Raw genomic sequence first — 57671 nt, 5'->3', positions numbered from 1 at the left:
GCTCTTCCCGGGCATCATCCTGGCTCTGATCGGCGCACACCTCGCGCTGGTCTGGTACCAGAAGCACACGCAGTTCCCCGGCCCCGGCCGCACCGAGAAGAACGTCGTCGGCGTCCGCATCATGCCGGTCTTCGCCGCCAAAGCCGGCGCGATGTTCGCCTTCGTCACCGGCGTCCTGGCGATCATGTCGGGCGTCTTCCAGATCAACCCGGTCTGGAACATCGGTCCGTACAACCCGGCACAGGTGTCGGCCGGGTCTCAGCCCGACATCTACATGATGTGGACCGACGGTCTGATACGTCTGTTCCCGGCGTGGGAGCTCTACCTGGGCAACTACACGGTGCCGATGTCGAACTGGGTCGTGCTGATCATGACCATCATCTTCGGCCTGATGTTCGCCTACCCGTGGATCGAGAAGAAGCTCACCGGCGACGATGCACACCACAACCTGCTGCAGCGTCCCCGCGACACCCCGGTGCGCACGGCGATCGGCTCGATGGCGGTCTCGTTCTACATCCTGCTCACGATCGCATGTATGAACGACATCATCGCGTTCAAGTTCCACATCTCGCTGAACGCGACGACCTGGATCGGGCGTATCGGTCTGATCGTCCTGCCGCCGCTGGTGTACTTCATCGCCTACCGCTGGGCGCTCTCGTTGCAGCGCAGTGACCGCGAGGTACTGGCACACGGCATCGAGACCGGCATCATCAAGCGGCTGCCGCAGGGTGAGTACATCGAGATCCACCAGCCGCTCGGCCCGGTCGACAGCCATGGTCACCCGATCCCGCTCCCCTACGAGGGTGCGGCACTGCCCAAGCGGATGAACAAGCTCGGCTCCGCCGGTGCCCCGGGTACGGGTTCGATCCTCACGGCGGATCCGCCGGAGGAGCAGCTGCGCAACGTCGAACTCGAGCACGAGATCGAGGCCGGCGAGCGGAAGGCCCTCCGCGAGCTGCAGGCCAAGGGCGGCAACCCCTTCGGCGAGTAGTCACACGAGGTCGCACGACCCACCGCGGGCCGTCGAGCACCATCTGGTGCGCGACGGCCCGCGGTTCGTTGTGCATAGTGGCTCACGTCGCCGACCGACACCACTCCCCTCCCCCGGGGTGGCTGCCGGCGCGGGTCCGATGTGGCACGGTGTACCCCATGCACCGGTCACCTCCCCGAAGTTCCGGTCTGTCCCAGATCACCCGCGGGATGGGCACTCTCGATGCCGAGATCTACGATTCGATCGCCCGGTCCCCGAGCCCGCTCCTCGACGTGACGATGCCGATACTCACCCGGGCCGCCGACCATTCGAAGCTGTGGATGGCGATCGCCGCCGGGCTCGCCGTGTCCGGCCGTCCCTCGCTGCAGCGCGGTGCCGCACGCGGACTGGTCTCGCTCGCCGTGACGAGTCTGGTCACCAACCAGGGGGCGAAGCGGATCCGCAACCGCTCGCGGCCCTCCCACGGACTGATCCCGTTGTCCCGGCGGGGTCGTCGACGCCCGACGTCGAACTCGCTGCCGTCCGGACACTCGGCCAGTGCTGCCGCCTTCGCCGTCGGTGTGGCCGTCGAGAATCCGCCCGCGGGTCTGTTGTTGTCGGCACTGGCCGGGCTCGTCGGGCTGTCCCGGGTGGCGACCGGGGCACACTACCCCGGCGACGTGGTCGCGGGGCTCGGCATCGGCGCCGTCATCGCCACCATCGGTGCCCGTGTCGTGCCGCCCATCACCGAACCGTCGCTGTCCCTGGCCGCCCCGTCGGTCGTCGACGTGGGACCCAACCCCGACGGGGCAGGTCTGGTCGTCGTCGTCAACCCGGGCTCCGCGGACGGCCGTGGGCGCCGGGTCCTCGAGGAGATCCGTGGTCGGCTACCCGCCGCCGAGATCATCGAACTCGACGAGACCGACGACATGGCAGCCGTTTTCGCCGACGTGGCGGCCCGAGCGGAGATCCTCGGGGTGGCCGGTGGCGACGGCACCGTGGCATGTGCCGCCGCTCCTGCGCTGGCCGCCGACATTCCCGTCGCGGTCTTCCCGGCCGGCACGTTCAACCACTTCGCGCGTGACATCGGTTGCGGCACGGTGGACATTACGATCGACGCGATCCGTTCGGGTTCGGCGTCCCGTGTCGACGCGATGTGGCTCAACGACTCCCGCCTGATCCTCAACACCGCGAGCATCGGCGCGCACCCCGACTTCGTCCGGGTCCGCCGACGCCTGCAGCGGCGGATCAGCCGGCCGCTCGCGACCGCGGCGGCCGTATTGCACGTCCTCCGCAAAGATCCGCACGTCCGAATCGAGGTCGAGGGCCGTGTACTCGACGCGTCCCTGTTCCTCGTCGGCAACTCGATCTACCAGCCCACCGGATTCCTGCCGTCGCGACGCGTCCGGCTCGACGACGGCCTTCTCGACGTACGGATCCTCGAGACGAGCCATCGCTGGGCGACCCTGCGCCTCCTGGGTTCACTGGCGCTCGGTCGTCTCGAACGCTCTCACCTGTACCACGAGATGCAGGTCCCCGAGTTCCGCTTCACCGCGGTCGACGGCCCCGTCGCGGTGTCACACGACGGCGAGGTCGAGGAGTCGTTCTCGCAGGCCGACTTCCGCGTGGACTACCGCGTCCTGAAGGTCTTCCGGCCGGTCGGCCGGGAGCGTCCCTGACCGCTCACCGAGGGTCGCTCGGCGACGACACGAGAGCGCCCCACCGGAGATCCGGTGGGGCGCTCTCGTGGTGCGTGCGCGGCGCCGTGCGGCGTCGGCGTCAGTGCCTGTCGCTCAGTGCTTCTCGGGGCCGACGTGGTACTCGAAGACCAGTCCCGCCGCGGTGCCCATGATGACGACGGCCGCGAAGATCGCCAGCCAGAAGTTGCCGGTCGCGAAACCGACCGCGAACGTCGAGGCGCCGAGCGCGATCAGGATGGGCCACCAGGAGTGCGGGCTGAAGAAGCCCAGCTCCCCGGCGCCGTCCTCGACCTCGGCGTCCTCGTAGTCCTCGGGACGGATCTCGACGCGCCGGGCGACGAACCGGAAGAACGTGCCCGCGATGAGCGTCAGGCCGGCCGCGAAGAACAGGCCGACGACGCCGACCCACTCGATGCCCTTGCTGGTGAACGCGGTGAAGAGGGTGTATGCGACGCCCGTCAGAAAGAAGAAGGCGGTCAGCATCTCGAAGAGGCGTGCCTCGATCTTCATCGTCAGCTCACTTCCTTGGTGCAGTTGGCGAGGGTCGGGTTGTCGGGATCACCGGTGGCACCGACGGAGCCGTCGGTCGCGCGGCGGGTGTCGAACGGCACCGTGGTCACCGCTTCGGGTGCCTGGCAGATCGACGCGAGCGCTTCCGCATTGGTGGCGCTGGGGTTCGCCTCGCGGAACCGGATGTAGCTGTCGAAGTCCTCCGGCGAGACGGCGCGGACCTCGAAGTTCATCATCGAGTGGTACGTACCGCACATCTCGGCACAGCGGCCGACGAAGGCGCCGGTCCGGTCGATCGACTTGATCTGGAAGATCGGGTCGGTCGCGTTCTGCTCGGGGAACGGGAAGACGTCGCGCTTGTAGAGGAACTCCGGCACCCAGAACGAGTGGATGACGTCGGCCGAGGCGATGTTGAACTCGATGCGCTTGCCGGTCGGCAGCACCAGGACCGGGATCTCCGACGACGAGCCGACCGTCTCGATCCGGTCGAACTTCAGGTAGTCGCGGATGTCGTCGTCACGACCGCCGGCCGGACCGGGCAGCTCACCGTGCTCGCCGCCCTCGTCGCTGCCGGCGTGCTCGGTCTCGGCGCCGCTGCCGGTCTGGGCCTGGACCTCGAACGGGTTTCCGTTCTGCTCGAAGCCGTTGTAGGTGGTGCCGTCGGAGAACTCGACCTGGTTGTAGCCGAACTTCCAGTTCCACTGGAACGCGGTGACGTCGACGACGACCTTGGAGTCGTTGTTCTTGCCCTCGACGTTGTTCTGCACGATGACCGTGAAGTAGAAGAGCACGGCGATGATGACGAACGGGATCGCCGTGTAGGTGAGCTCCAGCGGCACGTTGTATGCCGTCTGGCGCGGGAACACGCCCTTCTTGGCGTCGTTCGCGCGGTGGAACGTGATCGTCCAGAAGATCAGCGCCCAGACCAGGACACCCATGACCAGCGCCGCGATGACCGACCAGGTCCACAGATCGACCATCTCTTTGCCGTCGGGCGTGACGCCCTCGGGCCAACCGAAACGCATCGCCTCACTGGCGCTGCAACCCGACATCAGCAGTGCGCCGAGGCCGAGAGCGGCGACGAATCCGAGTCGCTTCATCGTCCGCGACGCTGATGAGACACGCCTCGCTCGGGGCCGTCCACCGTGTGCCAATTTCACGCCTTCCTGCTCGCTCACCGGCGCCCTCGCGCCGAGGTGAGTGCATGCCACATGACCTGCACGGGGCAAGGTCTTGCCGTGGACACACAGCAATTCTTGCACCTAGTACTACGCAGCGTAGACCAACCCGCGGAAGCTGTCGGAATCGGGGCGCGATCGGCGTCGTGTCCCCCTCCCTCGGCCCCGCACCGGCGCCCACGGGTCGCGCGCGACAGTCGCGTTCGCTCGCACGGCCCACCGCGCCACATAGGAACTCCGCCCGCCGCTTCAGGCATACTCGGACGCGATCCGGCCCGGCGTCGGAATCGTGCGTGGACTGGCAACTGAACGGAGAGAACGAGACGTGTGTGGTCTGCTCGGCCTGCTGACATCCGACGGAACGGCCGCCGACGTCGTCGAACCGGTGGCGGTGGCCTCGCACTGCATGCGGCATCGTGGACCCGACGAGCCCGGCACGTGGCACGACGACGACATCGTGTTCGGGTTCAACCGCCTCTCGATCATCGACATCGAGCATTCGCATCAGCCGCTGCGCTGGGGCCCGCCCGAGAATCCCGACCGTTACGCGCTGGTGTTCAACGGCGAGATCTACAACTACCTGGAGATCCGCGCCGAGCTGGCGAAGGACGAGGGGGTGCTGTTCCGGACCGAGGGTGACAGCGAGGCGATCGTCGCAGCGTTCCACCACTGGGGCCCCGACGCGGTCAAACGGCTTCGCGGCATGTTCGCCTTCGCGATCTGGGACACCGAGAACCGCTCGCTCTTCCTCGCCCGCGACCCGTTCGGCATCAAGCCGCTGTTCGTCGCGTCGGGCCCCGGCGGGCTGATCTTCGGCAGCGAGAAGAAGAGCCTGCTCGAGCTGATCGAACGCGTCGGGCTGTCGACCGAGCTCGATCCCCGCGCGATCGAGCACTACACCGTGCTGCAGTACGTCCCGGAGCCCGAGACGATCCACGCGTCGATCCGGCGGCTCGAGTCGGGCTGCCACGCGACCGCCACGCCGGGCAGTCCCCTGTCGATCCGGCGGTACTTCACCCCGCAGTTCGGTGTTCGCCCGGTCACCGAGGCCACCCGGCAGAAGCGGTACGACGAGATCGCCGACGTCCTCGCCGATTCGGTCGCCAAGCACATGCGCGCCGACGTCACGGTCGGGTCGTTCCTGTCCGGCGGCATCGATTCGACGGCCATCGCGGCGCTCGCGATCCGGCACAACCCCGACCTCATCACCTTCACCACCGGCTTCGAGCGCGAGGGCTACTCGGAGGTCGACGTCGCCGCCGAGTCCGCGGAGGCGATCGGCGCTCGGCATGTCGTGAAGGTCGTCGGGCCGTCGGAGTTCATCGAGTCGATCCCGTCGATCGTCTGGTACCTCGACGATCCGGTCGCCGACCCGGCACTCGTCCCGCTGTACTTCGTGGCCGCCGAGGCGCGCAAGCACGTCAAGGTGGTCCTGTCCGGCGAGGGCGCCGACGAGTTGTTCGGCGGCTACACGATCTACAAGGAACCGCTGTCCCTCGCCGCGTTCGACCGGCTGCCCCGTGCGCTGCGTCGTGCGGCGGGCAAGGTGTCCGAGCGGATTCCGGAGGGGACCCGCGGCAAGAGCCTGCTGCACCGCGGGTCGCTCACGCTCGAGGAGCGCTACTACGGCAACGCCCGCAGCTTCGACGACGCGCGGCTCCGCGCGGTGCTGCGCGACTACCGTCCCGAATGGACCCACACCGACGTCACCGCACCGATCTACGCGATGAGCCAGGGCTGGGACCCGGTGGCCCGCATGCAACATCTGGACCTCTTCACCTGGCTGCGCGGGGACATCCTGGTCAAGGCCGACAAGATCACCATGGCCAACTCCCTCGAGCTGCGGGTGCCGTTCCTCGACCCGGAGGTCTTCGCGATCGCCGAAGGTCTCCCCCACGACGAGAAGATCGCGCACGGCACAACGAAATACGCGTTGCGCAAGGCGCTGGAGCAGATCGTCCCGGCGCACGTCCTGCATCGCAAGAAGCTCGGCTTCCCGGTCCCCATCCGCCACTGGCTGGCCGGCACCGAGATGTTCGACTGGGCGCACGACACGATCATGCATTCGCAGACCGATCACATCTTCGCCAAAGACGCGGTTGTCGCGATGCTCAACGAGCACCGAGAAGGCGTGGTGGACAACAGCCGTCGTCTCTGGACGGTCCTGATGTTCATGGTCTGGCACGGCATCTTCGTCGAGGGCACAATCGTCCCGGAGATCATCGACCACACCTACCCCGTGCGGGTCTGATTCCCCGACAACCGAAGCCGCCCACGAATCCGGGGCGGCTTCGGTGGCGACGGCGTCAGTGCGCGAGCTTGAGACCGATGACCCCGCCGACGATCATCACCAGGAACAGCGCCTTGAGCAGCGAAACCGGTTCCTCACCGGTGGCCATCGCATAGACGACGGTCAGCACCGCGCCGATACCGACCCACACCGCATAGGCGGTCCCGACCGGCAGATCGCGCATCGCATACGCCAGTCCGACCATGCTGGCGACCAGCGCGACCCCGAACACGGCCGTCGGACCCAGCTTGCTGAAACCCTCCGACTTGCCCAGCGCGGTTGCCCACACGGCTTCCAGGACACCGGACACGATCAGAACGATCCACGACATGACGCTCCCTCCGGGCCGTCTTGTCGCACACCGGGTACAGCACCCCTCGTCCGGGAGTCCTCGATCGGGACTCCGTTCCAACGTCTCACGCCGGGGCGGGGGTGGCAACGTCAGACGCGTCACCACCCCGGAGAACCGGACTCAGCCGGCGAACGCCGCCTTGATCTCCGCGGCCGCCTCGGCGCCGTAGGCGCCCTCGATCCGAGCCAGGGCCGAGTCCGGGTCCCAGGCCCAGTCCTGTGTCGAGACGGTCTCCAGCACGAGCACCGCGACCATCGAGCCGACCTGTGCGGCCCGCTCGAAGTCGAGCCCGCGCGCCAGCGCGGACAGGAACCCGGCGCGGAACCCGTCGCCGACACCGGTGGGGTCGACCTTCTCCGTCTCCGGCACGACGGGGACGTGGATGCGCGTGCCGTCGCGGTCGACGATCTCGACGCCGTCCTTGCCGAGCGTCGTGACGCGCACGCCGACCATCTCCGCGACCTGCGCCTCGGACAATCCGGCCTTCTGGCGCAGCAGTCCCCACTCGTACTCGTTGGTGAACAGGTAGGCGGCGCCGTCGATGAGCGTGCGGGTCTGCTCCCCGTCGAGGCGGGCCAGCTGCTGCGACGGGTCCGCCGCGAACGGGATACCGGCGGCCCGGCACTCTTCGGTGTGGCGGATCATCCCGGCCGGATCGTCGGCCCCGATGAGGACGAGGTCGGGCGTCCCGACCTCGGCGATGACCTCGGACAGCACGATCTCGCGGCTCTCGCTCATCGCGCCGGCGTAGAACGTGGCGAGCTGGGCCATCGTCTCGTCGGTGGTGCACATGAACCGGGCGGTGTGGTGGGTCTCCGAGACCCGCACGCCCCGGCAGTCGACCCCGTTGGCTTCGAGCCACTGGCGGTAGTCGTGGAAGTCGGACCCGACCGCGCCGACCAGAACGGGCGCACCGCCGAGCTGACCCATCGCGTAGCAGATGTTGCCGCCGACACCGCCGCGCCGCACGACGAGATCCTCCACGAGGAAGCTGAGGGAGATGTGTTCGAGGTGGTCTCCGAGCAGCTGCTCGGAGAACTTGCCCGGGAACTTCATCAGATGGTCGGTTGCGATGGACCCACACACAACGATTGCCACTGGAGATCTCGACCCTTCGATTGGTTGCCCGACGGATGTACCCAGCAGGTGGTCACCTCACCCGGACAGGTGATGACACAGACAGGTGTCCACGCTACTCACTCATCGGCAAACGACACCGGCCGCACCCCAAGTGGGATGCGGCCGGTACCGGAAAATTGCTGACGTGTACGGCGTCAGTTGAACGAATCGCCGCAGGCGCAACTGCCGGTGGCGTTCGGGTTGTCGATGGTGAAGCCCTGCTTCTCGATGGTGTCGACGAAGTCGATGGTGGCTCCCTGCACGTAGGGGGCGCTCATGCGGTCGACGGCGAGGGTGACGCCACCGAAATCGGTGGTGATGTCGCCGTCGAGAGTGCGGTCGTCGAAGAAGAGCTGGTATCGCAGGCCCGCGCAACCACCCGGCTGTACGGCGATACGCAGCGCGAGGTCGTCGCGGCCCTCCTGGTCGAGCAGCGCCTTGGCCTTCGACGCGGCTGCGTCGCTGAGGATGACGCCGGTGCTCGTGGCTGTGCCCGTTTCGTTCTGCACGGTCATGGATGCTCCTGTAAGTGGTGTGGTCCCGGTGCATCGTGGCCCGATGCCGTGGTTGGGGTGTGCCCTCACGGTCGTTCGGGATTCACCCGCTCGCCGGGAGGTCGACCGGTGTGCCCGTGCGTACAACCGTACTCCTCCCCGTGGTATTCCCGTCCAGTCGGACGGGCGTTTCCGGGAGGTCGGCACCCGATTCGGCGGCACGGCGCGACGCCGAGGTCAGCCCGGACCGTCCGCCGCCCGGAAGTCGGATGCGACCGACGTCGCGAGCGCGACGAGCTGGTTCTCCGCATCGTTCATCGCGACCTCGACCGATCCGGCGATGTCGACGATCGCATACGCGGCCGCGACACCGGCCGCTCGGATCTCGTCGGGGCCCAGTGCGACCTGCCCCGCGAGGACGATCGTCGGCGCACCCGCGCCCCGGGCGCCGATCGTCGAGGCCGCCTCGTGAAGTGCGGCGACCACCTTGCCCCGGAGCGTCTGGGCGTCGAACTTCCCCTCTCCGGTGACCACGACATCGGCCGCGGCCACCTCGGCCGCCAGCCCGGTCGCCTCCGTGACGACGGTGGCACCGGACACCCGGGTACCGCCGAGCGCGAGCAGCGCCGCACCCAGCCCGCCCGCGGCGCCGGCGCCGGGCTCATCGGCGACATCCCGGCCGGCGAGCGCACTCAACACCTGCGCCCGGTCGGCGAGGCGGGTCTCGAGCAGTTCGACCGTCTCCGGGTCGGCGCCCTTCTGCGGACCGAAGACCGCGGCCGCTCCCGACGGCCCGAGCAGCGGGTTCTCCACATCGGACGCCACCACCAGATCCACACCCCGGAGTCGCTCCCGGGCGCGGTCGCCGCCACCGAGGGCTTCCACGAGGCCGGCGCCGCCATCGGTCGTCGCACTGCCGCCGAGGCCGATCACGATCCGCTCGGCCCCGCGCGCCAGCGCCGCCGCGACGAGTTCGCCGACCCCGCGGGTATCGGCTGCCGTCGCCGTCCGCGGCGTCGGCGTCCCGCCCAGCTGGTGCAGACCGCACGCCTGGGCGCACTCGATGTATGCGGTCGACGACGCGTCGTCGAGAAGCCATCGCGCGATGACCCCCGCCCCGAGCGGACCGGACACCGGTTCGGCGATCACGGTCCCGAACCGCGAGGCGAGCACGTCGACGAAGCCGGGTCCGCCATCCGACTGCGGAGCCACGACGAGCTCGTCCCCATGCCGTGCCGCACGCCACCCTCGGGCGATCGCCCGCGCCGCGACCACTGCGGACATGGTGTCACCGAACGAATCCGGCGCGATCAGGATCCGCACCGGGATCCCGCCGTCGGCCCCGTGGGTGCTCCACCGCGCTGCGCGCCGTTCCCGGTCATGAGCACGGAGTGTAAGTGGCCGAACCCGACCCGGCAGCGCGACATCGACGCGGGACGGATCCGCGATACACCGCGCGAAGCCGCAGATGCCGAGTCCGCCGGGGTGACCACCCGAAAGCGACGACCACGCGTTTGTCTCGCAACATCGATCACCTAGGCTCTACAGCGTGAAGCTGCCATGGAAGAAGGACGACACCCAGGCGGATTCCGGCGACAGCTCGGTCTCCACCTACACCGCCGACGACGAGTCCGGCACCGACGTCGCGCCCTCCACCAAGGGCAGCAAGTACACCCCGGGCAAGGGTCGTCCGACGCCGTCTCGCCGACAGGCCGAGAACAAGCGACGCGGTCCCGTCGCACCGCCCCCGACGAACCGCGCCGAGGCGCGCGCCCGCAAGAAGGAACTGAAGTCCACGCTCTCCAAAGAGGAGAAGCGCGCACTCTCCGCCGAGCGCCGCGAGAAGCGGCTCCAGCAGCGCGAACGGATGATGGCCGGCGACGAGGCCTACCTGATGCCGCGCGACAAGGGCGCCTCGCGGCGCTACACCCGCGACATCGTCGACGCCCGACGCAACTTCGCCGGGCTGTTCATGCCGTTCGCGATCCTGCTGATCGTGTTGATGTTCCTGGTCCCGCAGGCAGCGGCGCTGACCAACCTGATCCTGGTCGCCTTCGTCGTGCTGATGGCGGCCGACGGTGTGATCCTGGGCCGCATGGTCAATCGGCGGGTCGCCGAACGTTTCCCCGAGTCCAGCGACGGCGGTTTCAAGCTGGGCTGGTACGCGTTCACGCGCGCGATGCAGCTGCGCAAGATGCGCGCCCCCAAGCCGATGGTCTCGCCGGGCGACGAAGTCTGATCGATGACCGATCGCGCAGCGCGCACCCTCGTCCTCGGCGGCGTGCGCTCGGGTAAGTCCGCGCACGGAGAGTCGTTGCTCGACGGCCACCGTCAGATCCGCTACCTGGCCACGGGCCCGCTGACGTCCTCCGACGGGGAGTGGATGGACCGGGTCCGGCTCCATCGCGAACGCCGCGACGACCGGTACACGACGATCGAGACGACCGATCTCGGCCAGGCCCTGCGCGCCGCGCCCGACATCCCGGCCCTCGTCGACGACCTGGGCAACTGGCTCACCGCGCAGATCGACGCCGTCCACGGTTGGACCTCGGGTTCGGAGATCGACCTCGACGGCCGGATCGACGACCTGTGCGATGCCCTGCGCGCGATGTCGGCCGACTTCGTGATCATCAGCCCGGAAGCCGGCCTCTCGCTCGTACCGCCCACCCCCGCCGGCCGGGTGTTCCAAGACCTGCTCGGGACCCTCAACGTCCGGGTCGCCGAGGTGTGCGAGCGTGTCGATCTCGTCGTCGCCGGCCGGGTCCTGCACCTCCCCGCCGGAGCTCCCGCCGACGAGTCCGGAATCCCGCATGCAACAGCCGGCGCGGACCCGGCCGGCAACGCGGACCCGGCGTCGGACGCCCCGGTTTCGGCCACCCCGGCATCGGACACCCCGACGACGACTCCGTCCGCCTCCGACGACCCGACCGCGACGCCGCCGAGCACAGCAGCGGCGGCCGCGGTGGCAACCACTTTCGGCGCAGCACCCGAACCTGTTGCGGGCGTGGGTGTCTCGGAACGGCCCCGGCCCGACCCCACGGACGCCGAGGTGTTCGCACCGATCGCGCCGCCGGACGAGGCGGTCGCGCAGGATGCGCGGAAACGGCAGGCGGTACTCACCAAGCCGCCGGGGTCGCTGGGCCGCGTCGAGGAGATCGGCGTCTGGATCGCCGCATGCCAGGGGCAGTGTCCGCCCGCGCCACTCATCTCCCCCACCGTCGTCGTCTTCGCCGGCGATCACGGTGTCGCACGCGGCGGCGTGTCGGCGTTCCCACCCGAGGTGACCGCGCAGATGGTCGCCAACATCGCCGCGGGGGGTGCCGCAGTGAACGTGATGGCGGGCCGTGTCGGCGCCGCGGTGAAGGTCGTCGACATGTCCGTCGACGCCGACACCCCGCCGGAACTGTCGCGGTACAAGGTCCGTCGCAGCAGCGAAGACCTCCGCACCACCGACACCATCAGCCTCGCCGAGGCACGTGAGGCGCTGGCCGCCGGACGCGCCATCGCCGACGACCTCGTCGACTCGGGCACCGACCTGCTCATCGCCGGCGAGATGGGCATCGGCAACACCACCCCGGCGACCGTCCTCATCGGCGCGCTGACCCGGCGCGAGCCGGTCGAGATCGTCGGCCGCGGCACCGGCGTCGACGACGCCGGATGGATGCGGAAGACGGCCGCGATCCGAGACGGAATGCGTCGCGCGCGCAAGGTCATCCACGACCCCCTCGCGCTGCTCGCCGCCGTCGGCGGCGCCGATCTCGCCGCCACCGTCGGCTTCCTCGCCCAAGCGGCGCTGCGTCGGACGCCGGTCATTCTCGACGGCGTGGTGATCACCGCCGCGGCGATGGTCGCCAACGAACTCGCACCGGGGGCGATGCGCTGGTGGATCGCCGGACACCGGTCGGTCGAACCCGCCCATCAGATCGCGCTGGACCACCTCGATCTCGTTCCGGTACTCGACCTCTCGATGCGCCTGGGCGAAGGCAGCGGTGCCGTCCTGGCACTGCCGATCGTGCAATCCGCCGCCGACCTGCTCGGCTCGATGGCCACCTTCGACGAGGCGGGGGTGTCCGACCGGGAGGCCGAACACGCCACCGTCCAGACGACCTGACGCCGAACCGATCCGAGATGATCTCGCCGATCCGGGCGCTGCGCACCGCGTTCAGCTGGCTTACGGTGGTACCCGTCGGTGGTCACGCAGGCGCTTCCGCACCCGACCGGGAGCTGGGAGCGGCGGTCATGGCGTCGGTCCCGGCGATCGGCGCCGCCCTGGGCGCGGCGTCGGCAGGACTGGCTTTCGGGCTCGCGCAGACCGACCTCCCGGCGGTCACGGCGGGCGTGCTGATCGTCGTGCTGCTCGGCGTCGCCACCCGGGGCATGCACCTCGACGGGCTCGCCGACACCGCGGACGGACTCGGGTGCTACGGGCCGCCCGATCGTGTCACCGAGGTCATGCGCAGCGGCACCGTCGGACCGTTCGGCGTCGCGACGCTTGTCCTCACACTCGCCGTGCAGTCGACCGGGTTCGCCGCGCTCGCGAACGGGTCTCGTTGGTACGACCTCGTTTTCGCGATCGCCCTCGGGCGGTTCGGCGCAGTCGTCGGCACCCGGCGGTCCCTGGAACCGGCCCACCACAACGGTTTCGGCGCCCTGGTCGCGGGGACCCAGCGCTCCTCGGTCGCCGCGTGGTTCGTGGTGGCCCTGCTCGCAACCGTGCCGCTCGGACTGTCCGCCAACGGATTCGACGGCGGCCACGTCGAGGTGGCCGCCGTCGTCCAGGGGTGTGCGATCGTGCTGGCCGTGACCGCCTTCGCGTGGTGGTTCACGAGGCACTGCGCTCGCCGGATGGGTGGGATGACCGGCGACGTGCTGGGCGCGACCATCGAACTCGGGGTCGCGATCGGTGTCGTCGGCCTCCTGCTCTGAGGCGTCGTGGCGCCGCTCAGCGGCGGTAGAGCTCCGTCATCCACCCGTGGGTGTCGGCGAAGGTGCCGCGCTGGATGCCGGTCAGGGTGTCACGCAACGCCTGCGTCACCTCACCGGTCTCACCGTTGTTGATGGTGTAGTCCTCGCCCTCACCCTTGACCCGGCCGACCGGGGTGATGACCGCGGCGGTGCCACAGGCGAACACCTCGGTGATGTCGCCCGACGCCACGCCCTTGCGCAGCTCCTCGGTGGTGATCTTGCGTTCCTCGACCTCGAAGCCGGCATCGGTGGCCAGCGTCAGCAACGACGAACGGGTGATGCCGGGCAGCAGTGAGCCCGACAACTCGGGGGTCACCAGCCGGGCGTCGGCGCCTGAGCCGAACACGAAGAACAGATTCATGCCGCCCATCTCCTCGATGAAGCGGCGTTCGATCGCGTCGAGCCACACGACCTGGTCGCACCCCTGCTCGGTGGCCTGCCGCTGGGCGAGGAACGCGGCGGCATAGTTGCCACCGCACTTGGCGAATCCGGTGCCGCCCGGTGCCGCGCGGACATACTCGGTGGACAGCCAGACACTCACCGGCTTGATCCCACCGGCGAAGTAGGCGCCCGCCGGCGAGGCGATGACCGAGTAGATGTAGCTGGAGGACGGGGCGTTGACGCCGAGGCTGGCCTGCGACGCGAACATGAACGGCCGGAGGTAGAGCGCCTCTTCGCCACCAGCGGCGGGCACCCACTCGTTGTCGGCCTCGAGCAGGGCCTTGAGCGAGGCGATGAAATCCTCGACCGGCAGCGCGGGCATCGCGAGCCGCTCCGCGCTGCGCTGGAGACGCGCGGCGTTCGCCTCGGGGCGGAACGCGGCGATCGAACCGTCCGGCTGCCGATAGGCCTTGAGCCCCTCGAACACCTCTTGGCCGTAGTGCAGAACCGTGGCCGCGGGGTCGAGGGCGATCGGACCGTACGGCTTCACCGTGGCGTTGTGCCAACCCACCCCTGCGTCGTAATCGATCATCACCATGTTGTCGGTGAAGTGGCGCCCGAATCCGGGGGCGGACAGGATCTCCGCGCGCCGGCCCTCAGACACCGGGTGCGGATGCTCGGTACGGTTGAACTCCAAGGTCATCACGCCATCGTACCGCCGGGCACAAAAGCATTTCCCGGCCCGGTCGGCTGACCCCCGGGGCTGCGTGGGACGTCGCGCGAGGGCCCGCAGGTCACACGTGCGACGGCACGAACGGCGGGATCACGACCTCGCACGCCAGGTCCCGCCCGCGGACGTCGACGACGACCTCGTCGCCTTTGCGCACCCCGGACGCCGTATCGAGCAGCGCCAGTGCGATGCCCTGTTTGAGGGTGGGCGAGAACGTCCCCGACGTACAGGTGCCGATCTGCTGGTCCTTCCCCGCCAGGCGGACCACGCACCCCGCACGCGGCACCCCGCGGCCGGTCGCCCGCAACCCGTACAGACGACGCGTCGGTCCGGCCTCCTTCTCGGCGAGTAGGGCGTCGCGTCCGAAGAACGACGGCTTGTCCCAGCCGACCGCCCAACTCGACCGCGCCTGCACCGGCGAGATGTCGGGCCCCAGCTCGTGGCCGTGCAGCGCATATCCCATCTCGGTGCGCAGGGTGTCCCGCGCGCCCAGGCCCGCAGGCAACCCGCCGGCCGCCGCGATCGCTTCCAGTAGGACGTCGAACACCGCACCCGCATCGTCCCACCGCGGCACGATCTCGTACCCGCGTTCACCGGTGTATCCGGTGCGGCACACGCGGACCGGTGCCACGCCGTCGGCGGTCGTCAGGTCGGCGTCGGCGAACGCCATGTACTCCATGTCGGCGGGCAGTCCGAGCCCGGCAAGGATCTCGGGCGACTTCGGCCCCTGCACCGCGAGCACGGCGAGGTCGCGGTGCTGGTCGGTGATCGAGATCCCTTCCGGCGCAACCGCTTGCAGCTGGTCGACCACGGACGCGGTGTTCGCCGCATTGGGCACCAGGAAGACCTCGTCCTCGCCGACGAGGTAGGCGATCAGGTCGTCGACGACACCACCGGAGTCGTTGCAGCACAACGTGTATTGCGCCTTGCCCGGCACGATCTTGCCGAGGTCGTTGGTGAGCGTCGAGTTGACGAAGGCGGCCGCACCTTCGCCGGACACCAGTGCCTTGCCGAGGTGGCTGACGTCGAAGATGCCCACGCTCTCCCGCACCGCGGCGTGCTCGGCGACCGTGCCGGAGTACGACACCGGCATGTTCCAGCCGCCGAACTCGGCGAAGGTGGCCCCCAGTGCGGCATGACGGTCGGCGATCGGCCCGGCGAGGAGTTCACTCATGCCGTCCACGCTATCGGGCGACCCCGCCGGCCGGGCACGGACGCGGCGTTCGTCTGCACGTCTTCCCGCTGGGACTCGGCGCCGCCGGAGCTGTGGCAGAGTTGACCGGGTGAGCAAGAACGACACCGTCGACCGCACGCGCGGCCCCGAACTCGAACTGTCCACCTCGATCGGCAAGGACGACTCCGCCCTGGTCATCGGCCTGATCAGCGCCTCGTCCCCCGACGACGCCGAGAATGCCGACCCCACAGCCGAACCGACCCTCGCCATCGGCGACGGCATCCTCGACGACGCCCAGGCCGCCGCCATCACCGCCGCTCTCACCGCCCTCGGCGCGACCGGGTCCCACGGCGAGGTCACCCGGACCGCGGCCCCGGAGTCGCTGCCCGTCGACATCGTCGTCGCCGTCGGCCTGGGCGATGCCGACAACCTCGACGACGCCGACCAGGTCCGGCAGGCCGCCGGCGTCGTCGCCCGTGAACTCGACGGTCACGAGTCGGTCGCCACCACGCTCTCGGCCGTCGACCTGGCTGCCGCCGCCGAGGGACTGTTCCTCGGCGCCTACCGGTTCGACGAGTTCCGTTCGGACAAGTCGAAGCCCAAGAAGACTCCGCCGCAACGCATCACGCTGCTGGTCGAATCGAAGTCCAAGGAGGCCAAGGCCGCTGTGGAGCGCGCGGTCGCCGTGGCCGACTCGGTGGCGATCGCCCGCGACTTCGTCAACACCCCGCCGAGCCACCTGTATCCCGAGGAGTTCGCCGCCCGCGCCCGCACCCTCGGCAGCAAGGCCGGGCTCAAGGTCGAGATCCTCGACGACAAGCAGCTGGAGGCGCAGGGTTACGGCGGGATCATCGGCGTCGGCAAGGGTTCGTCCCGGCTGCCGCGCCTCGTCCGGCTGACCCACACCGCGAAGAAGTCGCCGAAGAAGGTCGCGCTCGTCGGCAAGGGCATCACCTTCGACACCGGCGGTATCTCGATCAAACCCGCCGCCAACATGGACGCGATGACCTCGGACATGGGCGGCGCGGCCGCGGTCATCGCGGCGACGATCCTGGCCGCCCGACTCGATGTCGACGTGACGGTGATCGCCACCGTCCCCATGGCCGAGAACATGCCGTCGTCGACTGCGCAGCGCCCGGGCGACGTACTCACCCAGTACGGCGGCCGCACGGTCGAGGTCCTCAACACCGACGCCGAGGGACGGCTGATCCTCGCCGATGCCATCGTGCGGGCCTGCGAGGACGATCCCGACTATCTCATCGACACCGCGACCCTGACCGGCGCCCAGATGGTGGCACTCGGCACCCGGACACCGGGCGTCATGGGCACCGACGGGTTCCGCGACCGGGTCGCGGCCCGGTCGGCCGATGTAGGTGAGAACGCCTGGGCGATGCCGCTCCCGGCCGAGCTGCGCGCAGACCTGAAGTCCCGCGTCGCGGACCTGGCGAACGTGACCCCCCACCGCTGGGGCGGGATGCTCGCCGCGGGCATCTTCCTGAAGGAGTTCGTGCCCGAGGACGTGCAGTGGGCCCACATCGACATCGCCGGGCCCGCCTTCAACACCGGCGGCCCCTGGGGTTACACGACGAAGGGCGGTACGGGCGTCCCCGTCCGGACCATCGCGGCCGTGCTCGAGGACATCGCCGCGAACGGCTGAGAACACCTCCGGCGAGCCGCGGCCGAGACCGGTGCCGCGGCCGCCGGAGAATCGTTACCGACGAGTACGAGCCGAACCGAGTCGGCGGCTCACCGTACGGGTAGGGTTGGCCGCGGGGATGAGCGGCTGATCCGCCACTCATCTGCGCGGTCTTCCACCGCCTCCCGACCCCCGTGCCCACGGCGCACACACCACTGGGCATCACCTACAGACCACCACGTCGAGTTCAGGAGTTCACAACGATGGCCTTCTCCGTCCAGATGCCCGCCCTTGGTGAAAGTGTCACCGAGGGGACAGTCACCCGGTGGCTGAAGGAGGAGGGCGACACCGTCGAGGCCGACGAGCCGTTGCTCGAGGTGTCGACCGACAAGGTGGACACCGAGATCCCCGCCCCCACTTCGGGTGTGCTGACCAAGATCATCGCGCAGGAGGACGACGTCGTCGAGGTCGGCGGCGATCTCGCCCTGATCGGTGACGCCGACGAGGCCGGTTCCGACGACTCCGGTTCGGACGATTCCGATTCCGACGCCGCCGGCGGCGACGAGCCGACCGAGGCCGCCCCCGAACCCGAGCCCGAGCAGGCCGCCGAGGAGCCCTCCGTCGACGAGGACGCGCCCGCCGAGAAGCCCACCGCCGACACCGGCTCGGGCTCGGCCGAGGGCACCGACGTGCTCATGCCCGAACTCGGCGAGTCGGTCACCGAGGGGACGGTCACCAACTGGCTGAAGGCCGTCGGCGACGAGGTCGCCGCCGACGAACCCCTGCTCGAGGTCTCCACCGACAAGGTCGACACCGAGATCCCCTCGCCGGTCGCCGGCACCCTGCTCGAGATCCTCGCGCAGGAGGACGACGTGATCGAGGTCGGCGGCAAGCTCGCCGTCATCGGTGATGCCTCGGCGGCTCCCTCGAAGAAGAAGCCCGAACCGGAACCCGAACCCGAGCCCGAGCCCGAACCCGAGCCCGAGCAGGAGTCCGCGCCGGAGCCGGAGCCCGAGCAGGCGCCTGCCCCCGAGGAAGAGCAGAAGCCGCAGCCGAAGGCCCAGGAGTCCAAGGCCCCCGAGCCCAAGGCACAGGCCGCGGAGAAGTCCGACCCGCCGACCGTCGAGTCGACCCCGTACGTGACGCCGCTGGTGCGCAAGCTCGCCGCGGAGAACAACATCGACCTGAACGCCATCAAGGGCACCGGTGTCGGTGGCCGCATCCGCAAGCAGGACGTGCTCGCCGCGGCCGAGGAGGCCAAGGCCCCGGCGCAGGAGTCCGCCCCGGCCGCCAAGCCCGCGGCATCGTCGGCGCCGGCCGCGTCGTCGGGCTCGCCGGAGATCCGGCCCGAGCTCGCCGAGCTGCGCGGGACGACGCAGAAGATCAACCGCATCCGTCAGATCACCGCGAAGAAGACCCGCGAGTCGCTGCAGCAGAGCGCACAGCTCACCCAGGTCTTCGAGGTCGACATGACCCGCATCGCCGGACTCCGCAAGGCGGCGAAGGAGAGCTTCAAGGCGTCCGAGGGCGTCAACCTGACGTACCTGCCGTTCATCGCGAAGGCCGTCGTGGAGGCGCTGAAGGCGCATCCCAACGTCAACGCCTCGATCGACGAGGACAAGAAGGAGATCACCTACTACGACAAGGTGCATCTCGGCATCGCCGTCGACACCCCGCAGGGGCTGCTGTCGCCGGTCATCCACAACGCCGACGACCTGTCGATCGCCGGTCTGGCCCGCGCCATCGCCGACATCGCGTCCCGGGCGCGCTCCAACGGCCTCAAGCCCGACGAGCTCGCCGGCGGCACGTTCACCATCACCAACATCGGAAGTCAGGGCGCGCTGTTCGACACCCCGATCCTGGTGCCGCCGCAGGCGGCGATGCTGGGCACCGGCGCGATCGTCAAGCGCCCGGTCGTCATCACCGGTGAGGACGGTTCGGAATCAATCGCGGTGCGGTCGATGTCCTACCTGCCGCTGACCTACGATCACCGTCTGATCGACGGCGCCGACGCGGGCCGCTTCCTCACCACGGTGAAGAAGCGTCTCGAAGAGGCCGCCTTCGCCGCGGACCTGGGCCTCTAGCCCAGATCTCCTTCGGACGGCACACCGAGGACACAGAATGCGCATCGCCGTCGCCGGATCATCGGGACTCATCGGCAACGCCCTGGTCAACTCGCTGCGCGCGGCGGGCCACACGGTCACACGTCTGGTCCGCCGCGAGGCACGCGCCGATGACGAGTTCAGCTGGGATCCCGAGACGATCGGCGTCCCGCCGGAGAGTCTCGACGGCGTCGAGGCGGTGGTCTCGCTGGGCGGCGTGGGAGTCGGCGACGGTCGCTGGACCGGCCGGTTCAAACAGGAACTCCGGGACTCGCGGATCACCCCCACCGAACTGCTCGCCGAGGCCGTCCGCGATCTCGGCATCCCGACGTTCGTGAGTGCCAGCGCCACGGGCTATTACGGGAACACCGGTGGCCACGCCGCGGTCGAGACCGACGGCCCCGGCGAGGGATTCCTCGCCGACCTGGTCGTCGACTGGGAGCGCGCCGCCACCGCCGGCGTCGGCGCGGACACGCGTCTGGTCCTGCTCCGTACGGCGCCGGTCCTCAGCACCCAGGGCGGCCTGCTGGGCAAACTCCGGCCGTTGTTCAAGCTCGGGCTCGGCGGACCGATCGGCGACGGCAAGCAGTACTTCTCGTGGATCAGCCTGATCGACGAGATCCGCGCCATCGAGTTCCTCCTCGACTCCGACCTGTCCGGACCGGTGAACCTGAGTTCGCCGGGCGCCGTCCCGTTCGGTGAGTTCACCTCGGCTCTGGGCCGGGCCGTGCACCGCCCGACGATCCTGCAGGTACCCGCCTTCGCGGCGCGCCGGGTCGGCGGCGAGATGGCCGAGGAAATGATTCTGTTCAGTCAGCGCGTTACACCCAAGGTGCTGACCGATCACGGATTCACCTTCACCCATCCCGGTGTCGACGAGGCCCTCGCCTACGCCACCGGTTCCACCAGTCATGACTGAGCGGCCGATCCGCGGGAGTGCCGAACCGGTCGAGGTCCGCCATCTCGGCGTCGTCGACTACCAGACGGCCTACGACCTGCAGCACGGCCTGGCGACCGACCGCGCCGACGGCGTCCTGGATCACGACGTGCTGCTCCTGCTTGAGCATCCGTCCATTTACACGGCGGGCAAGCGCACGGAGGACGCCGACCGGCCCACCAACGGCGCGCCGGTCGTCGACGTCGACCGCGGCGGCCGGATCACCTGGCACGGACCGGGACAACTCGTCGGCTATCCGATCGTGAAGCTCGCCGAGCCGCTCGACGTCGTCGAGTACGTGCGTCGTCTCGAGGCGGCCCTCATCTCGGTCTGCGCCGGTCTCGGCGTGACCACCTGCCGCGTCGACGGACGTTCCGGCGTGTGGATCACCGACGACGCCGGGGAACGCAAACTCGGACAGATCGGTATCCGCGTGGCACGCGGCGTGGCCCTGCACGGATTCGCACTCAACATCGACCCCGACATGTCGGCGTTCGAGGCGATCGTCCCCTGCGGGATCGCCGACGCCGGGGTCACGTCCCTGGCCCGCGAACTGGGGCGGCCGTTGTCGGTGGCCTCTCTGCTCGACGTCACCGCCGATGCCGTGCTCACCGCGCTCGACGCCACTGCGAGCCCGGTCGCGTCGGCACAGTCCTCTCCATCCACTTCTGCGAGCGTAGGATCGATCCAGTGACCGCGTCCCCCATCACCCCCGGACCCGGTGCCCCCGAAGCCACACCCTCGGCCTCGGCATCCGCACCACAGACCCCGACCCCGGCCCCTGAGGGCCGCAAGCTGCTCCGGCTCGAGGTGCGCAACGCGCAGACCCCCATCGAGCGCAAGCCGGAGTGGATCCGCACCCGCGCGACGATGGGCCCGGAGTTCACCGAACTCAAGGGCCTGGTCAAGCGCGAGGGTCTGCACACCGTCTGCGAAGAGGCCGGCTGCCCCAACATCTACGAATGCTGGGAAGACCGCGAGGCGACGTTCCTCATCGGCGGCGAGCAGTGCACCCGACGCTGCGACTTCTGCCAGATCGACACCGGCAAGCCCGCCGAACTCGACCGCGACGAACCGCGTCGTGTCGCCGAGAGCGTCCAGGCGATGGGCCTGCGCTACTCGACGATCACCGGCGTCGCCCGCGACGACCTGCCCGACGAGGGTGCCTGGCTCTACGCCGAGACCGTCCGCGCGATCCACCGCCTCAACCCCGGTACCGGTGTGGAAAACCTCATCCCGGACTTCCACGCCAAGCCCGACCTGCTGGCCGAGGTCTTCGACGCCCGGCCCGAGGTACTTGCGCACAACCTCGAGACCGTGCCGCGCATCTTCAAGCGCATCCGCCCGGCCTTCCGCTACGAGCGGTCCCTCGAAGTCCTCACCGCCGCACGTGATTTCGGCCTGGTGACGAAGTCGAACCTCATCCTCGGGATGGGCGAGACCCCGCAGGAGGTGCAGTCGGCGATCGTGGATCTGCACGAGGCGGGCTGCGACATCCTGACCATCACGCAGTACCTGCGTCCCTCGCCGCGGCATCATCCGGTCGAGCGGTGGGTCAAGCCCGAGGAGTTCGTCGACCACTCCGAGTTCGCCGAAGAGGTCGGATTCGCCGGCGTCATGGCGGGTCCGCTGGTGCGGTCGTCGTACCGGGCGGGCCGCCTGTACGCGCAGGCGATGGCCCATCACGGCCGCGAGATCTCACCGGCTCTCGCGCACCTGGCAGCCGAGGGATCGGCCAGCCAGGAGGCCTCCAGCCTGATGGCACGCCTCGCCCGCTGACGCCGCGCGCGTCCGCTGACTTTTCGGACGGTCACCCGATGCCCCGATCGCTCGATCCACGGACGTAAACTGGCCTCATGGCAAAGGCGCAGGTGAGCAAAGAGGTCAAGGCCGAGAAGAAGAAGGCCCGTAAGGCCGCATCGAAGGAACGGCGCCAGCAGCTCTGGCAGGCCTTCCAGATGCAGCGCAAGGAAGACAAACGACTCATCCCCTACATGGTGGGTGTCATCGTCCTGTCGATCGCGGTCTTCACCGCTCTCGGATTCGTCCTCGGTTCGCCGTGGCTGCTGATCCCGCTCGGCGTGGTGCTGGGCATCCTCGGCGCCTTCATCCTGTTCGGCCGCCGCGTCCAGAAGAACGTGTACACCAAGGCCGAGGGACAGCCCGGCGCCGCCGGATGGGCACTGGGCAACATGCGCGGGCAGTGGCGGGTCAAGCAGGCCGTGGCCGGCACCTCCCAGCTCGACGCCGTGCACCGTGTCATCGGCAAGCCGGGCATCATCCTGGTCGCCGAGGGCTCCCCGACCCGCATCAAGTCGCTCCTCGGCCAGGAGAAGAAGAAGGTCGCGCGGGTCGTCGGCGACACCCCGATCTACGAGATCATGGTCGGCAACGACGACGGCCAGGTCCCGCTGTCGAAGCTCGAGCGGCACCTCAACAAGCTGCCCAGCAACATCGACCGCAAGCGGATGGAGACCCTGGAAGGCCGACTGTCCGCCCTCGGCAGCAAGGCCCCCGGCCCCGGCATGCCAAAGGGTCCCCTGCCCGCGAACGCCAAGATGCGCAGCATGCAGCGCACGGCGCGCCGCCGCGGCTGACGCTCCCGCCCCATCCCGTCGACCGTGCACCCGATCCCGTTGACGGTGCATCGATTTACGTTGACTGTGAACCGGGTTCGCCGGGCCACGACCTACGACAAAACCCACCACCAATGACGATTCGGTGGTGGGTTTCGTCGATGAGTGGCTTGTGCGCCGGATCGGCCGCTGCTCAGCGGGTCCGGACGAGCGCGGTGCCGGTTGCGCGGTCGTGCAGGGCGCGTCCGTTGTAGTCGTTGATCAGGGCCGGGACGAGGAAGATCATCAGCAGCTGGCGGAAGAAGGCCCGGACGATCCCGACCGCCGCCGGGCTCTGCTCGCCGGTCGCTTCGGCGGTGTTGCGCTCGACGCCGTAATCCACACGCGCCACGCGCATCCCGATGACGAGCTGGCCCGGGGTGAACCCGAACAGCGTCACCGCGAAGATGCCCATGACGAACCACACGCCCATCTGCGCGGTGCCCAGATGCGGCGAGTTGAAGCCACCGAAGAACGCCATCGCGAGCCCACCGGCGATCAGCCAGTCGACGAGCAGGCCGGCCACCCGCGGCCAGCCGGTGGCCAGCGACCCGGGACCGCTCTCCGGCAGGCCGAGATCCTGTCCCCGGTACTCGTTGTCCACGCCGTTCTCGGGACCGATCTGCGGTCCCGACAGCCAGGAACCCGTGACTCGTCCCATCGGTGATGACTCCTCTCACGCGACCGCGCAACCCCCTCGGTCCGCGTCGTCGCCGCACTGGGAACCATCGTAGTCGCTGGTTGTCGTGACCCGTCCCGCCCGTTGGCCCCTGCCGCTAGGGTTGGGATGCGCCGAGTGCGACGGCCCCCGATCACGCTGTGTAGCCAACACCACTGCGCGTGTAACACGGGGGAAACACGGACTTGACGCATGGGCAACTTCGCCTCCATACGGTTGCCGCTGAGATCCGCTGCTGTTTCTCAGTGGCGGATGTGGCGTGTCCCCATACACGGACCACCGATCACGAAGGAGTCACCGCACGGTGTACAGCAGTAAAGAAGAACTACTCGAGGGCATCAAGAAGGAAGGTGTCGAGTACGTCGACATCCGTTTCTGCGACCTGCCCGGTGTCATGCAGCACTTCTCGATCCCCGCGTCGGCCTTCGACGAGGACGTCTTCGAGGACGGGCTGGCGTTCGACGGATCGTCGGTGCGTGGCTTCCAGTCGATCAACGAGTCGGACATGATGCTGCTGCCCGACCCGGCCACCGCGCGGATCGATCCGTTCCGCAAGGCCAAGACGATGAACCTCAGCTTCTTCGTCCACGACCCGTTCACCCGCGAGGCCTACAGCCGCGACCCGCGCAACGTCGCCCGCAAGGCCGAGGACTACCTCGCCTCCACCGGCGTCGCCGACACCTGCTTCTTCGGTGCCGAGGCCGAGTTCTACATCTTCGACTCGGTGTCCTTCGGTTCCGAGATGAACGGCACCTTCTACGAGGTCGAGTCCGAGTCCGGCTGGTGGAACACCGCGTCGCCGACCGATCCCGACGGCAGCCCCAACCTCGGCTACAAGGTCCGCCCGAAGGGTGGGTACTTCCCCGTCGCACCGTACGACCACTACGTCGACCTGCGTGACGAGATGTCCACCAACCTGCAGAACTCGGGCTTCGAGCTCGAGCGCGGCCACCACGAGGTCGGCACCGCGGGCCAGGCGGAGATCAACTACAAGTTCAACACTCTGCTCCACGCAGCCGATGACGTGCAGCTGTTCAAGTACATCATCAAGAACACCGCATGGCAGAACGGCAAGTCGGTCACCTTCATGCCGAAGCCGCTCTTCGGCGACAACGGTTCGGGCATGCACGCCCACCAGTCGCTGTGGAAGGACGGCAAGCCGCTGTTCCACGACGAGGCCGGCTACGCGGGCCTGTCGGACCTGGCGCGCTACTACATCGGTGGCATCCTGCACCACGCACCGTCGCTGCTGGCGTTCACCAACCCGACCGTGAACTCCTACAAGCGTCTGGTGCCGGGCTACGAGGCCCCGATCAACCTGGTCTACAGCCAGCGCAACCGGTCGGCCTGTGTGCGTATCCCGATCACCGGCAACAACCCGAAGGCCAAGCGCCTCGAGTTCCGTTGCCCGGACAGCTCGGGCAACCCGTACCTGGCGTTCGCCGCGATGATGATGGCCGGCCTGGACGGCATCAAGAACAAGATCGAGCCGCACGAGCCCGTCGACAAGGACCTCTACGAGCTCCCGCCGGAAGAGGCCAAGAGCATCCCGCAGGCCCCGACCTCGCTGGCCGCGGTCATCGACCGTCTCGAAGAGGATCACGAATACCTCACCGCCGGTGGCGTGTTCACCGAGGACCTCATCGAGACCTGGATCGCGCTCAAGCGTGAGAACGAGATCGAGCCGGTGCAGATCCGTCCGCACCCGTACGAGTTCTCGCTGTACTACGACTGCTGAGCCCAGGCTCCGACGTCGACTCGGCCCGCTCCGCGATCGCTCTCCGATCGCCGAGCGGGCCGTTTCGTTGTCGGCCGGTTCGATCCATCAATCCGCGCGAGCAGCCGTGTCCGACCGTCCCGCCGTGCGACGATGAGCCGCATGGGCACACTGCTGACGTCCGACGAGTTCGAGATCCGCCTGCTGTTCGCGGAGTCGGTCCCGGAGGTGATGCAGTTCGTCCGCGACGTGGTCCGGCAGCGCGAACCGATCGCCCTCGAGCTCGAGGGGTCGGCGCACATCGTGAATCTCGCCAACGTCCGGCACTTCTCGTTGGTCGACGAGACCGACGACGTCGTAGCGGATTCCGACGAGCGGACCACGGTCGTTCTCTCCATCGCCGAGGCCAAGGAGTGACGACCCGAGCCAGCGCCGCCGGACCAGGCCGGACCGTCAGTCGCCGGCGGCGATGATCACCTTGAGCGCGTGCTCGTCGGCAGCGTTCGCGAACGTGTCGTACGCCTCGTCGAACTGATCGAACGTGAACCGGTGGGTGATGAACTTCTCCGGGGAGATGTCCCCGCGTTCGATGCTCTCCAGGAGTTCGGGTGCGGTCGTGGCGTTGACCAATCCGGTGGTGATCGTGAGGTTGTTGATCCAGTCCCGCTCGATCGGGAAGGTGACGCTCTCCCCGTGCACGCCGACGTTGGCGACATGACCGCCGGGACGGACGGAATCGAGCGCGACGCCGAACGTCGCGGGCACCCCGACCGCCTCGATCGCCACGTCCACCCCGAGCCCGCCTCGGCTGAGTTCCTTGAGTTGCGCGACCACGTCCCCGCCTGCGTTGACGTCGATCGTGTCGGTCGCACCGAAGTCGCGCGACTGCTCGAGCCGGAACTTGTTGCCGTCCACGGCGATCACCTTCGACGCGCCGGCCGCCGACGCCGTCATCACCGACGCCAGCCCGACCGGCCCGACCCCGACGACGGCGACGACGTCGCCCTCTGCGACGGCGCCGTAGAGCACCCCGATCTCGTAGCCGGTCGGCAGGATGTCGCTGAGCATCGTGCCCTGCTCGGGAGTCACCTTCTCGGGAAGCGCGATCAGACCGTTGTCCGCGAACGGAACCCGGACGTACTCGGCCTGGGTGCCGTCGATGAGGTGACCGAAGATCCAGCCGATGCCGCCCACCGTCTGGCAGTGCGACGTCAGGCCGGCCTTGCAGAACTCGCATGTTCCACACTTGCTCACGCACGACACGATCACGCGGTCCCCGACCTTGACCCGTTCGCAGCCGGGACCGACCTCGGTGACCACTCCGACGCCCTCGTGCCCGAGGATCCGACCCGGCGTGACCGCCGGTACGTCGCCCTTGAGGATGTGCAGATCTGTTCCGCAGATGGTGGTCACCTCCATCTTGACGATGGCGTCCGTCGGTTCCAGCAGGACCGGATTCGGAACGTCCTCCCAGGCCTTCTGACCTGGACCGTGATACACGAGAGCTTTCATGGCCGACTCCTTGTGGTTGCGGGTCCTCGCGCGAAGAGTAGGCATGGGTGCGCTCGCAGAACGTCTCACCTTGAGACGACTGCCCGGCCGGGAAGAAGTCTCACTTGATGGCGACAGGGTTGACAGGAGAACCGGTGGCCTCGTTGATCTTCAGCGGCGCGGCCACGTAGAAGAACGTGTAGACCCCGTCGTCGGCGCAATCGGCGGCGAGCTTCTCGAGGTCGCAGATCTCGGTGAACGCCACGCCGAGGTTGCGCATGAGCGCGTTGTGCAGCACCAGAGCGGCGCCGTTGTTCGGGTCCACGGTCACCTCGTTCGCGATGGTGTCGGTCACGAGATTCGGTATCTCCATCTCCTGGAACCAGGACACGAGTTCGCGGGAGTAGACGAGGCCGGATTCGCAGAAGTCGCTGTAAAACTCGACGGCGTTCTCGAAGAACAGTTGCAGGTGATTGGTTCGGATCACCACGATGTCGCGCGGCTGGATCTCCGTGCCCTGGTACTCGGCACACGCGATCAGATCCTCGTGGTCGAACGTCTCGTACGGCTCCAGGTAGGCCTTACCCCGGTGACGTGCGATGTCGAGGAGCACGGCGCGACCGACCACTCCACGCTCGGCGATCGGCGCGACGCTGGCCCTCGACAAGCCCCCGATCGTGGTCCTCGAGTCGTACCCGTTCCAGATCTGGCCGTCGTACCAGACGTGGCCGAGCGCGTCGTACTGCGTGGAACCCTGGAGCGATGCGGTGAGCTTGTCGTCGGCGCAGTGCATGCCTCCGGGGAAAGCAGGCCCTTTGCCGTCATCCCAGTGCGATTCGTCAAGGGTCATCTCGCGAGTGGCAGGGCTACGACCCGGCCACACGGGGTCACCGTGGGGATCACCGATCAGGCGCTGAAGCGTGAACACCGCGCCCCGCCTGATCTGCGCCGCGCCCGCCAAGACCTGTGCGGCCGTCAGATGGTTCAGGCTGCCCACCTCGTCATCGGGTCCCCATCTGCCCCAATTGGTGGGCGAGTCGGCGAGGATCTCGCTGAGATCGGGCACGGCGGCATCTGCCATCGATTCACCTTCCGCAGGGTGTCAGCGCGCGACGCGCGCTGGATGTGCAATCGGGTGCCGAACGGCAACGCTGACGTGCGTCGAAACAGCACCCGCAATACGGCATGTGATCCGTACCACTTTTGGGACTTGTTACCCTGCCGACTCACCGAATACGACCGTAGTTTGGACGAATGACCCGTGATGTATACGTCGAAGACCTCGTACCCGGTGACCGCATCCGCCTGGAGGGCACCCCGCGAGTGGTTCGGACCACCAGTCGTCTCGACGACAACCAGTTGCGCATCGAACTCGTGAAGGGCCACGACGACCTGAGCGAGGTCGTCCTGGACCGCACCGTCAAGCTGCAGGTCAACTGACGCCTGATTCGACGATCCCGTCGTTCGGGCGGACCTATGGGTCAGGCCGCCCGGGCGCCGTCGAGATCGCCGAACACCGCCTGATTGTGGTCGAAAGCGGCGATGGCCTCGTCGACGAGCCGGTCGATCCCTGTGGCGTCGAGCGGTAGCGCGTCGAGCCGCGCCCGGTAGGCGTCCTTGTAGCGCTTGAGCTTGTCGATCTCGTCGAACGAGTAGAAACTCAGCGCCGCGTCCTCGACCCCGTAATGCTCTCGCATGCGGTGGGCCACCACCTGGCCACCGCTGAGGTCGCCGAGATAGCGCGTGTAGTGATGAGCCACGTAGCGCGCCGGGTCGGTGCGGGTTGATTCGATCGCCGCTACATACCGCGCCACTGCCGGCAGCGGCGACGCCGTCGACGGGTCGATGCCGAAGGAGGCGAGGTCGGCGCCGAGGCGTTGCAGGCGAAGCAGTTTCGGGTCCAGCACGGCGTCGGCCACCGGGTCCCCCGCCAGGTCGGCACCGACACGCTCGAGCGCCTCGTAGACGAAGTACAACTGGACCGCCAGGCGCTGATACTCGCCGGAGTCCAACCGGCCCGACATCAGATCGTCGATGAACGGCGCATGCTCGGCGCGTTCGTGCGCCACCGCGGTGGCCGAACGCAGACGTTCGGAGATACTCGGGCGGTCGTGTGGTCCGACGTTCTGGGGATCGGGCGTCATGATGCCACCAGTGTTACCACCAGAGTCCGGTGATCGGAACCCGGCAGGTAGTGGGTGTCCATCGACGTGGCCACGAAACCGCGCAGGATGACCCGGTCGATGGCGACCAGCGGCCGGTTGCCGAGCTGCTTGTCGGTGGGATAGCTCGGCAGGAACCCGGCACCGGCCATGTCGGTGCCGTCGACGAGCCCGTTGGTCAGCAGGCTGCGATACTTCGCGTGATTCCAGGTGGAGTTGTAGTCCCCGATCGCGATCACCCGGCCGGGTGGGAGCTCGGCGAAATGTGTGGCGAGCGTGTCCATGTCGTCGTGCCAGTCCCAGTTGCGACCCCACAGCGGCGCCGCCGGGTGGATGGCCAGGACCTGGGTCCCGGCGGCGCCCGGCAGGTCGGTGCGGGCCTGCAGGTTGTGCAGCACCGTCCCCGGGATGTTGTATCGCTCGTCCAGCGGGCGCTTGCTGAACATCGCGGTGCCGGCCGCGTAGGTGTACGGGATCGCGAACTCGTGCGGCAGGGTCCGGCCGATCTCACTGCGCCGCAGACGTTCCAGCGCCTCGGGGGTGACCTCTTGGAGGGACACGAGGTCCGGATCGGCGTCGGCGACGATCTTCTCGAGCGCACCCAGGTCGCCCCCGCCAAAGAGCAGGTTGGCCGACACGACGGTGAACCGCTCGCCGGACGGCGCCGCGTTGGCGATGACCAGCGGCACCTGGGTGTAGGCCAGACCGCCGACGGCCACGATCGCAATCGCCAGCATGAACCAGCGCCGCAGGACCGCGAAGACGACGATGGCGATCACTCCGGGGATCAACGCGAACTGCACGGCGCTCGTGAGGTACAGCGCGACGTCACCGCGGGACGGGTAAAAGTGCAGGAACACGCCCAGCACCACGCCGGCGAGCATCGCCCACCCCAGGACGTACGCGGCCGCCCACAGAAATCTCGTCATCGCTCCCCCATGTGATCCGGTGTTCCCCCGCCGGAGTCAGCTGCGCCCTTCCGCGCCCGTCCGCATCTCTCCGCGCTCAGGCCCCGAAGACCTTGAGCACCACGGCCTTGGCCCGGCGCGTCACCCGGAGATAATTCTCCAGGAACTCGTTGGCCTGGTCCTCCGGCCACCCCGCGGCAAACGCGATCTGGCGCAGTTGTGCACCCGGCCCAGGTAGTTGATCGATCGGCTTGCCACGCACCAGGACCAGCGCGTTGCGCGCCTTCGTCGCGGTCGTCCAGGCGTCCTTCAACAGCGCGACGTCGTTCTCCGACAACAACTCCGCCGCGCCGATGGCATCCAGTGAGTCCAGCGTCGACGTGTTGTGCAGGCTCCGATAGCGGTGCGCATACTTCAGCTGCAGGAGCTGCACCGTCCACTCGATGTCGGCGAGGCCACCGCGGCCGAGCTTGGTGTGGGTGGCCGGGTCGGCGCCGCGCGGCAGACGTTCGGCGTCCACGCGGGCCTTGATCCGGCGGATCTCCCGAACGGCGTCGTTGCTGACACCGCCGGCCGGATACCGCACGTGGTCGATCATGTGCAGGAAGTCGATGCCGAGGGCCTCGTCGCCCGCTACCTGATGCGCCCGGAGCAGCGCCTGGACCTCCCACGGTTGCGCCCACTGCGCGTAGTAGGCGGCGTAGGACGCGAGGGTCCGCACGATCGGACCGTTCCGGCCTTCGGGTCGCAGCCCTGTGTCGACCTCGAGGGGTGGATCCGCGCTCGGGCTCCCCAGCATCGACCGCACGTTCTCGGCGATCGTCTGCGCCCACTTGAGCGCCTCGGACTCCTCGGCGTCCCGATCGGGCTGACACACGAACATCACGTCGGCGTCGGATCCGTAACCCAGCTCGCCACCGCCGAGCCGGCCCATCCCGATCACCGCGATGCGCGCCGGCGCCCGGCTCCCCCGTTCTCGCTCGGAGATGTTGATCGCGACGGTGAGCGCTGCGTTCAGGACCGCCGCCCACACACTGGACAGCGCCTTGCAGACGGCCGGTACGTCCAGCAGTCCCAGCACGTCGGCAGAGGCGATGCGGACCAGCTCGGCCCGACGGTGCGAACGGGCCACGGCCACTGCGCGTTTCATGTCCTGCTGGCGGACCGTCGAGGCGACGAGGCCCTTGGCGACGTCCTCGGGGCGCACGTTGCACAGCTTGGGCCCGTCCGGCCCGTCGGAGTACTGGTGGATCACCTCGGGCGAACGCATCAGCATGTTCGCGATGTACTCCGACGTCCCGAGCACCTTCATCAGCCGCGCCGCCACCACGCCGTCGTCGCGCAGCAGTCGCAGGAACCAGTCGGTGTCCTCCATCACGTCGCACAGCCGGCGGTAGTTCAGCAGGCCGGCATCGGGATCCGGTGTATCCCCGATGTGTTCGAGCAACTGCGGCAGGATGAGCAGCTGGATCTGACCGCGGCGTCCCGGCGCGTTCGACAGCGCGCGGATATGACTCAGTGCCCGATCGGGTTTCGCGTAACCCAGTGCGGCCAGCCGCCTCTCGGCGGAGGTGTCGGTCAGGGTCAGCTCGTCGGTCTTGAAGCGCGTGACCGCCTCGAGCAGCGGGCGGTAGAACAGCTTCTGGTGCAGCCGCCGGACCCGCAGGCTCTGGTGGCGGATCTGTTCGCGCAGCACCCCCGTCGCGTCGAGTTCGCCCTCTCGCCGGATGTGTGCGGCGCGGGCGAGCCAGCGCAGCGCCTCGTGGTCGTCGGGCTGCGGCAGCAGATGCGTCCGGGACATGCGCTGAAGCTGCAGCCGGTGTTCGAGGAGACGCAAGAACTGGTACGACGCACTGAGATTCGCGGCGTCGTCGCGTCCGACGTAACCGCCCGCGGTGAGCGCGGCCAGCGCGTCGACGGTCGGCATCACGCGCAGGTTCTCGTCCACCCGGCCGTGCACCATCTGCAGGAGCTGGACCGCGAACTCGACGTCGCGCAGACTGCCGCGCCCGAGTTTGAGGTTGCGCTCGCGCTCGTCCTCGGGGAGCAGGGATTCGACGCGGCGTCGCATCTTCTGCACCTCGGGCACGAAGTCGGGCCGCTCGGCCGCCTTCCACACCATCGGTTTGACCGCGGCGATGTAATCGTCGGCGAGATGCATGTCGCCGGTCATCGCCCGGGCCTTGAGCAGCGCTTGGAACTCCCAGGTCTTGGCCCACCGTTCGTAGTAGGCCACATGCGATTCCAGGGTTCGGGTCAGCGCTCCGGACTTCCCCTCGGGCCGTAGCGCGGCATCGACCTCGAAGAACGCGAGCGAACCGATGCGCATCATCTCGCCCGCGATCCGCGCCGCGGTACCGTCGGCCGGGTCACTGACGAAGATGACGTCGACGTCGCTGACGTAGTTCAGTTCGCGCGCACCGCATTTGCCCATCGCGACCACGGCGAGCCGGACCGGGATGGGATCGTCCCCGCAGACCTCGGCGAAGGCGACGGCGAGGGCGGCGGTCATGGCGGCGTCGGCGCAGTCGGACAGGTAGGCACCCACCTCGGGCAACCACATCACCGGTTCGTCCTCGACGGTCGAGGCGACGTCGTGGGCCGCGAGTTGCAGGATCAGGTTGCGGTAGGCCAGGCGGAGTGCGATGACGGCCTTCGGGCCGGTGAGCGCCGACCGGTACACCCGGTTGCCCTTCTCGACCTCGCCCGGAACGGGCTCGGCACCGACGGAGGCGAGCATCAGACGGTCGACCTCGGCACGGTCGGGCAACTCGTCGGCGAGCAGGAGCCGCCAGCTCGACGGTTCGGCGACCAGGTGATCGGCGAGCGCGTCCGACGAACCGATGACCGCGAACAGGCGCCCACGGAATGCGCGCTCCGCGCGCACCAGGCCGTCGATCTCGGACCACTCGTCGCCGACGGCGCTGCGCAACCGCACGAGCGTACGGAGGGCCAGGTCGGCGTCGGGAGACCGCGACAGGGCCCACAACACGTCGACCGATTCTGGCGTGTTCCACCCGAGATCGGCGAGGTTCCGGGGTGCGGAGTCGTCGAGCAGACCCAGCCGGCCCGCGCTGGGGACGGTGCTGCGTCCGGCTCGCCCCGGGGGGCCCGATCGTGTTGTCACATCACAAAAGTAGCGACCGGATCCGATCGGCACGACATCGCGGTCCCGGACCGGGCAAGGCCGCCCTTACAGCGGCAGGTAGTTCTGCAGCTCGAACGGGGTCACGAGGCTGCGGTAATTCGTCCATTCCGTCCACTTGTTTCGCAGGAAGTAGTCGAACACGTGCTCGCCGAGGGCCTCGGCGACCAGCTCCGAGTTCTCCATCTCCTTCAGCGCGTCGGCCAGGCTGCCGGGGAGTTCCTTGTAGCCCATCGCCCGACGCTCGGCCGAGGTGAGCGCCCAGACGTCGTCCTCGGCCTCGTCGGGCAGCTCGTAGTCCTCGTTGATGCCCTTGAGCCCGGCGGCCAGCAGCACCGCGAAGGTCAGGTACGGATTGCAGGCGGAGTCGGGGCTGCGGACCTCGATGCGGCGCGACGACGCCTTGTTCGGCGTGTAGAGCGGGAGTCGGATCAGCGCCGAGCGGTTGGCGCCGCCCCAGGTGGCCGCGGTCGGCGCCTCACCACCGTGGATGAGCCGCTTGTAGCTGTTCACCCACTGGTTGGTGACCGCACTGATCTCCGAGGCGTGATGCAGGATGCCGGCGATGAACTTCTTTCCGGTGGCCGAGAGCTGCATCGGGTCGTCGGGGTTGTGGAAGGCGTTGAGGTCGCCCTCGAACAGGCTGAGGTGGGTGTGCATCGCCGACCCGGGATGCTCACTGAACGGCTTGGGCATGAACGTCGCCCAGACGCCCTCGTTGATCGCGACCTCCTTGATGAGGTAGCGGAACGTCATGACGTTGTCGGCCATCGACAGCGCGTCGGCGTAGCGCAGGTCAATCTCCTGCTGACCGGGCGCACCCTCGTGGTGGGAGAACTCGACCGAGATGCCCATCGACTCCAGGGCCTCGATGGCATGCCGCCGGAAGTTGGGCGCGGCGTCGTGGACGGCCTGGTCGAAGTACCCCCCGGAGTCCGCGGGAGTCGGCACCGACCCGTCCAGGGGCGCCTCTTTGAGCAGGAAGAACTCGATCTCGGGGTGGACGTAGCAGCTGAAGCCGAGGTCGGCGGCCTTGTTGAGCTGCCGGCGCAGCACATGCCGTGAGTCGGCCCAACTGGGAGTGCCGTCGGGCATCGCGATGTCGCAGAACATGCGTGCGGAATGGTGCCGACCGGCCGAGGTTGTCCACGGCAGCACCTGGAAGGTCGACGGATCAGGCTTGGCCACGGTGTCGGCTTCCGAGACCCGGGAGAATCCCTCGATGGACGAGCCGTCGAAGCCGATACCCTCGGCGAACGCGCCCTCGAGTTCGGCCGGGGCGATCGCCACGGACTTCAGATAACCGAGGACGTCGGTGAACCACAGTCGGACGAAGCGGATGTCGCGCTCCTCGAGGGTCCGCAGCACGAATTCCTTTTGGCGATCCATGGTCGCCGACATTAGAAGTACGCTGTTAAATCCGTGTTACACGCGCAATTCCAACTCGATGTGCTGCAGTTTTACGGACTCAATCCCACATCGTGAGACGTCCGACCAGTAGCTGGGACGCGGGGCCGGGCACGAAATCCCAAGTGAACTGCCGACAGAGTCGCACACGGCGCTCTCGACCCCGTCCGCGCGTGTGACCAATCGCATAAACATGGCAGGTCACAACAGGTCGTCCTAGTGAAACAATGGCCTACGTCCGTGTTCAACCCGGGTACCCGCCGCGCCTCTCCGGCCAGTCGGGACTCGAGGCAGAAAAGAGACAACGATGTCCGATTCCTCGGTTTACGGCGCGTCCGCCCCCGCCCAGTCCGCCAAGCGACGCGTGACCCGCATCCACCATCTCGCGCAGATGAAGGCCGAGGGCGAGAAGTGGTCGATGCTCACCGCATACGACTACTCCTCCGCCCGCATCTTCGACGCCGCCGAGATCCCCGTCCTGCTCGTCGGCGACTCCGCCGCCAACGTCGTCCTGGGCTACGACACCACCATCCCGGTCACCGTCGACGAGATGGTCCCGCTCATCCGCGCCGTCGTACGCGGCGCACCGCATGCACTCGTCGTAGCCGACATGCCGTTCGGCAGCTACGAGATCGGCCCGCAGCACGCCCTCGAGAACGCATTCCGGATCTTCAAGGAGACCGGTGCGCACGCGGTGAAACTCGAAGGCGGTGAACGCGTCGCCCCGCAGATCGCGGCGCTGACCGCGGCCGGCATCCCGGTCATGGCCCACATCGGGTTCACCCCGCAGAGCGTCAACGGGCTCGGCGGCTTCCGTGTCCAGGGCCGCGGGGACGGCGCCGATCAGCTCGTCGCCGACGCCATCGCCGTCCAGGAGGCGGGCGCCTTCGCCGTGGTGATGGAGATGGTGCCGGCCGATCTCGCCGGTCAGATCGCCCGCAAGCTGACCATCCCGACCGTCGGCATCGGCGCGGGCAACGAGACCGACGCGCAGGTCCTCGTGTGGCAGGACATGGCCGGACTCTCCCACGGCAAGACCGCGAAGTTCGTCAAGCGCTTCGCCGATGTCGGAGGCGAATTACGCTCGGCCGCCGAGCAATACGCCGACGAGGTGCGCCGCGGAGTGTTCCCCGGCCCCGAACACAGCTACTGAGAGCCCGGACGTCAGCACTACGCTGACGTCCATGCGGAACTTCTACCCGGAGATCGAGCCCTACGCCTCCGGCCATCTCGACGGCGGCGACGGCCAGCAGATCTACTGGGAGACCTCCGGCAACCCGGACGGCAAACCCGCCGTGTTCGTGCACGGCGGGCCCGGGGGCGGGACGTCCCCGGCGCAGCGCCGGTTCTTCGACCCGGCGAAGTACCGGATCGTCCTGTTCGACCAGCGCGGCTGCGGACAGTCCCGGCCCCACATCGCCGACGGCGCGAACCTCACCGTCAACACGACACCGCACCTCATCGCCGACATGGAGCGCCTCCGTACTCATCTCGGGATCGACCGCTGGCAGGTCTTCGGCGGTTCCTGGGGTTCGACACTCGGTCTCGCCTACGCGCAAGCCCATCCCGACCGCGTCACCGAACTCGTGCTGCGCGGCATCTTCCTGCTGCGGCGCAGCGAGATCGACTGGTACTACAACGGCGGGGCCGCCCACATCTACCCCGACCTGTGGGAGAGCTACCTCGAGCCCATCCCCGTCGACGAACGCGACGGCGACCTCGTCGCCGCCTATCACCGCCTGCTCACCTCCGGGGACGCCGCGACGGCCCGCGCCGCCGCCCGCGCCTGGACGGGTTGGGAGCAGGCGACCAGCTATCTCCTCCCCCGCCCCGACGAGGAGTCGGACGGTTCCTCGGCGGACGACCCCCAGAAGAAGGACACCGACCGCTTCGACCTCGCCTTCGCATCGATCGAGAACCACTACTTCGTCAATCACGGATTCCTGCGCGACGGTCAGCTCCTCGACGAGATCGACACGATCGCCTCCATCCCCGGCGTGATCGTGCAGGGCCGCTACGACGTCGTGTGCCCGATGCGCAGCGCCTGGGACCTGCACCGCGCCTGGCCGGCTGCCGATCTCCGCATCGTCGCCGACGCCGGGCACGCATCGTACGAGCCGGGTATCAGACACCACCTGATCGAGGCCACGGACCGGTTCGCGCGGTAGCCGACGCCAGTACTCCGCACGCACCACTAAGCTCGACGGACAGCCGTCGAGAAACCAGGAGGAACAGGTGGCCGCATCCGAGCAGGTCGAGGTGGAGCTGAAGTTCGACGTGGACGCCGGACACGTGGCCCCCGACCTGCGGGTGCTGCCCGGTGTCGTGTCGGCGACGACCCCGGAGACGTTCTCACTCGACGCCACCTATTTCGACACCGAGAACCTCGACCTCGCCGGCAACAAGATCACCATGCGTCGGCGTACCGGCGGAAGCGACCAGGGCTGGCACCTCAAGCGCCCCACGGGCATTCCGGGAACCCGGCGAGAGCTGCACGTGGGCTTCGACGAGGCGCCCGCGGACGGCGACGTCCCCGACGCGCTGTCGACACCGGTCCTGGCCCACATCCGCGAACGCACCCTGATGCCGGTCGCCGTCATCTCCACGACGCGCACCGTGACCCGGTTGCTCGGCGCCGACGACGAGCCGCTCGCCGAACTCGCCGAGGACCTCGTCACCGCCCAGTCGCTCCTGCCCGGCGGTCACAGCCAGCAGTGGGCGGAGTGGGAGTTCGAGCTCCTCGCCGGTGGCACGCCGAAGCTCCTGAAGGCCGCCGACAAAGCGCTGCGTGCCGGGGGCGGCCGCGAGGCGTCGAGCGCGTCGAAACTCGCCCGTGCGATCGGCGCCACCCCGACCGTGCACGAACCGCGCCTGTCCAAGCGACCCACCGCACTCGAACTCGTCGTCACCGACATTGCGCTGCACCGCAATTCGCTGGTCGCCTACGATCCCCTGGTGCGCGTCGACGCCCCCGACGCGGTGCACCAGATGCGCGTGGCGTGCCGCCGCCTGCGCAGCGTGTTGTCGGGCTTCCCCACCGTCCTCGACGCCGAGCGCACCGCCCACATCGGCGCCGAGCTGAAGCTGCTCGCCCAGATCCTCGGCGACGCACGCGATTCAGAGGTGCAGCTCGAGTTGAGCGAATCACTGCTGCGTGGCGAGAACGCCTCGCCGGAGCTGCTCGCCGAGCTCGCCGGCACCGAGGTCACCGCCCACGATCGCGCCCTGCGCGCGGCACACGCCGCGATGTCGTCGAAGCGGTACTTCGCCCTGCTCGACAGCATCGACGGCCTGATCGCGTCGCCCCCACCGGGCCCCGACGCCGACATCCCGGCGACCACGGTCGTCGACAAGGCGATCGCCCGCAGCCGCAAGCACATCCACCGCGCACAGGCTCGTCTCGCCGGCTTCGCCGAGGGTTCCGACGAGTGGGAGGAGCAGCTGCACACCATCCGCAAGCGCGCCAAGCGGCTGCGCTACAGCATCGACGCGACCGAACCGCTCGGGAAGAAGAAGTATCGCGAGGTCGGCGTGGCGGCCAAGAAGATCCAGTCCGCGCTGGGCGATTTCAACGACACCCGGATCAACCGGACGCGACTCGCACAGATCGCCTCGGCCGGCACCCTCGGCGGCCCCGACATGTTCGTACTCGGCCGGATCGACGCCCGGCTCGAGGCCGACGGGCACCGCGCGATCGCCGCGTACCGCCGAGTCGCCAAGGAACTCTGACCGAACACCTCACACCTTGCGGAACTCCACCGTCCGGGTCACTTCGTCGGCTTTGGTGAGTTCGACGACCACGCGGTCGCCGGGGCGTAGATCACCCGCGCAGCGCGCGACCACCGGCGGATCGGACAGGAAGATCTGCGCCTGCCTGCGCTCGGTCGCGCCCGACATCACCAGCGCGTCGAACCGCTCACCCACCCGTTCCCGCAGAATCACCGCTTCGGCGAGGTCGATGCTCGCGCGATCCGCGGTGGCGCCGAGCGTGTCGGCCGACCGCAGGATCTTGGGCAGCGTCGGCAACGCGCGGTGCACCCAGTCCGGTACCGGCGTACCGGATGCGATCGCCAGACACACCTCGGTGGCGAACCGGTCCCCGAGCCGCCGCAGCGGTGCGGTGACATGGGCATAGAGCCCACCGATCGCCGAATGCCGCATCAGCGCGTCATCGACGGGCTCGTCGGGTCCGGTGAGGGCGAGGTAGTTGGCACCCCGCATGAGCCCGGCCGCGGCCGATTGCAGGGCGAGCGTGCTCGGTTCGCCACCCGGTAGCCCCGCCAGGAACCGGCCCACCGGCAAGCCGGCCGGCCACTGCACCCCGAGGGCCCGGGCAGCGGCGCGCAGATCCTCGATCGCGTCCTCCTCGGCCGGCGGCAGGGTGCGCAGCAGCCCGACACCGGCCTCGACCATGATCGTGCCCGCGCACATCCCGGCCAGCAGCGACACCTGCGAGTTCCACATGTCGGCGGGTGTGTGTGCCTCGAGATCAAGACGCCACCCGTCGGCCGTGCGGACGACCGTCTGGTCGGGCAGGTCGAGTTCGACCGCGCCCCGCGCCAGCGCGACCTCGCGTCGCAGTTCGCCGAATGCGGGCAGGGCGGCGATGGCGGGATGCAGCCGGCCGGCGGCGGCATCGGCCGAGACCCCGGCGTAGTCGAGGCGCGCAACCGAGGCGATGCGGGACCGCCGCACCCGGACATCGGTCACCGATCCGTCGCCGGCCACCCGGATGGTCCACAGCACACACAGTCTGACCTGCTCCGGCAGAAGGGAACCCGCGCCCTCGGACAGTGCGCGAGGGTGCAACGGGACCGACCCGTCCGGGAAGTACACGGTCGCGCCGCGTCGCCGGCTCTCCTGGTCGAGAGCACCTTCGGGGGTGATGAGTGCCGCGACATCGGCGATCGCGTAGTCGACGACGAACCCGTCGCCGTCGGCGGTGAGGTGCACCGCCTGGTCGAGATCTCGGGAGGTCGGCGGGTCGATCGTGACGAAGGGGACGCCGGTGTGGTCCTCGCGGACGTCGGCGTACCGGTCGGCACCCGGAGCGCCGGAGTCGATCATCTGCGCGGTGGCCCGGGCTTCGGCGAGGGCATCGTCGCCGTACTCCTCGTCGACGCCCAGTTCGGTGCGTATACCGGCGAAGTCGATGTCGGGGGCGGAGAGGATGCGCTTCACTCCCCCAACCCTAGAGAAGAGTGAGGCGAACGAGTCGGCACGTAAGCCGGATCCTGTTCCCGCACGGTCGTGAGACCGCGTGGGCGGCGACCATCCATCTGGGCACACCGTCGCCGGGTACCTCGAGCGGCCCACCCGCGGGCTGGGGCGAGCAGCCCTCGTGACGCCCGCGCACACGCACCGCGAGGTGCGTGCTTCGGCCTTGCTCCGGGTGGGGTTTACCGAGCCGGCACGGTCACCCGTGCCGCTGGTGCGCTCTTACCGCACCGTTTCACCCTTACCGACCTCGCGGCCGGCGGTCTGTTCTCTGTGGCACTGTCCCGCGGGTCACCCCGGGTTGCCGTTGACAACCACCCTGCTCTGCGGAGTCCGGACTTTCCTCGATGCGCGGCGTGACGGGAGACCGCCCGTTCCGCGCACCGCGGCCGCCCGGCCGACTCGTTCGCGCACCCAGGATACGGCAGGCGTCGGGCGGACCCTCGACGGCGGCGTCAGACGCGCCAGTGCGCGGCGTCGTTGACGAGCCGCACGACGGAGCCGCCGTCGTCGAAGTACTCGGCGATCGACACCGACGCGAGGTCGAGGTGCAGCCGGAACAGCAGTTCGGGTCCGACGCCGAGCGCGTCCTGCAGCAGCGTCTTGATGGGCGTGACATGCGAGACCAGCACCACGGTCTGACCCGGATACCTCTCCAGCAGTTCGGCTTTCGTCCGCGAAATGCGTTCGGCGACCTGCGCGAAGCTCTCCCCGCCGGGCGCGGGCACGGTGATGTCGGACAGCCACGCGCGGTGCAGATCCGGGTCACGCTGCGACGCCTCGGTGAACGTCAGACCCTCCCAGTCACCGAAGTCGTTCTCGATCAGCCCGGGATGTTCGACGACGTCGATCCCGGTCAGGGCGGCGACCTCCTCGGCCGTCGACCGTGCACGCCGCAGCGGCGAGGTCACGATCGCGGCGATCCCCTCCTCGCGCACCACGCGCGCGGCGGCGGCGCGGGCCTGGCGTCGGCCCTCGTCGGTGAGGTCCGGGTTGCCCCGCCCGGAGTAGCGCCGCTCCACCGACAGCGGCGTCTGGCCGTGCCGGAGCAGGATCAACCGGGTCGGATCGCTGCGCCGACCCTGCCACGACGGCGCCTTGGTCGCCGAATCATGCTCGGGGACTGACTCTTCGGCGGTCGCGGTCACGAATCTAGATCCCGGACTCGGCGGTGCGCACGAGGATCGCGCCGCACTCTTCGCACCGGATCACCTCGTCGGACTGTGCCGCGGCGATGGTGGCGATGGTCCCGCGGTCGAGTTCCATCCGGCATGCACCGCATCGGCGTGCACGCAGCAGGCCGGCGCCGATGCGGCCGCCGGCGCGTTGCTTGTCGTACATCGCGAGCAGCGGCGCATCGATCTCGGCTTCGAGGGTCTCGCGGCGCTCCCGCGCGCGCGACAGGTCCTCGTCGATGGTCTCGAGGGACTTGTCGCGCCGGACCTGTGCTTCGGCGACCTTCTCCTCGAGGTGGCTGATGGTCGCCGCGGCGCGGGTGCGTTCGGATTCGACGGCCTCCTGCTGCTCCATCAGCGACAGCATCTCGTCTTCGAGCACCGCTCGCCGGCGACCCAGGCCCGCGAGTTCGTGTTGCAACTCCGACAACGCTTTCGGCGCCAGGCCACCGGCGGTCAACAGGGCCGAGTCCTTGGCCTCACGGTTGGCCATACCGGTCACCTCGGAGTCGATCCGGCGGTACTCGCGTCCGAGGTCCTCGGCGGCGATCTCCGCGCGCACCAGATCGTCACGGGCGGCATCGATCGCGGAGTTGTGTTCGGCGATCTCGGCGTCCTCCGGCAGGGTCTTGCGGCGATGGACGAGACGATTGATCTCGGCATCGGAGTCCGCGAGATCGAGCAGCAGTCGCTGCACGGCGGCGTCGACTTTCATTGCGGTCTCCTCTTCGGCGAAAGTCCCCCCACCGTACGCGGGGGGCGCGCGAGTGCCGGCGGCGGCTCGGTTTCTCCCGAGTCAGCCCGCACTGTGCAGCGCGAACGGATCGGTCGGCGCCTCGAAGACACTCACCGGCGTGCCCAATTCGGCCTCGAGCAGCGCATCGACCTGCGCACACCACGGGAACTCGGTCGCCCAGTGTCCGGCGTCGACCAGGGCCGGCCCGCCGTCGCGCAGACTCTCGTCGACCGGATGATGACGGAGATCACCGGTCAGGTAGACGTCGACGCCGAGACCGCGGACACGTCCGAGCAAGGAGTCCCCGGCTCCGCCGCACACCGCGACGGTCCGTACCAGCGCGTCCGGGTCTCCCGCGGCGCGGACACCCGCCGGGGTGCGCAACACCCGGGCGGCCTCGGCGACGAAATCGCGCAACGTCATCGGCTCGGTGAGCGACCCGACGCGGCCCAGCCCGACATCGCTGCCCAGGTCGGCCAGTTCGAACACGTCGAAGGCCGGCTCCTCGTACGGGTGCGCGTCGCGCAGAGCGCGCAGGACGCCGGCCCGCAGTCCGCGCGAGGCGACCATCTCGACCCGGGCCTCGTCGACGTGGGTGCGCATCCCGATCTCGCCGATGGTCGGTGAGGCGTCCTCGCCGGCCTCGAATTGCCCGGTTCCGACGACCGTCCACGAGCAGTCCCGGTAGTCGCCGATCGCCCCCGCACCCGCGGCGAACATCGCCTCGCTGACCTGCTCGACGTTGCCCTCCGGCACCATCACGACCCACTTGTCCATTGCCGCAACCGGTTTCGGGTCGATGGGGACGGTGCCGCGCAGCCCGAGCCGGTCGGCCAGCGCGTCGGAGACGCCGGGCCGCGCACTGTCGGCGTTGGTGTGTGCGCACAACAGCGCGATCCCGTTGCGGATCAGCCGATGGACGATCCGGCCCTTGGGGGTGTCGGCGGCCACGGTGGTGACACCGCGCAGGAGGAGCGGGTGATGGGCGACGATGATCCCTGCGCCGGCCGCGACCGCGGCGTCGACCACCGCATCGGTGACGTCCACGCACACCAGCACGCCGCGCGCCGGGTCGGCCCGGTCGCCACACACCAGACCGACCGCATCCCACGATTCGGCGAGGGCGGGCGGATAAGCCCGCTCCACGACGTCGACCACGTCGCCCACCGTCACAGTCGCGTCAGACGCGTTCGCCGGTTCCACTGTCGATCTCCTCTCGTACCAACTCGATCGCCCGCGTGAGCGCGCGGACCTGCGGAAGTGCCCGGACGGCAAGACGAAGATGCGAGTCGCCGAGGCCGACGAAATTGGCGCAGCTGCGCACCGCGAATCCGTGGCGGATCAGCCGCTGCTTCACCTCGGTGGCGTGGGCCATCTCGACGAGCAGGAAGGGCGCCGCGGGCTCGGCCGCCACTCGGAGCCCGATCCGCGTCAGCTCGGCGACCATCTCGCTGCGCTCGTCGGCGACCCGCCGCGCGACCGCGGCGCAGTATCGCTGCCCCTGTTGCTCGACACAGGCGGTCAGCGCGGCCAGCGCGGGGGTCGACACGGCCCACGGTCGTCGGCCGGCACGGAGTCGATCGAGCAGGTCGACCGGCCCGAGCAGATAACCCGCGCGGAGTCCAGCGAGACCGAAAGTCTTTGTCACACTGCGGATCACGAGAAGGTCGGGCCAGTCGACCGAGGCGAGGGACTGGGGTTCGAGTGACCCGTCGGCGCCCAGGGTGAGGTCGGCGAAGGCCTCGTCGACGACGAGGATCCGTCCCGGCCTGCGCAATGCGGCGATGGCCTCGACCGGGTGCAGCACCGACGTCGGGTTCGTGGGATTGCCCAGGATGACGAGATCGGCGTCGTCCGGCACGGCGGTCCCGCTGTCTCCCGGACCGGGCAGCTCCCAGGGTGCGGCCAGCGCGACCTGCGTGATCGGGATGCCCGCGGCGCGGAGCACGACCTCCGGCTCGGTGAACGACGGTTGGATCAGGGCCGCGTGACGAACCCCCAGCCGCGGGAGCATCTCGAACCCGTCGGCGGCTCCGGAGAGCAGCAGCACTTCCTCGGGGCGACGGCCGTGTGCCGCGGCGATCGCGTCGACGGCTCGTCGCTCCTGCGCTCCGGTCGGATATCGCGCAAGATCGTCGAGTCCCGACCGGATGGCGTCGAGGACGAACGCCGGAGGTGTACCGCGGACGTTCACGGCGAAGTCGACGAGCCCCGGCGTGGCGTCCTGGTCGCCGTGACGTTCCGGGTCGGTCAGATCGGCGCGCGGCGGCGGTGTCCCGGCCGGGCCGGTCTCGACGTCGAGCGCGTCGTACCCAACTGTCATGTGTTCAGACCTTACGTGCACGATGGAGAGGTGACGACGACGCCGGATCCCCGCCATCCCGAGACCGTCCTACTCGTCGACCTCGACGGCACGGTCACCGACAGTTTCGCAGGTATCGAGAACAGCTTTCGGCATGCTCTCGCCGTGGTCGGGGCGCCCGAGCCCGACCCGCGCATCGTGGCCGGCATCGCCGGGCCGCCGATGATCGACACGCTGAATGCCCTGGGCCTCTCCCCCGAGACGGCCGACAAGGCGATGCGCGCGTACCGAGAGCGATACACCGAGGTGGGCTGGCTGGAGAACTCGGTGTTCGACGGGATGGCCGAGCTGCTCGCCGATCTGGCCGCCGGCGGCCGGACCCTGGCGATCGCGACGTCGAAGAACCAGACCACCGCGCGTCGGATCCTCGAGCACTTCGATCTGGCCGGACACTTCCGCTACATCGCCGGGGCCAGCGACGACGGTACCCGCCGCGAGAAAGCCGACGTGATCACCTCCGCCCTCGCCGAACTCGGACTGCCCACCGACCCGCAGACCGGGCACGTGACCACTCCGGTCGTGATGATCGGCGACCGCAGCCATGACGTGCTGGGCGCGGCCGAATTCGGCATCTCAGCGATTCTCGTGCGGTGGGGTTACGCTCTGGGCGGGGAGGACCAGGGTGCGACCTGGGTGGTCGAGTCCGTGGCCGAACTCCGCGACGTCCTGGGTGCGTGACCTCGTACCCGACGACCGGCTGAGGCGCACATCGACTTGTTGAGGTAGCAGTGTCTGACGAACTTCACATCTGCTTCGTGTGTACGGGCAACATCTGCCGGTCACCGATGGCGCAGAACATCTTCCGAACGGCACTCGACGACGCCGGACTCGGCGGCAAGGTGCGTGTGTCCAGTTGCGGGACGAGCGGCTATCACATCGGTGAGCCGGCCGACAATCGCGCGCGAACCGAATTGGTCGCGCACGGCTACTCCGACGCACATGTCGCCGCGTTGATCGGACCTGAACATTTCGAGGCCGACCTTCTGCTCGCGATGGACGAGGGCCACGTGCGCGAACTCGAACGCAAACGTCTCGGCGACCGCACACGACTGCTGCGCTCGTTCGATCCGTCCGCGCCCGCCGACGACCTCGATCTCGCCGACCCGTACTACGGCACCCCCGACGACTTCGTGGTGACACGCGAACAGATCGAGGGTTCGATGCCGGGCCTGATCGACTGGGTGCGGGCCGAAATAGGGGTGTCCTGATCCGAAAGAACCACAAAACCGCCGGTCTGTCCTCTGCTCCCTGAGGAGCGCTCGGAGCTTGCGGAGGGCGCGTCACGAAGGGTCTGCCGACCGAGGTTGCGAAGACCCTCGTGACGCTCGCAAGTGTCTCGCGTACCTGCGCCGATTTGTGACCGACAGACTTCAACTCGACCCCTGGACCTCGATCGAAGTCTAGGAGTCGAGTTGAAGTCTGCCGGTCGCCGGCAACGCCCTCTCCTCAGCGGCCAAGCAGTGCGGGTGCCGGGAGCCCAGATCTCAAGCCGCCGGCGCGATGAGATTGTGCACGAAGCGGATCTTGGTCAGAACCGTCTCGGGCAGCACGAATGGGTAGAGGTCGGGATGGCCCATCGACCGGTTGATCTGGTTGAGCGCCCACGTCAGCGGTAGCCACTCGTCGATGACCCGGTCGAATCCCACGTCCCCGGGCGGCACCCCGTCGAAGGTCGTGCCCGCGGGCGCCATGGCGAACGCCGCTGCGGTGTCGAGCGTGTCGCGGATGTGCAGGTAGTGCGCGAACGTCTCCGCGAAATCCTCCGCCGGGTGCATCGTCGCGTATGAGGACACGAAGTCCTGCCGCCAGCCCTCGGGAGCGCCCTCGCTGTAGTGGCGGTCGAGAGCCGCCTGATAGTCGTCGTCGGGGTTTCCGAACAGCTCCTCGAAGCCCGCTCGTCGCTCGTCGGTGATGAGGACGAGTTGGTAGTAGTGGCCGATCTCATGCCGGAAGTGCCCGAGGACGGTCCGGTACGGTTCGGCGAGTTCGACGCGCATCTGTTCGCGGTGGACGTCGTCCCCCTCGGCGAGGTCGAGGGTGATGACGCCGTTCGCATGACCGGTGATGACCGACTGCTTCGCACTGGAGAGCAGGTCGAAGGCCAGCCCGGACTCCGGGTTCTCCTCCCGGGTCTCGATGGGGAGCCCGAGTTCGTCGAGTTCCAGGATGAGGCGACGCTTGGCGGTCTCGGTCTGGCCGAAGATGACCAGCGCCTCGGGATCGTCGTCGCCGGGACGGGTACGGGTGAGGCGGCACGACTCACACATGGTCGGCTTGCCGCTCCACTTCACCAGCCAATTGCATTGCGCGACCTTGGTATTGGCACAGCGTTCGAGCAGCACGCCGTCCACCTCCACGCGCGCCTGGTCGTCGAGGACGTGGATGGTCCTGGTCTTCAGCCAGAAGCCGAGCGGGCTCCGGCAGTTCAGACACAGACTGTTCTCGAAGGAGAGACGCTGACCGCACTTCAAGCAGAGGAAGTCTCGCATTTCGATCAGGCTACCCCCGCTCGGTAGCCTGGGCGGTGTGCACGTACTGCGAACGATCCTCCGGCCCGGGTGGATTGCCCTCGGTCTCGTGGTCGCGGCGTTCGCGGTGGCCTGCTTCACCCTGCTCGCGCCCTGGCAGCTGGGCAAGAACTCCGACACCGAACGCCGCAACGACCTGATCCGCACTGCCACGTCGATCGAGACGGCACCGTTGGCGGAGGTGGCGCCGTCGTCGACCTTCGTGCCGTCCTCGGAGTGGCGTTCGGTCGCGGTGACCGGGCGGTACCTGACGGACCGGCAGGCTCTCGTCCGGCTCCGCAACGTCGATCAGCGCCCCGCGGTGGAGGTGCTCACCCCGTTCGCGGTCAGCGGGTCCGACCGGGTCATCCTCGTCAACCGCGGTTTCGTCCGCCCGGTCGAGGGAGCGGTCCCCGACATCCCGGCCCCGCCCGTCGGCGAGCAAACCGTCGACGGCCGCATCCGGGCCGCCGAGAGCGTGAGCACCGACCGCGGCACACGCGTCGAGAACGGCGCACTGACCGTCGCGACCATCAACCCGGGGCTGGTGTCCGCGGCGACGTCCACCCCGATGGACGACTTCTACCTGCAGCTCTCCCCCGACCAGCCGGGCTCGCTCGGCGAGATCCCGCTGCCCCAGCTCGACACCGGCCCCTACCTGTCGTACGGCCTGCAGTGGCTCGCCTTCGGCGTGATGGCCCCCCTCGGCGTCGGCTACTTCCTCTACTCCGAGATCCGCGCCCGTCGCCGGGCTGCCGCTGCGGCCACCGAGACATCGGCGACCGCGGCCGCCGGCACCGCCGTCGACCAGCCGTCCGACCCGGTCGCCGCTGCCACCACGACCGTCGAGTCCCGCTCCCAGCGCCGGCAGCACCGTCGAGAGGAATTGCGGGCCGCCGCCGGGACGACGGTGACCCAGCAGGTCGGCGACATCGGCCATGGCCCGCGCGCCGGTGACGAATCCGGCGACGTCCGCGACAAGCTCACCCGGCGATACGGCGGCTGAGCCGCCTCGCCGCGGCTCCGACGCCCGGTCGTACCACGGCGACGACCGCGCAGGTGAGCACCGTCGCGCGTTGCACGCGCCGCGACAAGGCGACCGCGGCTCGGAGATCGGCCGGCCCCGGCGCCGGTCCGGAACCGAGCGTCGGACGCATCTCGACGCCGTACGGGTAGACGGTCCGACCGCCCAGCTGCACCCCCAGCGCCCCGGCGAACCCGGCTTCGACGACCCCCGCGTTCGGACTCGGGTGGGCACTGCTGTCCCGGCGCCACGCCGCGATCGTCCGCCGCGGGGCGCCGCCGATCACCACCAGCAGCGAACCCGCCAGCCGCGCGGGCAGCAGGTTCACGAGATCGTCGAGGCGCGCGGCCGCCCAGCCGAAGTTCCGGTAGCGCTCACTCCGATAGCCGACCATCGCATCGAGCGTGTTGACCGCCCGATACCCCAGCACTCCGGGGACACCCGCCAGTGCACCCCACACCAGCGGACCGACGGTCGCATCGGAGGTGTTCTCGGCGATCGACTCGAGAGCTGCACGGCAGAGCCCCGCCTCGTCGAGTGACTCCGGGTCCCGGCCGCACAGGCTGGGAATGAGCGCTCGCGCACCCTCGAGGTCCTCGGCCTCCAACGCTTGCGCGACCGCATCGCCGACCCGACACAGCGACGTGCCGCCCAGCGCCACCCACGTCGACGCCGCGGTCACCGCGACGTCGACAACGCCTGCAGATCGCCGACCGGGCAACGCCGCGAGCGCCACCGTCGAACCGACCATCACCCCGACCAGCCCGACGCCCGCCGCCCGCGAGTCCCGGTACATACGCCGCTCGACCGCACCCGTCAGCCGTCCGAATCCGGCCACCGGGTGACCGCGCGACGGATCACCGAACAGCTCGTCGAGCACGAACCCGGCCACCAACCCCGCCGCGGTGACGTCACCACGACGGCGATCGGGGTGCGGACTACGGAAACGCGACGGTCTGGGCACCGCGCGATGGTATCCACCCGGGCTCGTGTGCCTCCGGCCCGCTCGCTTCGCTCCCGGCGCCGGCACCCATTCGGCCCGCTCGCTTCGCTCCCGGCGCCGGGCCCGTGCCACACTTGGCCCCCGTGGCCCGGACAACCGCACACCCGACACCCGGTCGGTACGACATCGACACCGGCGTCGCCGAGTTGAGCCCCGACACCATCGCGGGCGGGTGGCTGCTGACCATCAACGGGGCGCACAGCTCGCACATCCACCCCGACGACCCGACCGCGCTCGACTTCGACTACCTGCGGCAGATGGCGGCCGTCATCGACGAACGGCACCCGACGACCGATCGACTCCGGGTCCTGCATCTCGGTGGGGCGGCCTGCGCATTGGCGCGCCACCTCGACCACCGCTACCCGGACGCCCGCCAGGTGGCCGTCGAGATCGACGCCGAACTCGCACGCCTCGTACGGGAGTGGTTCGACCTCCCTCGTGCGCCGAAACTCCGGATCCGGGTCGGCGATGCGCGGCAAGTCGTCGAGTCGCTGCAGCCGGGCACCCGCGAGGTCGTCGTACGGGACGCGTTCGCCGGCGATCGCACCCCACGGCACCTCACGACGCGCGAATTCACCGAACGCGTCCGCGACGTTCTCGTCCCCGGCGGCCTGTATCTCGCCAACTGCGGCGACAGCCGGGACCTCGCCGGCGCCCGCGCCGAAGCCGCGACCGTCGGATCGGTGTTCGACCATCTCGCGCTCATCGCCGACGCCGCGATGTTCAAAGGTCGACGCACCGGCAACATCGTGATCGCGGGTAGCGACACCCCGCTCGATCCGTCGGCCTCCCTCGTCCGCACCCTGCTCAGCGATCCGCTACCGGCGCAAATCCTCTCCGGTGACCGGGCCCGCGAGTTCGCCCGCGGCGAGGCCCTGACCGACGAGCCGTGAAGCACCGGGGTGGTCGCGCGGCCGCCCGCCGGACGCGGTGTCGTGACCCGGCTGCCGGCACACGCTGCACACCCGTTGTCGCCAATGGATAGGGTTGGGTTCGATCCCGACGCCGAGGAACCGAGGATGACGTGAGCGATCCATCGTCGCGTGCGGGTACGACGCTGGGTCCGTACCGCATCGACAGACTCCTGGGTCGTGGCGGGATGGGTGAGGTCTACGAGGCCTACGACGCCGTCCGGGAACGCCGCGTCGCCCTGAAACTCCTGCCCCCACACTTGGTGCACGACAAGGACTTCCGCGAGCGCTTCGAGCGGGAGTCGAAGACCGCGGCGAAGCTCTCCGACCCGCACGTCATCCCGATCCACGACTGGGGCGAGAAGGACGGCGTCCTCTTCATCGACATGCGGCTCGTCGACGGGCAGGACCTGCGCAAGCTGCTCGCCGCCGGTCCGCTGCCCGCCGCCCGGGCGGTTGCGATCCTCGGCCAGGTGGCGTCGGCTCTCGACGCCGCGCACCGCAACGGCCTCGTCCACCGAGACATCAAGCCGGACAACATCCTCGTCGACGCCGACGACTTCGCCTACCTCGTCGACTTCGGCATCGCGCAGGGCGCGAGCGACAGCCGCCTCACCCAGATCGGGACCGCGCTCGGGACACTCGCCTACATGGCGCCGGAGCGGTTCGGCGACGACCCCGCCGGGCCGAGTTCGGACAACTACGCGTTGGCCTGCGTGTTGTACGAAAGTGTCACCGGTCAGACCCCGTATCCGGTGAAAACCGACCAGGGTCTGATGGCCGCGCACATCACCAAGGAACCGCCGACGATGGGCGGTCCGCTCGACCCGGTCATCGCGCGCGGACTCGCCAAGGATCCGGCGCAGCGCTATCCGACGGCGCGCGAACTGATCCGGGCCGCGGCGTCGGCGCTGACCGAACCGCCCGCGTCGTCGGCACCGCCGACGGTGACACCGCGCATCGTGACACCGCCCCCGATGGCCCCGCCCACCTACGCGCCCGGAGGGGCCGGCGCCGACGCGTTTCGCAAGCCCGGGAGTCCGGTCCCCTCGGATCGCACGGTCATCTCGCCCGGCACACCCGCGCCCGGACAGCCCGGCAGCGCCCCCGGGTTCGGGCCACCGCCGGGACAGTCCGGCCCGCAACGACATTCGGGTCCCCAGTCCTATTCGGGCCCCCAGTCGCATTCGGGCGCGCCGTCCTACCCGGGTCCCCAACGCTCGGGTCCCCAGTCCTATTCGGCTCCCCAGCGCTCCGGCCCGCAACAGTTCTCCGGCCCGCAACAGTTCGCGGGCCCGGGCCAGTGGGGCACCCCGACCGCCCCGCCGCGGAAATCGAACACCGGACGGAATGTGGCCATCGCGGTGGGTGCCGGGCTGGTCGTGATCGCGCTGGCGGTCACCGGCATCATCGTGGTCCTGGCCGGTTCGGGCGGCGGCGACCCGGCCCCGCCGAGCACGTCGACCAGCGCGATCCCGGCGGGCACCGTTGCGTGCGACTACCCGACACGAACCGCGGTCGGCGGCATCACCCAGCCCGCTCCCGCCCCGAGCCAGCCGAACACCGGAACGGTCGACGCGCAGATCCCCATTGCCGGCCAGGGCACGATCGACCTGACGCTCGACCGTGCCGAGGCGCCCTGCAACGTGGGGGCGATGGTGTCGTTGATCGAGTCCGGTTTCTACGACAACAGCAAGTGTCACCGCGCGTCGCGGCAGTACCTCATCTGCGGCTCGTCCGGCGGCCGGGAGGGCACCAACCCGGGCTGGACCAGCCCGGACGAGCTGCCCGAGAACCTGCCGTCGGCGGGCACCGACGACGACGGCGTACCGCAGGTCACCTATCCGCGCGGCACCGTCGGCATCCTCGATCTGCCAGACGACGAAGGCGCGACCGGCTCGACGACGTTCTTCCTGCTCGCCGACGACACCGACCTCCCGCTGACCTACTCGACCGTCGGCACCATCGACCCGTCCGGACTCGCCGTCCTCGACAAGGTCCTGGCAGGCGGTTTCACCCCGAATGCCCCGGGTGCGGCGTCGGGCCCGCCGAAGCAGAACCTGCTGATCCAAAAAGCGACCGTCGGCGGGTGACCCGCGGAGTCCATGTGGATCCAGTTGCGGTTTGTCCCGGCAACCGGGACAAACCGCAACCGGAATTCTGGGCCATCACCGATCGGCGCGCGCACAGGCACGGATCGCGGTGCTCTCCGTGAGCTCGACGCCGCGTTGGGTGGGGTTGCCGCCGCTTGGTGGTTGGGCCTCCACCCGAAAGAGCCCCGAAAACACCTCGTGGCCACCGGTTCTCACAGAGCGCATACGCGCTCGTCAGCGACTGCGGTGGTCCGGCACCGCCGCTTGACCGACGCCGACGTCACCACGCACGCCGACCTCAGGGTCACCGCAGCGGCGCTCACCGTCCTCGACGCCTCCGCCGAACTCGGAATCGCTGTCCTCGATTCGGCTCTTCTCTCCGGCGCGGTGAAACTCACCGACCTGCAGGCCGCACACTCGCGCTACCCCGGGCGGCATGGTTCTCCGGCCATCACTCAGTACTTGCGACTCCTCGGCGACGGCGCGCGATCGGAGGCGGAGCGAATCGTGGCCACGTTGTTTCGCGAGTCGGGCATAGTGAGCTGGACACCGAACGTGGGCGCCGAGGGATATGTCGTCGACGTGGCCTTCACCCGGGAGAAGCTGGCTGTCGAAATCGACGGATTCGCCTACCACCGCGATGTCACGACGTTTCAGCGAGATCGGACAAAGCGCAATGCGCTCATCGCCGCGGGCTGGACCGTCCTGAACTTCACCTGGGCCGACATCGTCGAACGCGGCGATCAGGTGGTGACCACGGTGAGAAATGCCTTGAGCCGTTCGGCCGCCTGATCCGGTTGCGACTTGTCCCGCAAAGCGATACAAACCGCAACCAAATCAGGACTAGCCGCCGAGGTCCACCCGACTAGATCACGTAGTTCATCCGGCTCAGGATCGCTTGTCCGAGAACCTGGTCGCCGTGCAACTCCACCGCAGACGAATCGGCATCCCGTCGGCCGCCGGCGTACCGCGCAAGATTCGTCGCATCCAGCCGGATACGCACGTCGGCGGCGTCGTCGCCGCCGTCGAACTCGTCGACGACACCCGCCCGGTCCCCGACGGCGATTCGCACGGTTCGCGGAGACACCCCGGTGATGTCGAAGAGGACGGTGCTGCCCTTCGGTGCATCGGCTCGCTTCCCGACGACGAAGGGCAACGACGCGCCGATCTCGTCGAGTGCGAACGACGCCGGGCCCGGCTCGGCCACGGCGGAACGATCGGTGCCGTCACGCAGGTCGATCTCGTGCACCCAACAGTCGAAGATCCGAATCCGCATGAAGCGCCCGTACGTATCCGGCCCGGCGGGCGTCATCGACTCGGCGTCGAAGTCGTTCTGCGACATGGCTTTCAGCGCCTCGGTCCGGACGCCGATGATCTCGTCGAGGGCGGCGACCACCTCGGCACGCGGCTTCGGGCGGTAATGGTCGACCCACTTCTCGTTGAGTTCGCCGATCGGGTTACGGACGTGGTCGAGGGCGCTGACCGTACGGGTGGCCTCGACGTCGCGGCCGTCGAGCATGCTTTCGGTCCCGACGATGTGGGCGACGATGTCGGCATTGGTCCAGCCGGGCAGAACCGACGGCGCCGACCACGCATCGTCGTCGAGCGCGCGGGCCAGTTCGCCGATCACGCCCCACTGCGCGATCAGAGCCTCGGTCACCTCGTCGATCGGCAGGATCGTCGTCGCCATCGTTTCTCCTCGGGTCTGGATCGGCGATCAGGGTCGCCGGCGGGTCACTCGGTTCAACCGTATCGGGGACCGATCTGCGGATCCCGGGACCCGCCGAACGGAGGACAATGCGTGGTGTCGGCCCCGGCGAACGACCCGGACACCCTACGCTTGTCCGCGTGTCTGCATCCGTGCGCGCCGGCGACCGGCTCGGTCCGTACCTCATCGACGGGTTGATCGGCCGGGGCGGAATGGGCGAGGTGTACCGCGCGACCGACACCCGCAAGGACCGGGTCGTCGCCCTGAAGCTGCTCAGCCCTCAGGTCGCCGACGACCCGGCTTTCCGTGACCGGTTCCACCGCGAGTCGCGCGTTGCCGCCCGCCTCAACGATCCACACGTCATCCCGATCCACGACTGGGGAGAGATCGAGGGGCGCCTGTTCATCGACATGCGCCTGGTCGACGGCCGCGACCTACGCACCCTGCTCCTGCAGGACGGACCCCTGCCGGCTGAACGCGCGCTGCGGATCGTCGGTCAGATCGGTGACGCCCTCGATGCTGCGCATCGATCCGGCCTCGTCCACCGCGACGTCAAACCCGACAACATTCTCGTCGACGATCGCGACTTCGCGTACCTCGTGGATTTCGGTCTCGCACAGGCGGACACCGACACACGGTTCACGAGCACCGGCACCGCAGTCGGTTCCTTCGGCTACATGGCGCCGGAGCGGTTCGGCGACGATGCCGTGGGGCCGCCCGCCGACATCTACGCGCTGGCGTGCGTGCTGTTCGAATGTCTCGCCGGAGTGCACCCGTTCGCCTCGGCGACCACCATCGAGCGGTTGATCGCCGCCCACCTCACCGCCCCGCCGCCGCGCCTCGGTGCCGCGATCGATCACGTCATCGCCCGCGGGATGGCGAAAGATCCGTCGCAGCGCCAGCTCTCGGCGGCGGCGCTGGTCGCCGACGCCGGCGGTGCCCTGCGGTCGGAGCCTCTCTGTGGCGCGCCGACGATCGTCCCGGCCGGAACCCCCACCGTCGTGCCCGCCACCCCGTCGGCATCGACACCCGCCGCTCCAGCCGGGCCGTGGGACGCCACCCGGGCCGCGGTCTGGACCACACCGCCCCGCCGCCGGTCACCTCTCGTTCCCATCGTCGTGGCGACGTCCGTCGTGCTGCTGATCTGCGCCGGCGTCGTCGCCTGGGCGATCGTCACGACCGAGCGGGACAACCCGGCGACCACAGCCGCCGACGCATCCGCAGTGTCCACGACCACCGAGGCGGCGCCCCAGCCAACGACGCCGACGCCGGCCGAACCGACGCCCCTTCCCGGACCGACTTTGCAACCGGGCCCCGCGTCGCAGCCGGGTCCGGCACCCCGGCCGTCGGCGAGTCCTCAACCCGCAATCGTCCCCGGCGATCTCGGTCTCACCGTGCCGATGACCCGGCCGGCGTGCGACGGCACGGGGATCGTCGTGGTCGCCAACGCGACCGCACCCGGGAACTACCCCGGCGAGGTGCAGTCCTATTTGAACCAGTACCCGGGTGCGAGCTACTTGCGCACAGATCAGTCGTGTCCGTCGCTGAAGCAGGTGAGCGATGACGGCACTCCGATCTATGCGGTCTACTACGTCGCGGGCCGCACTCTCGAGGACATCTGCACGATGCGCAACCAGATCGGCGGCCTTGCATACGGCCGCTGGCTCGACTACACCACCGACCCGGAATCGCAGATCACCTGCTGACCGCGCCCCTACAGGGACGACGCGACGAACAAGGACCGGACCTGTCCGCATCGTCGGGCAGGATGGGCACATGTTGGAAACCTCCGCGCGGTTGCTCGCGTTGCTGTCGCTACTGCAGACACGACGCGAGTGGTCGGGCCCCGAACTCGCCGAGCGCCTCGACATCACCACCCGCACCGTGCGGCGCGACATCGACAAACTGCGCGAGCTGGGCTACCCGGTGGACGCCAACGTCGGCTCGCGCGGTGGCTATCGGCTGGGTGCCGGCGCGGAGATGCCGCCGCTGCTGCTCGACGACCAGGAGGTCCTCGCGGTCGCTCTGGGGCTCGACGCGGTGACGACCGGTGCGGTCGCCGACATGGCGGAGGCCTCGGCGGGCGCGCTCGCGAAGCTGCGTCAGGTCATGCCGTCGAGGCTGCGCCACCGACTCGACGCCCTGCGGATCGAGGCCGTGCCCCGTACCGCGCCGGCGAGCGCGGTGTCCGCCGACCGGCTCACCGAGATCGCGACCGCATGCCATCGGAACGAGCGGCTGCGGTTCGACTATCGGCGCAACGACGGGGAGGAGAGCCGACGCGAGATCGAACCCTATCGACTCGTCCGCAACGGGAACCGTTGGTATCTGGTCGGTTTCGACATCCAACGCGGCGCCTGGCGGTCGTACCGGGTCGACCGGATGGAACCGAAGGTGCCGACCGGACCGCGTTTCACCCCGCGCGAACCACCCGAGGGCGGCGCGGCGGCGTTCGTACTGCGCGGTCTCGGGTCCGTCTACCGACGCGTCACGGCGCGGGTGCGTATCCACGCCTCGCTCGACGCGGTGTCGGCGATGGTCCACGAATCGTGGGGTGCACTCGAGTCCGGCGACGAGCACAGTTGCGAGATCACGCTGTACAGCACGTCGCTCGCGGAGATCGCTCGCTGGCTGTACGCCTTCGGCGCGGATTTCACCGTGATCGAACCGGTTGAACTCCGGGCCGAGTTGGTGGCCGCCGCGGAGTACCACGACCGGGTCGCCGAACGGTACCGACGGGCAGTCGTCGCGCAACCGTGACCGTCACCGACGCCGTTACCCGACCGTGACATCGGCACCGTGTCTGTCACATGGACGCTCCCGAGCCGACCGACTCCGCCGATTTTCTCTACCGTCGGTGTCATGCGACTTCTCATCACTGGCGCCACGGGGTACGTCGGTTCCCGCTTGGTGTGCGCACTGCTCAAGCAGGGACACGACGTGGTCGTCACGTCACGGGACACCCGGAAGCTGGCCAAGTTCGGTTGGTCGGACCAAGTCAGCATGGTGACCATGGACGCCGACGACCCGGCGTCGGTCAGGAGCGCGATGTCGGACGCCGGGCAGATCGACGCGATCTACTACCTCGTCCACGCCATCGGCCAGGCCGACTTCGCGAACGGCGACCGCGACGCCGCACGCAACGTCGCCGAAGCCGCGCGTGACGCCGGAGTGGGACGGATCATCTATCTCGGCGGTTTCGTGCCGTCGGACGACAAACTGTCCACCCATCTGCAGAGCCGCGCCGACGTCGCCGACGGACTGGTGGTCGACGGCGGGCCCGAACTGGTGTGGCTGCGCGCCGCAGTGGTCATCGGCGCGGGTTCGACGTCGTTCGAGATCATTCGCTACATGGCCGACCGACTGTCGGTGATCCCCGAACCCGAATGGATCACCAACGAGATGGATCCCATCTCCATCCGCGACGCGGTCCACTATCTGGCCGCGGCGTGCGACTCCTCCGTCTTGCCCGCCGGGAACTACGACATCTCCGGACCCGACAGCGCGCGCTACATCTCGATCCTGCACGAGTACGTGTCGGCGATCCGGATGCCGAGGCTGCGGCTACCGGTCTTCGGGATCTCGACCCGGCTCGCGGGCCGGGTCGGCGGCATGCTCGTGCCGGTCCCGGCGTCGCTCACCGAGGAGCTCGTCACCTCGCTCGACCATCCGATGACGGCGTCCGAGCACCGCATCCGCGATCTCGTCCCGCCGCCGGCGGGCGGACTGACACCGATGCGCGAGGCCGTCCACGCATCCGTGCGGTCGCCGTATCCCCGCTCGGTGTGCGACCTCGACGACCTCCACCACCTCGCCGACACCGACCCGGCCTGGGCCGGCGGCGACTGGTTGCGGGTCAAGCGCAGCGTCGTCGAGACGATCGGCACGTCCCTCGGGGTGGCCACCAAGGTCGTCGGAGTCCTCCGACCCAGTCGCGCCGATGTAGCGTCGTGAGCGGTGACCGTTAGTCGACCGACTCCCTGACCGATCGAACTAGGTGGTGATGTGCTGGTGACCTCACTGGCGCGCGACCTGTACGACTCCGTCGCCGCGGACCGCGACCCCGATCCCGGCGCCCACTACATCCGACGACGCTGGCTGGTCGGCGTCTTTCTCGTCATCGGTGCGGTGGTTCTCGGCATCTCCCTGCGCGTGGAGCCGGGTGACGCCGCGTTCTACCCGCTGACCATCGGCCTGGCGGCGGTGTGGATCGTCGGTGCGTTCGTCTCCGGACCGCTGCGGCTCGGCGCCTTCAGCCCCACCCCCTCCCGCC

At 69.0% G+C, this 57671-nt stretch carries 49 protein-coding genes, 1 other RNA gene, 2 pseudogenes and 1 riboswitch (1 of these 53 running past the window's edge); of the genes and pseudogenes, 28 read left to right on the top strand and 24 right to left on the bottom strand.

Annotation, left to right across the window (positions count from 1 at the left end):
* Together FFS52_RS00260 and FFS52_RS00255 are read left to right on the top strand one after the other, a co-directional pair.
* Nucleotides 1-991: the 3' portion of a cytochrome bc complex cytochrome b subunit gene (locus FFS52_RS00260; protein WP_065630049.1), read on the top strand. It extends 632 nt beyond the left edge of the window; only the last 991 of its 1623 coding nucleotides appear in the window; its start codon lies off the left edge, out of view; it ends in the stop codon at nucleotides 989-991.
* A gap of 209 nt (nucleotides 992-1200) precedes the next feature.
* Nucleotides 1201-2649: a bifunctional phosphatase PAP2/diacylglycerol kinase family protein gene (locus FFS52_RS00255; RefSeq protein WP_137808472.1), complete on the top strand. Its 1449-nt coding sequence runs from the start codon at nucleotides 1201-1203 to the stop codon at nucleotides 2647-2649.
* A gap of 114 nt (nucleotides 2650-2763) precedes the next feature.
* Here FFS52_RS00255 and FFS52_RS00250 read toward each other — a convergent pair whose 3' ends face one another.
* Together FFS52_RS00250 and FFS52_RS00245 are read right to left on the bottom strand one after the other, a co-directional pair.
* The gene (locus FFS52_RS00250) at nucleotides 2764-3180 is read right to left on the bottom strand and encodes a cytochrome c oxidase subunit 4 (protein WP_058253080.1); all 417 of its coding nucleotides are present in this window, start codon (nucleotides 3178-3180) and stop codon (nucleotides 2764-2766) included.
* A 2-nt stretch (nucleotides 3181-3182) separates the two neighbouring features.
* Nucleotides 3183-4280 carry a cytochrome c oxidase subunit II gene (locus FFS52_RS00245; protein WP_078112804.1) on the bottom strand — a complete coding sequence of 366 codons (1098 nt, stop codon included), beginning with the start codon at nucleotides 4278-4280 and terminating at the stop codon, nucleotides 3183-3185.
* A gap of 403 nt (nucleotides 4281-4683) precedes the next feature.
* On the opposite strand from FFS52_RS00245, the gene asnB reads away from it, so the two are divergent.
* Nucleotides 4684-6609 carry an asparagine synthase (glutamine-hydrolyzing) gene (asnB, locus tag FFS52_RS00240; protein WP_065630051.1) on the top strand — a complete coding sequence of 642 codons (1926 nt, stop codon included), beginning with the start codon at nucleotides 4684-4686 and terminating at the stop codon, nucleotides 6607-6609.
* Between the two features lie 55 nt (nucleotides 6610-6664).
* On the opposite strand, the gene FFS52_RS00235 is transcribed toward asnB, so the two are convergent.
* The 4 genes from FFS52_RS00235 to FFS52_RS00220 all read right to left on the bottom strand — a co-directional run bounded on the left by FFS52_RS00235 (nucleotide 6665) and on the right by FFS52_RS00220 (nucleotide 9936).
* Nucleotides 6665-6979: a multidrug efflux SMR transporter gene (locus FFS52_RS00235; RefSeq protein WP_068972093.1), complete on the bottom strand. Its 315-nt coding sequence runs from the start codon at nucleotides 6977-6979 to the stop codon at nucleotides 6665-6667.
* Between the two features lie 9 nt (nucleotides 6980-6988).
* A riboswitch (guanidine-III (ykkC-III) riboswitch) is annotated at nucleotides 6989-7055 on the bottom strand.
* A gap of 65 nt (nucleotides 7056-7120) precedes the next feature.
* On the bottom strand, nucleotides 7121-8098 hold the full coding sequence (locus FFS52_RS00230) for a carbohydrate kinase family protein (protein ID WP_189340143.1): 978 nt from the start codon (nucleotides 8096-8098) through the stop codon (nucleotides 7121-7123).
* A 176-nt stretch (nucleotides 8099-8274) separates the two neighbouring features.
* Nucleotides 8275-8634, bottom strand: a complete 360-nt coding sequence (locus FFS52_RS00225) for an iron-sulfur cluster assembly accessory protein (RefSeq protein WP_058253100.1) — start codon at nucleotides 8632-8634, stop codon at nucleotides 8275-8277.
* A 216-nt stretch (nucleotides 8635-8850) separates the two neighbouring features.
* A complete protein-coding gene (locus FFS52_RS00220; protein WP_137808471.1) occupies nucleotides 8851-9936 on the bottom strand; it encodes a glycerate kinase in 1086 nt (361 codons plus the stop codon).
* A 226-nt stretch (nucleotides 9937-10162) separates the two neighbouring features.
* On the opposite strand from FFS52_RS00220, the gene FFS52_RS00215 reads away from it, so the two are divergent.
* From FFS52_RS00215 to FFS52_RS00205, 3 genes are read left to right on the top strand one after another with little or no spacing between them, the layout of a single operon-like run.
* A complete protein-coding gene (locus FFS52_RS00215; RefSeq protein ID WP_058253102.1) occupies nucleotides 10163-10852 on the top strand; it encodes a DUF3043 domain-containing protein in 690 nt (229 codons plus the stop codon).
* A 3-nt stretch (nucleotides 10853-10855) separates the two neighbouring features.
* Entirely contained in the window at nucleotides 10856-12724 is a 1869-nt protein-coding gene (gene cobT, locus FFS52_RS00210; protein WP_137808470.1) for a nicotinate-nucleotide--dimethylbenzimidazole phosphoribosyltransferase, read from the top strand.
* A 17-nt stretch (nucleotides 12725-12741) separates the two neighbouring features.
* Nucleotides 12742-13539, top strand: coding sequence for an adenosylcobinamide-GDP ribazoletransferase (locus FFS52_RS00205; RefSeq protein WP_137808469.1), 798 nt, complete (start codon nucleotides 12742-12744; stop codon nucleotides 13537-13539).
* A gap of 16 nt (nucleotides 13540-13555) precedes the next feature.
* Here FFS52_RS00205 and FFS52_RS00200 read toward each other — a convergent pair whose 3' ends face one another.
* Both FFS52_RS00200 and gcvT read right to left on the bottom strand, forming a co-directional pair.
* Entirely contained in the window at nucleotides 13556-14662 is a 1107-nt protein-coding gene (locus FFS52_RS00200; RefSeq protein WP_058253105.1) for a branched-chain amino acid aminotransferase, read from the bottom strand.
* 91 nt (nucleotides 14663-14753) lie between these two features.
* On the bottom strand, nucleotides 14754-15863 hold the full coding sequence (gene gcvT, locus FFS52_RS00195; RefSeq protein ID WP_068972102.1) for a glycine cleavage system aminomethyltransferase GcvT: 1110 nt from the start codon (nucleotides 15861-15863) through the stop codon (nucleotides 14754-14756).
* Between the two features lie 109 nt (nucleotides 15864-15972).
* On the opposite strand from gcvT, the gene FFS52_RS00190 reads away from it, so the two are divergent.
* The 6 genes from FFS52_RS00190 (at nucleotide 15973) to FFS52_RS00165 (ending at nucleotide 23135) form a co-directional block, all read left to right on the top strand.
* A complete protein-coding gene (locus FFS52_RS00190) occupies nucleotides 15973-17520 on the top strand; it encodes a leucyl aminopeptidase (RefSeq protein ID WP_068972096.1) in 1548 nt (515 codons plus the stop codon).
* Between the two features lie 242 nt (nucleotides 17521-17762).
* The gene (gene sucB / locus FFS52_RS00185) at nucleotides 17763-19583 is read left to right on the top strand and encodes a 2-oxoglutarate dehydrogenase, E2 component, dihydrolipoamide succinyltransferase (RefSeq protein ID WP_137808468.1); all 1821 of its coding nucleotides are present in this window, start codon (nucleotides 17763-17765) and stop codon (nucleotides 19581-19583) included.
* Between the two features lie 37 nt (nucleotides 19584-19620).
* Nucleotides 19621-20520, top strand: coding sequence for a TIGR01777 family oxidoreductase (locus FFS52_RS00180; RefSeq protein ID WP_058253108.1), 900 nt, complete (start codon nucleotides 19621-19623; stop codon nucleotides 20518-20520).
* A complete protein-coding gene (gene lipB / locus FFS52_RS00175; protein WP_068971688.1) occupies nucleotides 20513-21232 on the top strand; it encodes a lipoyl(octanoyl) transferase LipB in 720 nt (239 codons plus the stop codon). Before FFS52_RS00180 ends, lipB begins: the two co-directional genes overlap by 8 nt.
* Complete coding sequence (gene lipA / locus FFS52_RS00170) at nucleotides 21229-22317, top strand: lipoyl synthase (protein ID WP_068971687.1); 1089 nt, start codon at nucleotides 21229-21231, stop codon at nucleotides 22315-22317. Before lipB ends, lipA begins: the two co-directional genes overlap by 4 nt.
* A gap of 77 nt (nucleotides 22318-22394) precedes the next feature.
* A complete protein-coding gene (locus FFS52_RS00165) occupies nucleotides 22395-23135 on the top strand; it encodes a DUF4191 domain-containing protein (RefSeq protein WP_058253111.1) in 741 nt (246 codons plus the stop codon).
* Nucleotides 23136-23307: 172 nt separating this feature from the next.
* Here the strand turns inward: FFS52_RS00165 and FFS52_RS00160 are convergent, their stop codons facing one another.
* Nucleotides 23308-23814 (bottom strand): RDD family protein, encoded by a 507-nt coding sequence (locus tag FFS52_RS00160; protein ID WP_058253112.1) that lies wholly within the window; start codon nucleotides 23812-23814, stop codon nucleotides 23308-23310.
* Between the two features lie 322 nt (nucleotides 23815-24136).
* Between FFS52_RS00160 and glnA (FFS52_RS00155) the strand changes: the two genes are divergently transcribed.
* A complete protein-coding gene (glnA, locus tag FFS52_RS00155; protein WP_010841141.1) occupies nucleotides 24137-25570 on the top strand; it encodes a type I glutamate--ammonia ligase in 1434 nt (477 codons plus the stop codon).
* A gap of 141 nt (nucleotides 25571-25711) precedes the next feature.
* Complete coding sequence (locus tag FFS52_RS00150) at nucleotides 25712-25966, top strand: hypothetical protein (protein ID WP_068971686.1); 255 nt, start codon at nucleotides 25712-25714, stop codon at nucleotides 25964-25966.
* Nucleotides 25967-26002: 36 nt separating this feature from the next.
* Here the strand turns inward: FFS52_RS00150 and FFS52_RS00145 are convergent, their stop codons facing one another.
* Both FFS52_RS00145 and FFS52_RS00140 read right to left on the bottom strand, forming a co-directional pair.
* Nucleotides 26003-27061 carry an alcohol dehydrogenase catalytic domain-containing protein gene (locus FFS52_RS00145; RefSeq protein ID WP_068971685.1) on the bottom strand — a complete coding sequence of 353 codons (1059 nt, stop codon included), beginning with the start codon at nucleotides 27059-27061 and terminating at the stop codon, nucleotides 26003-26005.
* Nucleotides 27062-27161: 100 nt separating this feature from the next.
* Nucleotides 27162-28121, bottom strand: a complete 960-nt coding sequence (locus tag FFS52_RS00140; protein WP_068971684.1) for a cyclase family protein — start codon at nucleotides 28119-28121, stop codon at nucleotides 27162-27164.
* A gap of 173 nt (nucleotides 28122-28294) precedes the next feature.
* Between FFS52_RS00140 and FFS52_RS00135 the strand changes: the two genes are divergently transcribed.
* The gene (locus FFS52_RS00135; protein WP_065630063.1) at nucleotides 28295-28480 is read left to right on the top strand and encodes a hypothetical protein; all 186 of its coding nucleotides are present in this window, start codon (nucleotides 28295-28297) and stop codon (nucleotides 28478-28480) included.
* A gap of 41 nt (nucleotides 28481-28521) precedes the next feature.
* Here FFS52_RS00135 and FFS52_RS00130 read toward each other — a convergent pair whose 3' ends face one another.
* The 4 genes from FFS52_RS00130 to glnA (FFS52_RS00115) form a co-directional block, all read right to left on the bottom strand.
* Nucleotides 28522-29184: a biliverdin-producing heme oxygenase gene (locus FFS52_RS00130; RefSeq protein WP_068971683.1), complete on the bottom strand. Its 663-nt coding sequence runs from the start codon at nucleotides 29182-29184 to the stop codon at nucleotides 28522-28524.
* Nucleotides 29181-30131 (bottom strand): endonuclease/exonuclease/phosphatase family protein, encoded by a 951-nt coding sequence (locus tag FFS52_RS00125; protein WP_068971682.1) that lies wholly within the window; start codon nucleotides 30129-30131, stop codon nucleotides 29181-29183. The genes FFS52_RS00130 and FFS52_RS00125 overlap by 4 nt, the downstream gene beginning before the upstream one ends.
* Nucleotides 30132-30207: 76 nt before the next feature.
* Nucleotides 30208-33237 carry a bifunctional [glutamine synthetase] adenylyltransferase/[glutamine synthetase]-adenylyl-L-tyrosine phosphorylase gene (locus FFS52_RS00120; protein ID WP_137808467.1) on the bottom strand — a complete coding sequence of 1010 codons (3030 nt, stop codon included), beginning with the start codon at nucleotides 33235-33237 and terminating at the stop codon, nucleotides 30208-30210.
* Nucleotides 33238-33303: 66 nt separating this feature from the next.
* A complete protein-coding gene (gene glnA / locus FFS52_RS00115; RefSeq protein WP_065630066.1) occupies nucleotides 33304-34644 on the bottom strand; it encodes a type I glutamate--ammonia ligase in 1341 nt (446 codons plus the stop codon).
* A gap of 325 nt (nucleotides 34645-34969) precedes the next feature.
* Here glnA (FFS52_RS00115) and panB point away from each other — a divergent pair, with 325 nt between their 5' ends.
* The 3 genes from panB (at nucleotide 34970) to FFS52_RS00100 (ending at nucleotide 38391) form a co-directional block, all read left to right on the top strand.
* Nucleotides 34970-35815, top strand: a complete 846-nt coding sequence (gene panB / locus FFS52_RS00110; protein WP_068971681.1) for a 3-methyl-2-oxobutanoate hydroxymethyltransferase — start codon at nucleotides 34970-34972, stop codon at nucleotides 35813-35815.
* A 31-nt stretch (nucleotides 35816-35846) separates the two neighbouring features.
* On the top strand, nucleotides 35847-36830 hold the full coding sequence (pip, locus tag FFS52_RS00105) for a prolyl aminopeptidase (protein ID WP_068971680.1): 984 nt from the start codon (nucleotides 35847-35849) through the stop codon (nucleotides 36828-36830).
* Nucleotides 36831-36897: 67 nt separating this feature from the next.
* Nucleotides 36898-38391 (top strand): CYTH and CHAD domain-containing protein, encoded by a 1494-nt coding sequence (locus FFS52_RS00100; protein WP_068971679.1) that lies wholly within the window; start codon nucleotides 36898-36900, stop codon nucleotides 38389-38391.
* Nucleotides 38392-38400: 9 nt separating this feature from the next.
* Here FFS52_RS00100 and FFS52_RS00095 read toward each other — a convergent pair whose 3' ends face one another.
* The 6 genes from FFS52_RS00095 to cobC form a co-directional block, all read right to left on the bottom strand.
* The gene (locus FFS52_RS00095; protein ID WP_068971678.1) at nucleotides 38401-39843 is read right to left on the bottom strand and encodes an RNB domain-containing ribonuclease; all 1443 of its coding nucleotides are present in this window, start codon (nucleotides 39841-39843) and stop codon (nucleotides 38401-38403) included.
* Between the two features lie 26 nt (nucleotides 39844-39869).
* Nucleotides 39870-40284, bottom strand: an RNA gene (gene rnpB, locus FFS52_RS00090) — RNase P RNA component class A.
* A gap of 50 nt (nucleotides 40285-40334) precedes the next feature.
* The gene (locus FFS52_RS00085; protein WP_068971677.1) at nucleotides 40335-41027 is read right to left on the bottom strand and encodes a histidine phosphatase family protein; all 693 of its coding nucleotides are present in this window, start codon (nucleotides 41025-41027) and stop codon (nucleotides 40335-40337) included.
* 4 nt (nucleotides 41028-41031) lie between these two features.
* Nucleotides 41032-41769 carry a C4-type zinc ribbon domain-containing protein gene (locus FFS52_RS00080; RefSeq protein WP_058253125.1) on the bottom strand — a complete coding sequence of 246 codons (738 nt, stop codon included), beginning with the start codon at nucleotides 41767-41769 and terminating at the stop codon, nucleotides 41032-41034.
* A gap of 81 nt (nucleotides 41770-41850) precedes the next feature.
* Nucleotides 41851-42993, bottom strand: coding sequence for a Nif3-like dinuclear metal center hexameric protein (locus FFS52_RS00075; RefSeq protein WP_068971676.1), 1143 nt, complete (start codon nucleotides 42991-42993; stop codon nucleotides 41851-41853).
* Complete coding sequence (gene cobC / locus FFS52_RS00070) at nucleotides 42971-44113, bottom strand: Rv2231c family pyridoxal phosphate-dependent protein CobC (RefSeq protein WP_068971675.1); 1143 nt, start codon at nucleotides 44111-44113, stop codon at nucleotides 42971-42973. Before cobC ends, FFS52_RS00075 begins: the two co-directional genes overlap by 23 nt.
* A gap of 30 nt (nucleotides 44114-44143) precedes the next feature.
* Between cobC and FFS52_RS00065 the strand changes: the two genes are divergently transcribed.
* Together FFS52_RS00065 and FFS52_RS00060 are read left to right on the top strand one after the other, a co-directional pair.
* Nucleotides 44144-44830 (top strand): HAD hydrolase-like protein, encoded by a 687-nt coding sequence (locus tag FFS52_RS00065; protein WP_068971690.1) that lies wholly within the window; start codon nucleotides 44144-44146, stop codon nucleotides 44828-44830.
* 50 nt (nucleotides 44831-44880) lie between these two features.
* Nucleotides 44881-45360: a low molecular weight protein-tyrosine-phosphatase gene (locus tag FFS52_RS00060; protein WP_068971674.1), complete on the top strand. Its 480-nt coding sequence runs from the start codon at nucleotides 44881-44883 to the stop codon at nucleotides 45358-45360.
* Between the two features lie 276 nt (nucleotides 45361-45636).
* Here FFS52_RS00060 and FFS52_RS00055 read toward each other — a convergent pair whose 3' ends face one another.
* Complete coding sequence (locus tag FFS52_RS00055; protein ID WP_058253129.1) at nucleotides 45637-46641, bottom strand: putative zinc-binding metallopeptidase; 1005 nt, start codon at nucleotides 46639-46641, stop codon at nucleotides 45637-45639.
* A 37-nt stretch (nucleotides 46642-46678) separates the two neighbouring features.
* On the opposite strand from FFS52_RS00055, the gene FFS52_RS00050 reads away from it, so the two are divergent.
* Complete coding sequence (locus FFS52_RS00050; RefSeq protein ID WP_171011517.1) at nucleotides 46679-47665, top strand: SURF1 family cytochrome oxidase biogenesis protein; 987 nt, start codon at nucleotides 46679-46681, stop codon at nucleotides 47663-47665.
* Here the strand turns inward: FFS52_RS00050 and FFS52_RS00045 are convergent.
* Entirely contained in the window at nucleotides 47643-48647 is a 1005-nt protein-coding gene (locus FFS52_RS00045; RefSeq protein ID WP_137808466.1) for a cobalamin biosynthesis protein, read from the bottom strand. The genes FFS52_RS00050 and FFS52_RS00045 overlap by 23 nt on opposite strands.
* A gap of 122 nt (nucleotides 48648-48769) precedes the next feature.
* Between FFS52_RS00045 and FFS52_RS00040 the strand changes: the two genes are divergently transcribed.
* From FFS52_RS00040 to FFS52_RS00030, 3 genes and pseudogenes are all read left to right on the top strand, one after another.
* The gene (locus tag FFS52_RS00040; RefSeq protein WP_058253131.1) at nucleotides 48770-49579 is read left to right on the top strand and encodes a fused MFS/spermidine synthase; all 810 of its coding nucleotides are present in this window, start codon (nucleotides 48770-48772) and stop codon (nucleotides 49577-49579) included.
* Between the two features lie 131 nt (nucleotides 49580-49710).
* Entirely contained in the window at nucleotides 49711-51690 is a 1980-nt protein-coding gene (locus FFS52_RS00035; RefSeq protein ID WP_068971558.1) for a protein kinase, read from the top strand.
* A 64-nt stretch (nucleotides 51691-51754) separates the two neighbouring features.
* Nucleotides 51755-52482, top strand: a pseudogene (locus FFS52_RS00030) (DUF559 domain-containing protein); the annotation flags it as partial.
* Nucleotides 52483-52555: 73 nt separating this feature from the next.
* Here FFS52_RS00030 and FFS52_RS00025 read toward each other — a convergent pair.
* Nucleotides 52556-53380, bottom strand: coding sequence for a maleylpyruvate isomerase family mycothiol-dependent enzyme (locus FFS52_RS00025; RefSeq protein ID WP_058253133.1), 825 nt, complete (start codon nucleotides 53378-53380; stop codon nucleotides 52556-52558).
* A 158-nt stretch (nucleotides 53381-53538) separates the two neighbouring features.
* Between FFS52_RS00025 and FFS52_RS00020 the strand changes: the two genes are divergently transcribed.
* The 4 genes and pseudogenes from FFS52_RS00020 to FFS52_RS00005 form a co-directional block, all read left to right on the top strand.
* Nucleotides 53539-55104, top strand: a complete 1566-nt coding sequence (locus FFS52_RS00020) for a serine/threonine-protein kinase (RefSeq protein WP_068971557.1) — start codon at nucleotides 53539-53541, stop codon at nucleotides 55102-55104.
* 70 nt (nucleotides 55105-55174) lie between these two features.
* Nucleotides 55175-56158, top strand: a complete 984-nt coding sequence (locus FFS52_RS00015; protein WP_068971556.1) for a YafY family protein — start codon at nucleotides 55175-55177, stop codon at nucleotides 56156-56158.
* A gap of 102 nt (nucleotides 56159-56260) precedes the next feature.
* Complete coding sequence (locus FFS52_RS00010; RefSeq protein ID WP_068971555.1) at nucleotides 56261-57352, top strand: NAD(P)H-binding protein; 1092 nt, start codon at nucleotides 56261-56263, stop codon at nucleotides 57350-57352.
* Nucleotides 57353-57403: 51 nt separating this feature from the next.
* Nucleotides 57404-57671 (top strand): annotated as a pseudogene (locus FFS52_RS00005) (CPBP family intramembrane glutamate endopeptidase); the annotation flags it as partial.

This window comes from Gordonia sp. ALPHA1B1 (assembly GCF_005502615.1).
In the GTDB taxonomy this organism is placed as follows: domain Bacteria; phylum Actinomycetota; class Actinomycetes; order Mycobacteriales; family Mycobacteriaceae; genus Gordonia; species Gordonia hongkongensis.
This window is presented reverse-complemented; position numbering and strand designations above follow the sequence as displayed.

Bases quoted from the DNA above. Each gene is read 5' to 3' on its own strand.
- FFS52_RS00055 (WP_058253129.1), bottom strand. From the start codon at position 46,641: ATGCGAGACTTCCTCTGCTTGAAGTGCGGTCAGCGTCTCTCCTTCGAG.
- FFS52_RS00015 (WP_068971556.1), top strand. From the start codon at position 55,175: ATGTTGGAAACCTCCGCGCGGTTGCTCGCGTTGCTGTCGCTACTGCAG.
- FFS52_RS00145 (WP_068971685.1), bottom strand. From the start codon at position 27,061: ATGAAAGCTCTCGTGTATCACGGTCCAGGTCAGAAGGCCTGGGAGGAC.
- sucB (WP_137808468.1), top strand. From the start codon at position 17,763: ATGGCCTTCTCCGTCCAGATGCCCGCCCTTGGTGAAAGTGTCACCGAG.
- FFS52_RS00205 (WP_137808469.1), top strand. From the start codon at position 12,742: ATGATCTCGCCGATCCGGGCGCTGCGCACCGCGTTCAGCTGGCTTACG.
- FFS52_RS00235 (WP_068972093.1), bottom strand. From the start codon at position 6,979: ATGTCGTGGATCGTTCTGATCGTGTCCGGTGTCCTGGAAGCCGTGTGG.
- FFS52_RS00245 (WP_078112804.1), bottom strand. From the start codon at position 4,280: ATGAAGCGACTCGGATTCGTCGCCGCTCTCGGCCTCGGCGCACTGCTG.
- FFS52_RS00150 (WP_068971686.1), top strand. From the start codon at position 25,712: ATGGGCACACTGCTGACGTCCGACGAGTTCGAGATCCGCCTGCTGTTC.
- FFS52_RS00165 (WP_058253111.1), top strand. From the start codon at position 22,395: ATGGCAAAGGCGCAGGTGAGCAAAGAGGTCAAGGCCGAGAAGAAGAAG.
- pip (WP_068971680.1), top strand. From the start codon at position 35,847: ATGCGGAACTTCTACCCGGAGATCGAGCCCTACGCCTCCGGCCATCTC.
- FFS52_RS00200 (WP_058253105.1), bottom strand. From the start codon at position 14,662: ATGACCTTGGAGTTCAACCGTACCGAGCATCCGCACCCGGTGTCTGAG.
- panB (WP_068971681.1), top strand. From the start codon at position 34,970: ATGTCCGATTCCTCGGTTTACGGCGCGTCCGCCCCCGCCCAGTCCGCC.
- FFS52_RS00125 (WP_068971682.1), bottom strand. From the start codon at position 30,131: ATGACGAGATTTCTGTGGGCGGCCGCGTACGTCCTGGGGTGGGCGATG.
- gcvT (WP_068972102.1), bottom strand. From the start codon at position 15,863: ATGAGTGAACTCCTCGCCGGGCCGATCGCCGACCGTCATGCCGCACTG.
- FFS52_RS00025 (WP_058253133.1), bottom strand. From the start codon at position 53,380: ATGGCGACGACGATCCTGCCGATCGACGAGGTGACCGAGGCTCTGATC.
- lipB (WP_068971688.1), top strand. From the start codon at position 20,513: ATGACTGAGCGGCCGATCCGCGGGAGTGCCGAACCGGTCGAGGTCCGC.
- FFS52_RS00080 (WP_058253125.1), bottom strand. From the start codon at position 41,769: ATGAAAGTCGACGCCGCCGTGCAGCGACTGCTGCTCGATCTCGCGGAC.
- cobC (WP_068971675.1), bottom strand. From the start codon at position 44,113: ATGACAGTTGGGTACGACGCGCTCGACGTCGAGACCGGCCCGGCCGGG.
- FFS52_RS00250 (WP_058253080.1), bottom strand. From the start codon at position 3,180: ATGAAGATCGAGGCACGCCTCTTCGAGATGCTGACCGCCTTCTTCTTT.
- FFS52_RS00160 (WP_058253112.1), bottom strand. From the start codon at position 23,814: ATGGGACGAGTCACGGGTTCCTGGCTGTCGGGACCGCAGATCGGTCCC.
- FFS52_RS00180 (WP_058253108.1), top strand. From the start codon at position 19,621: ATGCGCATCGCCGTCGCCGGATCATCGGGACTCATCGGCAACGCCCTG.
- cobT (WP_137808470.1), top strand. From the start codon at position 10,856: ATGACCGATCGCGCAGCGCGCACCCTCGTCCTCGGCGGCGTGCGCTCG.
- FFS52_RS00255 (WP_137808472.1), top strand. From the start codon at position 1,201: ATGGGCACTCTCGATGCCGAGATCTACGATTCGATCGCCCGGTCCCCG.
- FFS52_RS00130 (WP_068971683.1), bottom strand. From the start codon at position 29,184: ATGACGCCCGATCCCCAGAACGTCGGACCACACGACCGCCCGAGTATC.
- FFS52_RS00135 (WP_065630063.1), top strand. From the start codon at position 28,295: ATGACCCGTGATGTATACGTCGAAGACCTCGTACCCGGTGACCGCATC.
- glnA (WP_065630066.1), bottom strand. From the start codon at position 34,644: ATGGATCGCCAAAAGGAATTCGTGCTGCGGACCCTCGAGGAGCGCGAC.
- FFS52_RS00010 (WP_068971555.1), top strand. From the start codon at position 56,261: ATGCGACTTCTCATCACTGGCGCCACGGGGTACGTCGGTTCCCGCTTG.
- FFS52_RS00140 (WP_068971684.1), bottom strand. From the start codon at position 28,121: ATGGCAGATGCCGCCGTGCCCGATCTCAGCGAGATCCTCGCCGACTCG.
- FFS52_RS00225 (WP_058253100.1), bottom strand. From the start codon at position 8,634: ATGACCGTGCAGAACGAAACGGGCACAGCCACGAGCACCGGCGTCATC.